Below are 57,050 nucleotides of genomic sequence, written 5' to 3' on the forward strand. Positions count from 1 at the left end.
GATGTTGTTCGCAACACCACCAACCGCATGAGAGGAATAATACAAGGTCGGATTAGCGCGGCAACGCCGCGCGTAATCCGACAACATCGTTGACGCCGCTGGTAGCGTCGGATTACGCGGCCTTGCCGCTAATCCGACCTACGTCGCTGAGGGTCTGACCCCGCACGCCGGCAAAACACGCTTCGGCCCAAGCCCCCAACACGGGCATCCCGGGCCAATCCGGCCCGCCGTTTTCAGGTTTTCAAGCGCTCTTCGGCTCCAATGGGAAGCGTATCTTGTAGTGCAATCCCATCCCCGGAGCACTGACCACCTTCACCGTGCCGCCCAGCGGCCCCGTCACCAGGTTATACAGGATATGCGCACCCAGGCCGCTGCCGCCGGAACCGCGCTTCGTCGTGAAGAAGGGGTCGAACAACTGGCCCAGGGTGGCGCTGTCCATGCCCATGCCATCGTCGCTGTAGTCGAGTTCCAGCATCTCGCCGGCCGTCCTGGCACTGATCCTGATCTTGCCCGGCTCGCCTTCGACAAAGCCGTGCACCAGTGAATTGACCACCATGTTCGTGACGATCTGCGAGACGGCGCCCGGATAGCTGCGCAGCTGCACCTCGGGCGGGCAATCGATGTCCACCTTGACCGGTTTGCCCTTCAGCTTGGGCTGCAAGGACAGCAGGATTTCATCGAGGTATTTGCGCAAGTGAAAGCTGCGCAATTCGTCCGACGACTGGTCGACGGCCACCTGCTTGAAGCTGCGCACCAGCGCCGCGGCGCGCTGCGTATTCGTCGTCATGATGCGCAGGGTCTGGTCGATGATGTCGAAGAACTGCCGCAAGCCGTCTTCATCGAGCTGGCCGCCTTCCAGATCTTCGCGCGTGAGTTTCAATTCCTGCACCAGGTGGCTGGTGGCCGTGACGCAAATGCCCAGCGGCGTATTGATTTCATGCGCCACGCCGGCCACCAGGCGCCCCAGCGAGGCCAGCTTTTCCTGGCGCACCAGTTCCGACTGCGCTTCCTGCAAGGCGCTCAGGGCGCTGTTCAGGGCCGCATTCTGCTCTTCCAGCGCTTCCTTGGCCTGGCGCATGGCGCTGTCGGCCTGGATGCGGGCCATCGCCACGGCCACGTGGCTGGCCATGAAGGCCAGCACGTCCAGTTCCGCCTGCCCATACACGACGGACTCATCGTAGCTTTGCACGATGATCACGCCATATTGGCGCTCGCCCAGCAGCATGGGCGCTCCCATCCAGCTGGCGATGCCGACATTGCCCAGCGGCTCGTCCATCTCGCCGCTGGCCACCAGCGCCGCATAGCTGCTGGCATCGAGCAAACACGCCTGGCGCCGCGCCAGCACATACGAACTCATGCCGATTCCGTAATGAAAGCGTTTTACGGGCGCCTGCGCATCCTTTTCGTCGACGAAGTACGGAATCGTGATGTCCTTGGTGTCCGGGTGATACAGGGCAATCAGAAAATTCTTCGCCGTCACCAGCTCGCTGATGATGGCGTGCAGGCGCGCGTACAAGGTCGTCGCGTCGGCCGCCTGTGCCGACAGGTTGGCGATTTCATACAGCGCATGTTGCAGATTTTCCGCGCGGCGCCGCTCGGCCACCTCGTGCGCCAGCAGGGCCGTGCGCTCCTGCACCGCCTTTTCCAGCCGGTCCATGCTTTGCATGCCTTGCAGCGCGCTCGATACGTGCGTGGCGATCAGCGCAAACAGGGCCTGGTCTTCCAGGCTGAAACGGTGCTGCGCGTCATAGCTCTGGATGACGATGGCGCCGAGCACCTGGTGCTGCTGGTCCAGCAGCGGACAGCCGATCCAGTGCTCGGCCGCCGTGCCACCACCCCAGGCGCCGCCATCGATGGCGCGCATGGCGTCGTCGTCGGCCGTCATCACCAGCTGCTTGCGGTTGACGATCACCCATGCCGTCGGCGACTGCGCCGCGCTGGCCAGGCGCACGCCCTCGTCCGGATCGGGCGCGGCGTCGAATTCATCGACAAAATACGGAAAGCGCACGAGGCCGTCATCGCGGTCGCTGAGGGCCACATAAAAATTGGCCGCATACATGATGCGCCCCAGCGCCGCATGCACCGCCTGCAGGAATTCGCTGATATCGCTGCAGGTGCTCGAGCGCTGCCCGATTTCCAGCAACACGGTTTGAACGGCTTCCAGGCGGCTGAGGCGGCTTTCCATGGGTGACTATGTACCTTGTGCAAGTATATGTTCTGAAAATCAATATTATCAGTTCAGCCCCGCCTTGGCACGGCATAAAACGCAGAATCTTGCATTCAGGCCGAGCAACACACGCCACGCCAGCATTTGCCACCTTGGCGATACAGTGGCAGACTAGGCCCCTTCCTACAGACCAGACCGTCCTCATGACCGCCACGCTACGCGCCTCGCTTCGCCCCTACACCCTCGCCGGCCTGCTGGCCTTTGCCGCGCTGGGCATGCCGCCGCTGTGCGCCGCGCCGGCCAAGGCGCCGGCGGCGGAAACAGCCGATGGCGGACGCTATTTCGGTCCCCTCGTCGCGGGCAAGATGCACGGCCAGGGCCGGCTCGAATACGCGAGCGGCGCGTTCTATGAAGGGGGCTTCGCGCGCGGCGTGTTTTCCGGCCAGGGCAAGCTGCGCCAGGCTTCCGGCGTCGAATACACGGGCGCCTTCCGGCAGGGCGCCTTCGATGGCACCGGCCGCTACACCTCGCCCAAGGGCGAAATCTATGCGGGCAGCTTCGTCAGGGGCAGCTTCGAGGGACAAGGCCGCTTCCAGGGCGCCGATGGCGCCACCTTCGAAGGCCACTTCAAGCACTGGCGCCCGCATGGCGCCGGCAAGCTGACCGACACGGACGGCACCGTCTTCGAAGGCGAATTCGTCCTGGGCCAGGTGCAGGGCAAGGCGAAAGTCATCACCAGCGACGGCATCCACTACGAAGGCGAGCTGAAAGACTGGAAATTCGACGGTGTCGGCGTGCTGCGCACGGCCGAGGGCGACGAGTACCGGGGCGGCTTCAAGAATGGCCAGTTCGACGGCCAAGGCGTGCTGCGCTACGCCGTGGCGCAGGCGGACGGCCGGCGCGAAGACAGCGGCCACTGGACCGAAGGCCAGCTGGACGACCCGGCCCTGGACAAGCTCACGCGCGACAATATCGAACTGGCCCTGTACCAGCAGCGCAGCCTGCTCGACGGCGCCCTGGCGCGTATCGCGCCGCGCGATGCGGCGAAAAAGATCAACCTGTATTTGCTGGGCGTGGCCGGCGATGGCGCGCAGGAAGTATTTCACCGCGAAACGGCCTTCGTGCAGCGCCAGTTCGACCGCGATTACGGCACCGTGGGGCGCTCCCTGATGCTCGTCAACAGCCGCAACACGGTGGCGCAGCAGCCGATGGCCACGCGCACCAGCATCGCCGCCAGCCTCGACGCCCTGGGCGCGAAGATGGACAAGCAGAACGACATCCTGTTCCTGTTCCTCACCAGCCACGGCTCGCCCGAGCACGAACTGGCGCTGGCGCAAAACGGCATGGACCTGCACAGCCTGCCCGCGCAGGAGCTGGCCACCATGCTCAAGCACAGCGGCATCCGCTGGAAGGTCATCGTGATCTCGGCCTGCTATGCGGGCGGTTTTATTGCGCCGCTGAAAGATGACCATACTCTCATCATCACGGCCGCGCGCAGCGACCGCACCTCGTTCGGCTGCGACGACCAGAACGATTTTACGTATTTCAGCGAAGCGTATTTCAAGGAAGCGCTGCCGAAGAGCGCGGGCTTTGCCGAAGCGTTCGAGCAGGCCAGGGTGCTGGTGCAGGCGCGCGAGGCGGCCGACTTCCGCGAAAGCGGCATGGAGACGGAAGAGCATTCCGAGCCACAGTTATTCCAGGGCAAGGCCATCGCCGCGCAATTGAAGGCGTGGCGCGCCCAGCCACGCTAAGCGCTTCTTTCTGTACAATAGCCGTCACCATGCGCCGATTCTTCCTCATTTTGCTGCTGTTCGTGCTTCCGCTCCAGATGTCCTGGGCCGCGGCGAGCGCGTATTGCCTGCACGAGGAAGGCAAGGCGGCGCAGCACCTGGGCCACCACAGCCACCAGCACAAGGCGGATGCGGACAAAAAACCGGTCGCCGACAAGGCTGACAAGCAATCCAAAGGCCAGCCGCACAGCGACTGCAACGTCTGCCACGGCATCGGCCATGCGTGGCTGCCGGCCGGCTCCAGCCTGCCTATCGGCGACACGGCGTCCGTCAACGCGGACACTGGCCCCTTCTTTTACGCTTCCCACATCCCGGACGCTCCCAAGCGCCCTGACTGGTCGTCGGCCATCTAGGCCGACGGGACGTTTCAATCACTTTTCGCTGAAGTCAGGCGCCAGCCTGCGCGTCCCGTCGAATTCTTTTCCATGCTGTTGGAGAATTCGATGCACACATTTATCTTGTTACTTTCCGCTGGCCTGCTGGCCGGCAACTTTGCCCACGCGCAATCTAGCGTGGAACCCGCCGCGCCCCTGACCCTGCCCGCCGCGCTGGCCTTGGCCGAAGGCGGCAACGCCACCCTGTCGGCCGCCCGCCATGAATTGGCGGCGCAGGGCGGCGCCCTGCAACAGGCGCGCGCCCGGCCCAATCCGGAACTGCAAACCGTGCTGGAAGACACGCGGCGCGCCACGCGTAGCACCACCGTGCAACTCAACCAGCTCATCGAACTGGGCGGCAAGCGGGGGGCGCGCACCGCCGCCGCCCAGCGCGGCGAAGACCTGGCGCAAGCGGGACTTTCCCTGCAGCAAGCCGACACGCGCGCGGCCGTGACTTCCGCCTTTGTCGACGTGCTGGCGGCGCAGGAAGGCTTGCGCCTGGCCGACAGCGCGCAAGCGCTGGCCGCGCGCGCCAGCGACATCACGGCGCGCCGGGTCACGGCCGGCAAGGCGTCCCCTGTCGAGGAAACCCGCGCCAGGGTCGCCGAAGCGAGCGTGCGGCTGGAACTGAACCTGGCCCGCAGCACCCTGGCGGGCGCGCGCAAGCGCCTGGCCGCCCTGTGGGGCAATGCCACGCCCCGCTTCACCCTGGCAGAGGGGCGCCTGGAAACCTTGCCGGAGCTGCCACCCGCCAATGAACTGGCGGCGCGAATGGCCCAGGCGCCAGCCGTGCGCCAGGCGCACAGCGCGCTGGCCCAGCGGCAAGCCATGCTGGACGTGGAACAGCGGCGCGCCACGCCCGACGTCACAGTCAGCATCGGCATGAAGCGCTCGGAAGAGCTGGGCCGCAACCAGGCCATCATCGGCTTGGCCCTGCCGCTACCGCTGTTCGACCGCAATGCGGGCAACAAATTGGAGGCCCTGCGCCGCAGCGACAAGGCCAGCGAGGAGCTGGCCGCCGTGCGCATCGATGTGCAAACGAAGGTCGCCGCCGCCAGCGAGCGGCTGGCCACGGCCCGGCTCGACGTGGAAAGCTTGCGCCAGGACATCTTGCCTGGCGCGCAGAGCGCCTACGACGCGGCCAGCAAGGGTTTCGAGTTCGGCAAATTCGCCTTCCTCGACGTGCTCGATGCCCAGCGCACCTTGCTGCAAGCCAAAAACCAATACCTGCGCGCGCTGGCCGAAGCGCAGCACGCCGCCGCCGACATCGAGCGCCTGCTGGGCACACCAGCTCCCCTGTAAGGAACATCCTCCATGAACATCACACTCGACAAAAAACAGGCGATCGCCATCGCTTCCATCGCCACCGCCGGCATCGTGCTGGCAGTGCTCATCCTCGGCACGGGCAATTCCAAGACCCAGCCAGCCGCCGCCGCCCAGACGGAGGCACATGCTGAAAAGAAAGACGAACATGGCCACGAGGAAGTGGAAGGCCGGCTGGAATTGACGGCCGCGCAAAGCCAGGCCGCCGGCGTCGTCATCGCCACGGCCGCGCCCGGGCGCATCAAGACGACGGTGGCCCTGCCCGGCGAAATCCGTTTCAACGAAGACCGCACGGCCCACGTCGTGCCGCGCCTGGCCGGCGTGGTGGAAGCCGTGCACGCCGACCTGGGCCAGCTGGTCAAGAAGGGGCAAGTGCTGGCCGTCATCGCCAGCACGGAGCTGTCGGAACAGCGCAGCGAATTGCTGTCCGCGCAGCGGCGCTTGTCGCTGGCCCGCTCCATGTATGAGCGCGAAGAAAAACTGTGGCGCGAGAAAATTTCGGCCGAACAGGATTATCTGCAGGCGCAGCAAGCGTGGCGCGAGGCGGAAATCGCCATGCAGAACGCGCAGCAAAAGCTCAGCGCGCTGGGCGCCAGCGGGGCGGCCAGAGGGCCGCTGAACCGCTACGAGATCCGCGCGCCGTTCGACGGCATGGTGCTGGAAAAACATATCACCCTGGGCGAAGCCGTCAAGGAAGACGCGAACATCTTCGTCATTTCCGACCTGTCGACCGTGTGGGCGGAAATCGCCGTGCCGGCAAAAGACCTGGCCACCGTGCGCATGGGAGGCAAGGCGGAGGTGAAAGCGTCCGCGTTTGACGCCAGCGCGCAAGGCACGATCACCTATGTGGGCTCGCTGCTGGGCGAACAGACGCGCACGGCCAAGGCACGCATCAGCTTGCTGAACCCCGACATGGCCTGGCGCCCTGGCCTGTTCGTCACGGTGGAAGTGGTGTCCGGCGAAGCGGACGCGCCCGTCACCGTGCACAGCACGGCCATCCAGACGGTGGAAGACAAGCCCGTCGTCTTCGTGCAGGTCAAGGATGGCTACCAGGCCACGCCCGTGGTGCCGGGCCGCAGCGATGGCAGCTTGACGCACATCAGGCAGGGGCTGGCCGCCGGCACGCCCTACGCGGCGCAAGGCAGTTTTGTGCTGAAGTCCGAGCTGGGCAAGGACTCCGCCGGTCACGAACACTGATCACGTCAAGCCAAAGGAAACCATCATGTTTGAACGCTTGATCCGCTTCGCCATCGACCAGCGCTGGCTGGTGATGCTGGCCGTCGCTGCCATGGCCGGCCTGGGCACCTACAGCTATCAAAAGCTGCCCATCGACGCCGTGCCCGACATCACCAATGTCCAGGTGCAAATCAATACCCAGTCCGCCGGCTATTCGCCGCTGGAAACCGAGCAGCGCGTCACCTTCCCCATCGAGACGGCCATGGCCGGCTTGCCCAACCTGGAGCAGACGCGCTCGCTATCGCGCTATGGCCTGTCGCAAGTGACCGTGATCTTCAAGGATGGCACGGACATCTATTTTGCGCGCCAGATGATCAACGAGCGCTTGCAGGAAGCGAAGGAAAGTTTGCCGGCTGGCATCACGCCGAAGATGGGCCCCGTCTCCACGGGCCTCGGCGAAATCTACCTGTGGACGGTGGAAGCGCAGGATGGCGCGAAGAAGCCGGACGGCACGCCGTACACGCCGACGGACTTGCGCGAAATCCAGGACTGGATCATCAAGCCGCAGTTGCGCAACGTCACGGGCGTGACGGAGATCAACGCCATCGGCGGCTACGCCAAGCAGTACCAGGTGGCACCGTATCCGGAAAAACTGGCCGCCTACGGCATCAGCCTGCAGGAAGTGGTGACGGCGCTCGAACGCAACAACAGCAACGTGGGCGCCGGCTACATCGAAAGACAGGGCGAGCAGTTGCTGATACGCGCGCCGGGCCAGGTGGCGTCCAAAAGCGACATCGCCAACATCGTCGTCGCCAATGTGCAGGGCGTGGCCATCCGCATCCGCGACGTGGCCGACGTGGTGCTGGGGCGCGAGCTGCGCACGGGCGCGGCCACGGAAAACGGCCGCGAAGTGGTGCTCGGCACGGTCTTCATGCTGATCGGGCAGAACAGCCGCGCCGTGTCGCAGGCGGTCGACAAGAAGATGCTGGAGATCAACCGCAGCTTGCCGAAAGGCGTGCACGCCGTCACCGTGTATGACCGCACGGTGCTGGTCGACAAGGCCATCAATACGGTGAAGAAAAACCTGCTCGAAGGGGCCGTGCTGGTGATCGCCATCCTGTTCCTGTTTCTCGGCAATATACGCGCGGCCGTCATCACGGCCATGGTGATTCCGCTGGCCATGCTGTTCACGTTTACGGGCATGGTGCAATACCATGTGAGCGCCAACCTGATGAGCCTGGGGGCGCTGGACTTCGGCATCATCATCGATGGCGCCGTGGTGATCGTGGAAAACTGCGTGCGCCGCCTGGCCCACGCGCAGCAGAAACTGGGACGGCCATTGACCTTGCAGGAGCGCTTTCATGAAGTGTTTGCGGCATCGCAAGAAGCGCGCCGCCCCCTGCTGTACGGCCAGCTGATCATCATGGTGGTGTACCTGCCCATCTTCGCGCTCACCGGCGTGGAAGGACGGATGTTTACGCCGATGGCCCTGACGGTCGTCATCGCCCTGCTGGGCGCCATGCTGCTGTCGATCACCTTCATCCCGGCCGCCGTGGCGCTGTTTATCGGCGACAAGGTGGCGGAGAAGGAAAACGCCATCATGCGCGCCGCCAAGCGCTGGTATGCCCCGCTGCTGGAGAAGGTGATGCGCAACACGCCCGTCGTGCTGACGGGTGCGGCGGTCGCCGTATTGCTGTCGGGCTTGCTGGCCACGCGCATGGGCAGCGAATTCGTGCCCAGCCTGAACGAGGGCGACATCGCCATCCAGGCCTTGCGCATCCCCGGCACCAGCCTCACGCAATCGCTGGCCATGCAGCAGCAGCTGGAACGCAAGCTGATGGCCAACCACAAGGAGATCGCGCGCGTGTTCGCCCGCACGGGTACGGCCGAGATCGCCTCTGACCCCATGCCGCCGAACATTTCCGACGGCTACATCATGCTCAAGCCCCGCAACCAGTGGCCGCAGCCCGGGAAATCGCGCGAGCAATTGCTGGCGGAAATCGAAGCGACGGCCACCAGCTTGCCGGGCAATAACTACGAGTTTTCACAGCCGATCCAGCTGCGCTTCAATGAACTGATTTCCGGCGTGCGCAGCGACGTGGCCGTCAAACTGTTCGGCGACGACATGGCCGTGCTCGACAGCACGGCGGCGAAGATCGCGGGCGTGCTGGGCAAGATTCCCGGCGCCACGGAAGTGAAGGTCGAGCAGACGACGGGGCTGCCCATGCTGACGGTGCAGATCGACCGCGAGCAGACGGCCCGTTACGGTTTGAATATTGCTGATGTGCAAGCGGCGATCGCCACGGCCATCGGCGGGCAGGAAGCGGGCACCCTGTTCCAGGGCGACCGCCGCTTCGACATCGTCGTGCGCCTGCCCGACAGCCTGCGCAGCGACCTGGAGCAACTCAAACGCCTGCCCATCGCCCTGCCCCTGGGCGCGGCGGCGGAAGGCCGCGCGCGCTTTATCCCGCTCGGCGAAGTGGCCAGCCTGCACGTGGCCCCTGGGCCGAACCAGATCAGCCGCGAAGACGGCAAGCGCCGCATCGTCATCAGCGCGAATGTGCGCGGGCGCGACATCGGCTCGTTCGTGGCCGACGCCACGCAGCAGCTGCAAGCGCAAGTGGCCATTCCTGCCGGTTACTGGACCAGCTGGGGTGGCCAGTTCGAGCAATTGCAATCGGCCACGAAACGCCTGGAGCTGGTGGTGCCTGTGGCGCTGGCCCTCGTGTTTGTGTTGCTGTTTGCCATGTTCGGCAACGTGAAGGATGGCTTGCTCGTGTTCAGCGGCATCCCGTTCGCCTTGACGGGTGGCATCGTCGCCCTGTGGCTGCGCGACATTCCCATGTCGATCTCGGCGGCGGTGGGCTTCATCGCCCTGTCCGGCGTCGCCGTGCTGAACGGCCTGGTGATGATCGCCTACATCCGCCAGTTGCGCGAGCAGGGCATGCCCTTGCAGGAAGCGATACGTGTAGGCGCCATCACGCGCCTGCGGCCCGTGCTGATGACGGCGCTGGTGGCGTCCTTGGGCTTCGTGCCGATGGCCATTGCCACGGGCACGGGCGCCGAAGTGCAGCGCCCGCTGGCCACCGTGGTCATCGGCGGCATCCTGTCGTCGACAGCCCTGACCCTGCTGGTGCTGCCGCTGCTGTACCGGCTCGCGTATGCCGTAAGAGGTAGGTCGGATTAGCTCTGAAGGAGCGTAATCCGACATCAATACCGGCGCCAACAATATGCAGCTTACGGCCGGCGGTAGCCGCCTTCGATCCAGTTGGCGGCGGACGTCGCGTTGAACTTGAACGCGGCCGAGGTGCGCACCTTGGCGATCTGTTCGCCCTCGGCATCGTAGGCGCTCAGTTCCGCGTATGGGTGCTCTTCGTCGGGGACGATGTCGAACATCACCTTGACTTGCCCCTCGTCGGTGGCGACGAACAGGTTCTTGTGCAATTGCGCATGCAGCTGCTGCTCGTGGCGGCGCAGCACTTCCGAGGCCGTCTTGACCAGCGTGTTGAACGCGTTGACGTCGAGCGGCTTCGGATTTTTCTTGTCGCGGCCCATGGTCCACGGTCCTACCAGCGCCGGTTCCGGTTCGCCATCCTTGATCATGGCCACGGCCCAGCCTTCATCTTCCTCGTTCTTGATCACACGCGCCGTCCAGCCATTGCCTACCCACAGGCGCGGCTCCTGGATCGGGGCGTCATTGTCCTGCTCGGCTGCTTCGTCGGAAAAGTCGGGGAAATCGGTACTCATGGCGGTGCTCGTGATGGAAGGTCGGGGCTAGCATGATAGTCGAAAACGCCCGCCCGTGCCGCCTTGCCGAAGGCGCGGCGGCACGTCCAACACTTCCGTCCGGCACCAGCCCCGGCAGCTTGTCAGTTCATCGACATGGCAGGCCGGCTGGGCCAGGTCAGCGGTGGACCGGGTGGTACCCAGCGCGGGTCGATGGCAGGCAGCGGCGCATGGTAATTGAACGGGGTGATGATGATCGGCGGTATCGCCGAGGGCGCGCCGACGGGCTCGGCGCAGGACTGCGTGGCGCTACGCTGGCGCGTGATGCGACGGTCAGGGGGGGATAGCGATTGATCCCCGGTATCTGCAAACAAAAGCATGTTGCCCTCCTTGCGAGACTGAGGAATTCAGTATAGGACGGCTTGCGCACATTACAAGAAGATAAATCTTGTTCCAGATCAGCGTTTTCTGCCCGCCAGCGCCTTCCATACCGTGAAAATGACGGCCTGTCGCACGCCGCTGGCGGCCAGCCGGGCGCGTCCCTACAGTGTGACCATGCAATCCCCCACCACCCACACACCGAGGCTCACCATGAAAAAATTGCTCACCTTCGCCCTCATCGTCATGCTTGCCTGCCTGTTCCTCGACAAGATTGGCGGCAGCGACATGCACATGCAGTTCCACGGCGACGATGTCGACGGTCCGCTGGAGTGGCTGTTCGGCCTGGTATTTGCCGGCGGCGGCTTGCTGATCGCCGCCATTGCGCTGGTGTGCGCCGCTGTCGTCACAGGGGTCGTCCTGGCCGGCGTGGGCGTGGTGCTGATCGCCGTGGTGGCCTTGTGCGTGGTGCTGGCGCTGGCATTGAGCACGCCCGTGCTGCTGCCGCTGCTGATTCCCGTCGCCATCGTCTGGCTGATCGTCAGCCGCAACCGCAAGCAGGCGCAAGCGCGTCAGCACAGCCTGTAATCACTGCGCCATGAACTTGCTGAGCACGCCGTCGCTGCCGCCGTCATTCTGCTCGATGCGGTTGCGCCCGCCCCGCTTGGCCCGGTACAGCGCCTCGTCGGCGCGCGCCAGCACGGCGTCGCAATCGGCATCGGTGCCGGCCATGGCAGCCATGCCGATGCTCACCGTGATGGTGATCACAATGCCGCCATCGGTGGTCAGTGCACTTTCCGCCACGCGCCGGCGCAGCCGTTCGGCAAACACGGCCGCTGCCGACAGGTCGGTGCCCGGCAGCAGGATGGCGAATTCTTCGCCACCCACGCGACCCGGCACGTCGACCTTGCGCAGCGCCTGGCACATCAGCGCACCCAGGTGGCGCAGCACGGCATCGCCCACGGCGTGGCCATGCTCGTCGTTGACCCGCTTGAAGTGATCGATGTCGAGCATCAGCACGCTGGCGCAACTGGCCAGTTCGCGCTGCAGGCGGGCGTGCTCGTTTTCCAGCGACGCCATGAAGTGGCGCCGGTTCGGCAAGCCGGTTAAAAAATCCGTGGTGGCCAGCTGCAGCAGTTCCGCATTCATGCGCTTGCGCTCGGTGATGTCGAGCGAGGACACCATGACGAAATCCAGGCTGTCCGCATGGCCGGGCATCACCAGCAAGCTCAATTCATTTTGCCGCGCCGCACCATCGAGACGCACGAAGCTGCTTTCGCACTCGTACAGGTGGGCGCCGCCAGCCAGCGCCAGCAAGGCGTCGCCAAAGCGGGGCATGGCGCTGTCGTCGAAATTCTGCGCCAGGCCCAGCGCGCCACGGCGCTGATCGTCCTCGTTGGCGCGCACCTGCGCCAGCGCGGCGCCGTTCGCATCGATGATGCGCACCAGCCCCGCCAGTTGCCGCAGCGCGTCCGGATTGGCCTGAAAGTGGGCGCCCAGGTCGCGCACGCCCGCTTGCTCGAGAGCATCGAGCGCGGCGCGCACGGCCGACCAGTCCTGCTCCCACAGGGCCACGGGCGCATGGTCGTACAGGCTGCGGAAACGCGCTTCGCCGGCCCGCAGGGCCAGCGCCACCTGCGCCTGCTCGATAGCCATGCCGGCCAGATGCGCCGCCTCGCTCAGCCGCGCCAGATGCGCCGCGCCCGGCAACGTCGGCTGGCGGTGATACGCCATCAGCACGCCGAGCAGCTTGCCCGAGCCGCCACGCACGGGCTCGGCCCAGCACGATTGCAGCTGGGCCCGGCACGCCAGTTCCATCGCGTCCTGCGCCTCGGCATGCAGGTCGCCCACGATCACGCGCTGGCCGTCGCGCAGGGCTTGTGCGGCGATGCCATGCACGCCGTGCAGGGTGTCGAGGTCATGGCCATGGCTGGCCAGATTGAAGAATGCGGGCAAGCTGGGCGCCGCGCCCAGCACCAGGCGGTGGCGGCTTTCATCGAGCAGCAAGATGCTGCACAGCATGGCGGGATGGTCGGCTTGCACACTCAGCACCACGCTTTCCAGCACCCGTTCCAGCGGCGCGCCCGTGGCCAGCATTTCCAGCACTTGCCGCCGCGTGTGTTCGCGCCGCTCCATCTGGCTGCGCTCGCTGATATCGCGGAAGGTCCACAAGCGCGCCTGTTCATTGCCCAGTTGCATGCTGCGCACATATTGCTCGACCACCCGTCCATCGCGCAGGTGCAGCACGTCGCGCCGCTCGCGGTGGCCGTGCGGCGCGTGGGCGCGCGCCCCGAGGAAAGGCGCCGCCTGCTCCAGCTGGCCTTCCACGTGGCGCACCAGCGCCGTGCCATCGGCTTGCCAGTCGAGCGCGTCCGGCACTTGCCACAGGTCGCGGAAGCGCCGGTTCGACGTGAAGATGCGGCCATCGGTATTGTCGACCAGAATGCCGTCGATGGTCGAATCGAGGATGCTGCGCAGCATGGCCTGGCTGCGCTGCGCCGCCTCGGCCATCGCCAGCACGCTCGCCTGCCCCTGCTCCAGCTGGCCCGTCAGTTCGCTCGAACGCGCCAGCGCCGCCTGGGCACGGGCGCGGCCCGCCGCCAGCAGCCAGGTGGCCAGCGCCAGCACAATGCTGGCCAGCAAGCCGGTCCAGGCTACCAGGCGAGGCCGCGCCAGCAGTTCGCCATCAAAGCCCGGTATGGCGCGCACGCGCAAGGTCCAGGCATGGCCGGCGATGGTGATCGTTTGCTGCGACAGCAGGCTGTCCGAGGCGACAGAGGACAAGGCCCCCGGCAAGCTGTCATACATCAGGGCCGCCTCGGCCAGTTGCGCGCCATCATAGATTTCCAGGTCCAGCTGCCGCGCGCTCTCGCCGCCCACCCCCGCCATCAGATCGCCCATGCGGAACGGCGCAAAAACCCAGGCGCGCAAGGCGTCGCGCCGCTGCGCCACGCTGGCATGCGGCAAGCCATTGTCATACACGGGCAGCACGATCAGGAAACCATGCGCCTGCGCGCTGCCGCCATCTTGCACCAGGTGGATCTTGCCCGTCATGGCGGCCTGCCCCGTATCGCGCGCCTGCTCCAGCGCGGCGCGGCGCACGGGCTCCGAGCCGATGTCGTAGCCGAAGGCCAGCAGGTTGCTCTCGCTCAAAGGTTCCAGATAGGTGATGGGCGCATGCCAGGCGCGCTGGCCATGCGGACGCACGGCATAGCCGGGATAGCCTTCCGCGCGCACGCCTGCCTCGTGCCGCGCCAGGGCGGCGCCGGACAACAGCGGCAGGTAGCCGATGCCGTGAATGCCGGGAAAGTGGCGGTCCACCTGCTGCACCGCCAGATAGGTATGGAATTCGCGGCGCGTGACTTCCTGCGAACTGGCATACAGTCCCTGCACCCCATGCAGCACCTGGATATACGTCTGCATGCGGCCGACGATGTTGCCCACCAGTTCGCGCACGCGGAAATCGAAATCGGCCCGCACCTGCTGTTCGCTGGCGTCGTGGGCATTGCGCCAGGCGCCATACGTCAATCCCAGGCATAGCGCCAGCACCAGCGCGGCCAACGCGCGCGGTCCCACCCAGTGCGACACTGGCCAGGCAAACCATGACGAAGACGCGCGTGTGGGCATGACAGGTTGACAAGCAGAATGGGTATCCAACCGCTACACGGCCAGCAACATGGCTGGCAGCGGGCTGCACGACTACCATCGGTCGTCGATGAGAATGATAGTACGTTACAGCGGGCGCCCTTGCAATGCTGAATATTGCATTCAAAAAATCACATATTTCGTCAATGCAATGATACGTACTCCAGGAAAATTCGATGCCGTGAAAACCATCCCCACCAGCTGGTATGATCGCCCCGCAATCCATCAACTGGGAGTCACGTTTGCAGCACGATAGCTGGCAGGGAACACTATGGCTGGCGCCAGACTTTGCCATCTTGCATGGTGCAGCGGGCGCCACGGACAGCCACGCCCATTATGCGCACCAGCTGATGCTGAGCACCGGGGCGCCCTTCACGGCCGAGCTCGACGGCATCGTCCACACGGCGCAGCACTTGCTGATCGACAGCCTGCGCCCGCACGCCATCCTGGCCGCGCCGGCGCCCGTGCTGACCATCTATGCGGAGCCGCAGCGCCTGGGCGGTGCGGCCCTGCTGGCAGCAGCCGCCAGCGCTGGCGTACCCAGCCTGGACAATCTGGCGGCGGCACTGCAGGCGCAGCCACGCGAGCGCTTGCCCGATCCCCGCTTGCTGCGGGCGCTGGACAAGGTTGATGCGCTGCTGTCGGGCAAGGTCAGCGCGGCTGCCGTGGCCGAGGCGGCGCATTTGTCGCTGAGCCAGCTGGAACGCCTGTTCAGCGCGCAGCTGGGCCTGCCCGTGCGGCGGCTGGTGCTGTGGCGCCGCCTGCGCCTGGCCATCCGCTTCATCTTGCTCGGCAACACCCTGACGCAGGCGGCCCACGGCGCCGGCTTTGCCGATGCCGCGCATTTTTCGCGCACCATGCGCAGCCTGTTCGGCGTGCGCGCCGACCGCAGCTTGCGCCAGCTCGACGTCAAGCTGCTCGATTGATGACGCGATTGCGCGCCTGCCGCAAGCCGGCCGGCAACTCGGGCGCGCGCACGCCCTCTTCCGCGCGGAACGGTTCGATCAATTGCGCCCCATACGCGAGCGGATAATCGGGACGGCTGCCGATGCCCAGGTCCTCGCCCCGCATGCGGTAGCCCGGTGCGTCGAAACGCGTGCCCAGCAAGCGGTCCCAGCAAGTAAAAAACAGGCCGAAATTCACGTCGCCGGCCGTGCCGTATTTCATGTGATGAAAACGGTGCAGCGGTGCCCAGGCAAACACGTGGCGCAGCGGCCCCATGCGCATGTCGACATTCGCGTGCTGCAGCAACAGCTGGATCGCCACGGCAAACGCCAGCACGGCCATGACACGCTCCGGTATGCCCAGCAGCAGCAAGGGCAGCATGCCGCCCGCCGCTTCCAGCAGCAGGTGCAGCGGGTGCTTCATCCAGCCATTGAAACCGTACAGGCGCTGCACGCTGTGGTGCACGGCATGCAGTTTCCACAGAAAATAATAGCGGTGGCTCAAGTAATGCACGAGCGTGATGCCGCAGTCGGCGATGACGATCGCCAGCAACAGTTGTGCCCAGAAAGGCAGCTGGACCGGCCAGAATGCGCCCAGCGCCAGATGCCCGGCCAGCAGGGGAAAGGCAGCCAGGCCCAGCAGATACAGCGCTTCATTGACGAGCGCATGCAGGCTGTCGCGCCAGCCGTCGCCGTGATCGTGGTTCCACGCGCCGTCATACGGCAGATAGCGTTCGGCAAGAAAGGAAGTGAGCAGGGCCAGCAGCAGCAAGGGCGGCAAGACCCAGAGAGAGTAGTGGCACACCGCAATCAGGTAACTGGCGGCGCCGATGAAGCCGGCCCAGAACGCGGGGCCGTACAGCACGGCAAAGAGGGATTTCATGGCAAGACGCTCCTGTGGCTAAAACCACAGCATGGCCGTCAACCCTGCCGCGCCGCTTGAAGAAACGGCGCAAACTGTTTACTTTACTTCAGGGATTTTCTCGCCGCGTACTGCTGGTAGCCGTTGGCGCGCAGGGCGCAGGCGGGGCAAGTGCCGCAGCCATAGCCCCAGTCGTGCAGCTCGCCCCGCTCGCCCAGATAGCACGTATGCGTGCCGCTGCGGATCAGGTCGACCAGCGGCTGGCCGCCCAGGTCTTCCGCCAGGTCCCAGCTTTGCGCCTTGTCCAGCCACATCAGCGGCGTTTCCAGCTTCAGGCGCGTATTCATGCCCAGGTTCAGGGCCACTTGCAGCGCCTTCATCGTATCGTCGCGGCAATCCGGATAGCCGGAAAAATCCGTCTCGCACATGCCGCCCACCAGCACTGTCAATCCGCGGCGATACGCCACGGTGGCGGCCACCGTCATGAACAGCAAGTTGCGTCCAGGCACAAAGGTGTTCGGCAAGCCGTTTTCCTGCATGACGATCTCGACGTTCTGCGTCATGGCCGTATCGGAAATGGCGGAAATCAGGGATAGGTCGATCATGTGATCCTGGCCCAGGCGGCTATCCCATTCGGGCGACTGCTGGCGCATCTGTTCCAGCACGCCAGGACGCACGGTCAGCTCGATCGCATGGCGCTGGCCATAGTCGAAGCCAATCGTTTCCACGCGGCTATAGTGTTTCAAGGCCCAGGCCAGGCAGGTGGTGGAATCTTGTCCACCGCTAAAGAGCACCAGTGCGGAGTCCGTTGCTAGCATAAATTTTCTTTCTATGTTTTATCTGTTGCAATAGTGCGCAGGGAAACATGATTCCCGGTGCAAAAAATACTTATTCGTCCGCCATCAGTTTACCTATTCCGGTAACATGCAGTCAGCATTTACTCATCTGGAGCACCATGTTTTCTGCACGACCCATACGGCATACGGCTGCCGGCAAGGCGATACGACCACGAATTTTGGCACAAGTAGTGACAAAAGTAATGGGTCAACTGACACTGGCGGCCGCCGGCAGTGTCATCCTGGCATGCCCGGCCGTCCAGGCCCGCGCGCAGGAGGGAACGCAAGAGCGTCCGCAAGACGCGGCCGCCGACACCCCCGCCACGGAAGCGGCGCCCGCCCCGCTGCAGTACGAGGTCAAGGTCAACGCGCCCGGCGACCTCGATGAGTTGCTCGAAAAAAACCTGGACCTGGAACGCTTCCGCGGCAACCCGCGCATGGACCGCGAGCAATTGCAGCGCCTCGTGCGCGATACGCCCGAGCAAGCCAAAAACCTCGTCGCCACGGCCGGCTATTACACGCCCGTCGTCACGGTGCGCGTCGATACGACGGGGGCCAAACCCGTCGTCATCGTCGACCTCGACCCGGGCCAGCCGGTAACCATCGACAAGGTCGAGCTGGAATTGCGCGGCTTCGACCCCACGCCGCCGCTGGCCGCGTCCGAACCCTACGATACGGAAGCCCTGAAGCGCAGCTGGTCCTTGAAAACGGGCAGCGTATTTCGCCAGTCCGACTGGGAAGCGGCCAAGCGCGCGCTGCTGCGCGAAGTGGTGCAAACGCGCTACCCGCGCGCCCAGCTGGTCGATACGCAAGCCGTGGTCGACCCGGAAACGCACAAGGTCTCCTTGCTGGTGGTGCTCGACAGCGGCCCCGAGCTGCGCTTCGGCGAACTGCGCATCGAAGGCCTGAAACGCTACGATGCCAGCATCATCCGCAACCTCGACAAGATACGCCCGGGCGAGTACTACAGCGAATCGGCGCTGCAATCGTTGCAGGCGCGCCTGCAGGACACGGGCTACTTTGCCAGCGTGGAAGTGAGCGCCGACATGAGCAGCATCCTCAGCGAACAGATCGAGGCGGGCCAGGAAAGCCAGCAAGCCGAGGCCACTCCCGATGCCAAGCCCGTCAAGCGCGGCCCCGCGCCGCTGCTGCCGCTGGTGGTGCGCGTGACGGAAAACAAGCAGCAGAACGTCAGCGCCGGTCTCGGTTTCAGTACGAATACGGGCAATCGCGCCCAGCTCAACTATGACAACCTGAACGTGTGGGGCACGCGCTTCAAGAGCGCGATCACCATGGAAACGAAGAAGCAGGCGGCGCACGCCAATTTCTACTTTCCAACGACCGCGCGCGGCTACAACGACAGCGCGGGCGCCTCGTTCGAGCGCAGCGACATTTCCAACGAAATCACGGCAGTCACCACCATCTCGGCCAAGCGCAACTGGGGCGGCACCAACCTCGAGCGCAGCCTGACGTTCGAGTTCCTCAGCGAAGACAAGACCGTCGTCGGCCTGGAACAGACGCGCAGCAAGAGCTTGCCGCTGACTTATGCCATCACCAAGCGCAGCCTCGACAGTCTGCTGTTTCCCACCAAGGGCTACGTCATCAACGCCCAAGTGGGCGGCGCCCTGCTGCCCGTGCTGACGGACGAGCGCTTCGTGCGCGTGGCCGGCAAGGCCGTGTATTACCGTCCGCTCGGTGAAAAAGGCGAGCTGATCGTGCGCGGCGAAATGGGCGCGCTGGGCTCGAAGGAAAAACGCGGCGTGCCAGCCGTCTATCTGTTCCGCGCGGGCGGCGACCAGTCGGTGCGCGGCTATGCCTACCAGGAACTGGGCGTCAAGGAAGGCGACGCGACAGTCGGCGGGCGCTACATGGCCACTGCCAGCGCCGAATACCAGTACTGGTTCAAGCCGAAGTGGGCGATTGCCGCCTTCTATGACGCCGGCAACGCGGCCGATACCGTCAAGGCGCTGACGCCGAAATCGGGCTACGGCCTGGGCGGGCGCTACAAGAGCCCCGTCGGCCCCATCAATGTCGACGTGGCGTATGGCCACGCCGTCCACGCCTACCGTTTGCACTTCTCTCTGGGATTCACTTTCTGATGTCCGATATGACTACCGAGGCGCCGAACGCCGCGCCCCAGCCTCCGGCGAAAAAAACGCGCCGGGCATTGCGCTATCTCTTGATCGGCGTCGCCAGCCTGGCCGTGCTGCTGGGCGGCGCCTTCTGGTTCCTGGGCCGCGAATCGACCTTGCAGATGCTGGTGCAAAAAGTGGCCAGCGCCAGCGGCGGCGACATCGCAGTGTCGGGCGTGTCCGGCTCGCTGTACAACCGCATGCACCTGGGCCACGTCAGCTACCGCAGCAAGACGCAGCACATCACGGCCGACAATATCGACATCAACTGGTCGCCATTCCAGTTCTTTTCGGAAGGCATCGCCATCAGCGAACTGCACGTGGCCAGCCTGTCCGTGGAAAGCACGGCGCCGTCCGACGAACCGTCGACCATGCCGGCCAGCCTGGCCGCGCCGTTCAAGATCGGCATTGCCGACGCGCGCCTGGACAAGGTGACCCTGGTGAGCGCAGGCGGCAACACGGTGTTTGAAAAGATCCATTTCACCTTGTCGGGCGACAAGTCGCAATGGCAGCTGGAAGACGCTTCGGCCCTGACCCCGTTCGGCCAGGCCACGGCCAGCGCGACGATTGCCGCCACGCAGCCGTTCAAACTGTCAGGCAAAGCCGGCTTGACGCAGCTCACCCCTGCCGCCGGTGAAAAACCGGCCGCCCTGGCGCTGCAGCTGGGCGGCGACCTGAACGTGCTGAACGTGACAGCCAAGGGCAGCGCAGGCGCGGCCACGGCCGACGCCCAGCTGGCGCTGGCGCCATTCGACCCCGTCATCATCCTGCGCTCGGCCAGCATCCGTGGCCGCAACATCAATCCGGGCAAGTTCGACGCCACCCTGCCGCAGGCGGACCTGAGCCTGGAACTCGATGCCACCATCGACACCCGATCCAGCGCGCAAACCGTGTCGGGCAAGCTGGCCATCCTCAACCACGCCACGCCTGGCCCCATCGACCAGCAAAAGCTGCCGCTGCGCCAGTTCGAGGCGAGATTGGGCGGCACCCTGACGGCCACGACCCTGGAGTCGGCCATCATCGACTTCGGCAATGCGGGCAAGTTCACGGGCAGTGGCAAGCTCAACCGCGACGCGGCAGACGCGCCCATCGGCAATGCGCAACTGACCTTGCACACAGACAAGATCGACTTGCAGCACATCTACAGCAGCATCAACAGCACCAGGATCGTCGGCGATATCGTGCTCGACAGCGACGGCAAGACGCAAACCCTGCGCGCCAAACTGGGCGAAGCCAAGCTGCGCCTGGACGTGGAAGCGACCCTGGCCGATTCGCTTGTGCAATTGCGCAAGGCGACCTTGCAAGCAGGCAAAAGCAGCGTCAACGCGACGGGCCAGATCAGCCTGAAGGATGAACAACCCTTCAAGGCCGTGGCCAGCACCAGCCGTCTCAATCCCGCCGACTTCGGCGCCTTCCCCGTGGCCGACCTGAACCTCGACGTGCGCGCCAATGGCCACGTGGCACCCCAGTGGCTGGCGAATGCGGACTTCACCGTGCGCCCCAGCAAACTGCTCGGCCAACCCCTGTCGGGCAAAGGCAAGCTGACGGCCGATGCAGCCCATTTCAGCGGCATCGACGCGCAGCTGGCGCTGGGCAAGAACAACATGACGGCCAAGGGCAACTTTGGCGGCGCCGGCGAAAAACTCAACTGGAACGTCGATGCGCGCCAGCTCTCGGCCTTGCAAGGCGACTTGCTGGGCAGCGTACTGGCCAGCGGCGTGGTGCAAGGCACCCTGCAGCAGCCGCGCACGAGCTTTGTTGCCGATGCAAAGGGACTGGGCCTCAGCAGCGGCAAGCGTCCTGCGCCGGACAGCGCCATCCACGCCAGCGGCGACGTGGGCTTGACGGGACCGAAGCAGGAAGCGGAACTGAAAATGACGGGTTCCTTGCAAAAGATCAACCCGGCCGCCTTCGGTGCTGCACTACCCAACGGCAACGTCAATGCGGATTTCAACGGCAGCGGCCGATTGACGGCCGACTGGCAAGTGGCCCTCAACCTGGCCCTGCGCGAATCGACCCTGCAAAACGCCCCGCTGGCCGGCTACGCCAAACTGTCGGCCAATGCGAAACGGGTCGACAACGTCGATGCGGAACTGCGCCTGGGGCCGAACAGCCTGCTGGCAAAGGGCGCGCTGGGCGGCGCCACCGACAAGCTGACGTGGAAACTCGATGCGCCGCAACTGTCGACCCTGGGCCCCCGCTTTGCCGGCGCGCTGCAGGCAGCCGGCTCCGTCTCCGGCAAGATGGACGCGCCGGCCGCGCAACTGACGCTCGACGGCCGTGACCTGACCTTCTTTGGCGACCAGCAACTGAAATCCATCAAAGGCAGCGCCAGCGTGGGCGCCGGCCAGGGCGCGCTCGACCCCATGGTCAGCAGCCTGGACATCACGGGCTACAGCACGCCCACCTTCAAGCTGGCCAGCGCCCGACTGGGCACGACGGGCACGCGCGGCAGCCATACGGTGAGCCTGGCGGCGCGCAACGACGACGTCGATGCCACCGTGCAAATCCGCGGCAGCCAGAGCGGCGCCAGCTGGACGGGCACCATCGACAGCCTGCAAAACAAGGGCCGCTATGCGCTGGTACTGCAAGCACCCGTGCCCGTCAAAGTGGCCGGTCCCGCCGGCAGCGGCGTGGCGGGCCTGGGCCAGCCCGAGCAGATCAGCGTGGGCAACACCGTCATCAAATTGCCAGCAGGCAGCATCACCATGCAAAGCCTGGTCAAGAACGGTCCCCGCTGGACCAGTTCCGGCCAGGCGGCCGGCGTGGCGCTGACCTACCTGGCGCAAGTGATCCCCGCGCTGCAAGCCAATGCGCGCAGCGACCTGACCCTGGGCGCGCAATGGTCGCTCGACATGCAGGTGCCGACGGCCAAGCAAAAAGACCCGTCCCTGGCCGGCATGCTGCACATCTACCGCGAAAAAGGCGACGTGACGGTAGGCGTGGAACAGCCGCTGGCGCTGGGCTTGCGCACCCTCGATGCGCGCATCGACGTGGCCAACCAGCAACTGCGCCTGGCCGTCAAACTCGATGGCGCGCGCGCGGGCCAGAGTGATATCAATGCCACCGTGCAAATGTTGGGCGGGCGCATCAGCAACGACAGCGCCCTCTCGCTGACGGGCACTACCAATATCGATTCTCTGGCGTGGCTGGCGCCGCTGACGGGCCAGCCGGGTCTGGAGCTGGGCGGCGCCCTGAAAGTGGCGCTGGCCGGCAGCGGCACCATCGGTGCGCCGCAATTGAATGGCGACATCCAAGGCAGCAAGCTGCTGGTGAACTGGGCCGACCAGGGCTTGAAGTTGCGCAATGGCGTACTGCAAGCCAAGCTGGCCGGCGACCAATTGCAATTGCAGCGCCTGAGCTTTGACGGCGGCGAAGGCAAGGTGCAGGCCGATGGCTGGGTACGCTTTGCGAATGGCGAAGCAAGCCTGGAACTGAAACTGATGGCCGACCGCCTGCAGGCGCTGTCGCGTCCCGACCGCACCTTGATTTTGTCGGGCAACAGCACCCTGGTGCGCAACGACAAGCGCTTCAGCTTCGAGGGCAAGTTCAAGGCCAACCGCGCGCTGATCGAGCTGGCGCCGCAGGATACGCCGACGCAAAGCAGCGACGTGGTGGTGCTGGGCAAGGAAGTCAAGGGCGGCAAGGAGGCGCCATCCTTGCCCCTGAATATCGATCTCGAATTCGACCTGGGCAATGCCTTCCACCTGCGCGGCATGGGCATCGATGCGGACCTGGCGGGCAATGTGCGCGCCAGAGTCATCAACCGCGCCGCGCCGCGCGTGACGGGCAGCATCAAGGTCGTCAACGGCTTGTATGCGGCATATGGGCAAAAGCTGTCGATCGAACGGGGCCTGATCGCCTTCACGGGTGCCTACGACAACCCGTCGCTCAATATCCTGGCCGTGCGCAAGCGTCCCGAAGGCGAAGCCCTGTCGGAAACGAATGTGGAAGCGGGCGTGGAAGTGCGCGGCACGGCCCAGGCGCCGACAGCCAAACTGGTGTCCACGCCGAGCGTGTCGGACAGCGACAAGCTGGCCTGGCTGATCCTCGGCCACGGCGCGGAAACGGCGGCCGGTGATGAAATGGCCCTCTTGACGACGGCCGCGGGCGCCCTCTTCGGCGGCTCCGGCGGCGGCTTGCAAGGCAAGCTGGCCAATTCGCTGGGCCTCGACGAAGTGGGCCTGTCGCAGGCGCAAGGGCTGGAAAGCACGGTCGTCACCGTCGGCAAGCGCCTGTCGTCGCGCGCCTACCTGACGTTCGAGCAAGGCACGAGCACGGCGACGAGCCTGGTCAAGCTGCGCTACAAGCTGAACCGCCGCATCACTTTGCAATTCCAGACGGGCACGAACAATGCGCTGGACGTGTTGTACACGTGGGCGTTTGATTAGAGTGGCGGCCAACAATGTTGTCGGATTACGCGAGGCGGGGCCCCGCTAATCCGACACCACCAGAAACAACAAAGGGCGCCTCGGCGCCCTTTTCTTTGCTCTACCGCCGACGGCTTACTCAGCCACGTCGAGGCCCCGCTCGATCATGCCTTCGACATACGCGCGCAGGTATTGTTCCAGCGCGGGGCCGGACAGCACGTTGGCCGTCAGCGCGCCGTGCGGCGAGCCTTTCAGCACGCCGTCGTGGTACACGCGCGCAATCCAGGCCACGTCCGCGCCCTGGGTGTAATCGAGTTCATAGTCGAACGATTCTCCGCTGACTTTGCGTGTGTAGACTTCCTTGACAATTGCCATCTGAAACAGCCTTTCTTGACGAGATTAACTGGGGTGCGGGTGCGGTACAGGATCGTCCTGCGGCACCGGGTGCACTGGCCCCGGGTGGCGCCCGGGCGCTTCTTGCGGCTCCGGCGCCGGCATGGGTTCATCGACAGGCGCCGGATCGGGCGCGCGGTGGGCATGGATGACGGACATGGCGAACCTCCCCTGCGGACAAAGGAAGACCATACCACGAGATGCCCGCCGCTGCCCCTATTTGCCTGCCGGCTGGACGTCGGCAGCCGGCGGCATGGCGTGACAAGGCATAGTGCTTGCATGCCATGTAAATGTCAACATGCAACTTTTACCGTTTGACAAGCATCGCCGCCCGCCCCCATCTGGCTTACAATCGCTGTTTTACCCGCACCCGATTGCCTACATGGAAACCACTACCCTCGCCCTGCTGTTCCTGGTCCCGCTGCTGGTCTGGCGCATTTATTCGCGCCTGAAGAAACTGGTGGCGCGCCAGAAGTCGCAGCTGTGGCGGCACTGGACGGTGGCGATCGCGTTTCCCGCGCTGCTGCTGTTCCTGGCGACGACGACGAAATTCGACGTCCTGCCCCTGTCCAGCCTGGGCGCGGCGGCGCTGGCCGGAGGCTGGCTGGGCGTGCTGGGCTTGAAGCTGACGCGCTTCGAACAGGTCGGCAAGGATTTCTTCTTTACCCAGCACCGCTACCTGGGCCTGGCCATCACGATGCTGTTCATCACCCGCCTGCTATACCGCGGCATGGAGATCTACCTGAACTCGCGCCTCGACGTGCCCGTGCCGCCGCCGCCGTTCGGCCAGAGCGCGCTGACCATGGCCGCCTACGGCCTCGTCATCGGCTACTACGCCGTGTATGCGTGGGGCCTCGTGCGCTGGCGCCAGCGCAACCAGCCGCTGCAGGCGCCCGAGTAAGTCATCCCGTCAATAGTACTGGCACAGGCCGGTACACGTCGTCGCCGACAGCGCCTGGCGGATCGTCGCCAGCGCCGGCGCCAGGGCGGGATCAAGGTCCTTGTCCGCATCAGCCAGGCTGTTCAGCAGACGCTCGCGCAAGGGCGGCGGCATCAGCGCGACATTCGCCGTGGCGTGCTGCGCGGCCGCTTCCAGCATGCGCTGCTTTTGCGCCACGTTCCAGAACGGCGCTTGCACGAACTGCACCACGCCAGAGTAAGCCGTGGTCGTGCCCTTGCTGAAGGCACGCGCGCGCATGCGCTCCGCGCTGCTCACCTCCGGCAGCGGCTGGTGACTGAATTCCTGCTCCATCAAGCCAATCAGGTGCGCATGGCAATGCAAGCCAAAGGCGAACATGGCGCTCATTTCATCGCCATAATCGGCCAGGTTTTGCGTCACTTGCTCCTTGCGCGCCTGCTGCAATTCGGCACCCGATAGCGGCAGCGGCCGCTCGAGGCCAAATTGATAATATGCCTTGCCCAGATTGGTTGCCCGCTCGCACAGGGCCACGCTCTGGTTCATGTCTTGCAGCGCCGCGACGGGCGCCTGAAACAGGTGCGGTGCATCGGTCATCCGGGCAAACAATGCTGCCACGTCAGGGTCGCGCAGGCGCGGCAAGCCGCTGTGTGGCGTCGCCTTGGCCATCAGCGCTTCCAGCTGGCCGCTGGCTTGCTGGAAATCGGTATGGCTGTCGGCCCAGGCGGCGGGCGCGGCAAGCAGCGCGCCCAGGAACACGATACGCAGAGGACGCATGAGAGTTGCAGTTGGCAAGGCGATATCTTTCTATTTCTTCAGCAAGTAATTGCTACGCAGCGCAGGCGCTTCGCCCGTATTCTCGCTGCCATTCTCGACATTGCCGAAATACACGTTCAGATCCTGCTGCGGACGGAAGTTGCGTAGTTTCACTTGCAAGGTGGTGGGATTGATCTTCGTGAACGTGCCGGGGAAGCACAGGCTGATCAGCTCATCCGGCTTGCCCTTGACCAGATTCAAGGTAAAGTCTTCGATGCCATTCTTCCAGGTGTTGCCAGTCTTCAGGATGTACGAGACCCACTTGGCATTGACGAAGCCGCCCTCCCCCTGTTGTGCCGCCAGGCGGTTCCACGTCTTGTAGAAAGCCTTGTCGCCGCAATATTTTTGTTCGAACTCCTTGCCTTCGCCCAAGTAAGAAGCACCAGGACCGGCGGCCACGAAGGGGGCATATTGATGGCGCACGCGCACCGTTTTACCGGCAGGGAATGTCTGCTGCCACTGGTAGACCACCGTCACGGACCAGGCCGGCACCCATTCTTCGTCTTCGGACAGCTTGGCCAGCAAGCCTTCGGCCACCATGGCTTTTTGCTGCGCGGCGCTCAAGGGCGCCACCTTTTTTTCGAACGGGCTGAATGACGGGAAATAAGCAACCTGTGCGTCCGACAGGCCCAACTGGCGCAGGCGCGCCGTCACGTCACGGCCGTCGAGTTTGGCGAGCAGCACGGTCTGGTAATCCTTGCGCTTGCCGTCGACCTCGATCGAGAACTGCCGCGGCTGGCCATAGTATGTGGGCGACTGGTGATAGCCGGCCTCGTAGGCGGGCAGCGGAAAGATGATGGTCTCTTCCACATCGCTTGTCGATTCGTTGAGGAACTCGTACTCGACCTTGATCAATTCCGTGCTGACCGTCAGCACTTCCTTTTTCATGGCCACGGCGTCGGTCTTGCCGACGATAATGCCGCCGGCACTGACCGAGCCGATGCCGTCATTGGCCATCGCTGGCGCCGAGAACGCCAGCGCCAGCGCGGCCGACAGCAGCAAACGGCGCATCACGCCGCCTTGCCCGTCACGGGATCGACCCGGCGCTGCAGCACGAAAATCGGTTGCGCCCATTGGGTATCCTTTTTCTTCTTGCTGGTGATCAAGGTCAGCTCCGACGGATCGTAGACATCCGTGTTGTGCGTCAACGGCGTCGTCATCAGGTATTGCGCTTCCGTGTTTTTCAGGAACTCGCCGACCAATTGAATGTTACGGATATCGAGGTGGGCGAACGGTTCGTCGATGAAGACGAAGCCGCCGGAACCGTCTTCCGATTTCAGCAGGCCGATCAGCAGCACCAGCGACTTCATCACCTGCTGGCCGCCCGACGCTTCGCCATCGTTCATGCCGATCACGCCCTTGCCGTCGAACTTGAAGCGCACGTGCAAGCCCGCCTGCGACAGCTGCACATCGTCATTTTCCAGGCGCACGGGGTCGGCATGCACTTCGATGCCGGCCAGTTCGCCCAGTTCCTTGATGTTCTTGCTGTAGGTCTTGATGGTGTAGCGCAAGCGTTCCATGTAGGCGCCGCGGGCATTGCCCGTCGCTTCGATGGCGCGGTTGTTCTGGTAGCGGCGCTCGTCCGTTTCCGACTGGCGCCCATGCAGCTGGTCCGACAGGCGGTGATGCTGGTCGATAACGGTAGCGTCGAGTTCCCAGTCGTCGCGCGCCAGGCTGTTTTGCAGGCTGGCCACGCGCAGATCGACCTGGTGCGCATTCTGGTGCTCGGCGACGAGCGCCGCGCGGCGCGCAGGACGGCGCCAGCTTTTCGGCAAGTGGCGCCACGCATGGCGCAAGGCCAGCAAGGCGCGCGCATGCTCGGCGCGCTGTTCAATCTGCTTCTTGTAGCCAAGGCGCGCACCAGCTTCCGCTTCCGACAGGGCCAGGCGCGCGTTTTGCCACACGGTATCGGCACGCGTGCGCGCCACGGTGGCGTTCTTGGTGAGATTCTGCAACTCGCCCAGGCGGCCGCCCACTTCCAGGCGCTCTTCCTTGAGCGGCTTCGAATTGCGCAGCGCTTCGGCGAATTCTTCCTGGCGGGCACTGAGTTCCTTGGCCGCGTCGACGCCGGCGATGCGCGCCTTCAGGGCGCCCACTTCGGCCGCCAGCTTCGAGATCGCCAGTGTCAAGGTGTCTTCCTGGCCTTCCAGGCCCGGCAAGGAGCGCAGCAGCGCTTCCAGGCGACCGCTGCGGCCAGCCTGGCCGAAGCGGTAGCGCGACGCTTCCACGAACAGCGAGCGCCCGCCGCGGCGTTCGCGGTGATACGCCTCGGGCGTGATCCACTCTTCGTGGTTGCCCAGCTTGAAACCGGCCTCGACGGAATCGACGCGCGCGATGCGCGACAGTTGCTCGATCAGCCAGCTGGGCACGGGCGCGGAAAATTTCACCACGGCCAGCAGGCTTTCGTCTTTCGCCACTGGCGCCGTGACCAGGTCGGGCACGATGAAGTGGCGATAGCGTTCCTTCTCGGCCAAACGGTAGGCGGCGGGCGCATCCTTGGCCTTGTCCAGCAACACCACCGAAGCGTAACCGCCCAGCACGCCTTCGACGGCGCCCTGCCAGCGGCTGTCCGTCACTTCGACGATATCCGACAGCATGGCGTGGGATATCCCCGCATCGCGCAGCGCGCGGCGCATGCCGCGCACATTGTCCGGCTCCGGCATGGCCGTCTTGCCTTGCAGCGCGGCAATCGTTGCCTGCTCGGCCGCGATGCGGGCCGACAGGGCGTCGCGCTGCTGGCGCTGCTGCAGCAATTGCGCTTCCTTCTGTTCCAGCTGGGCCGCCACTTCGGCGATGTCGCTGCCCGAATCGGCCGCCAGCTTGTGCAAACGGTCTTTCTGTTCCAGCAAGCTGTCCAGCGGTTTCAGTTTCGCATTGATCAGGGACAAACGGCTCTGCAAGCCGATCGATTCCTGTTCCAGCAGGGTTTCATTCATCTGCGCGTCGGACAGGGCCTTCGCCTGCGCGGCCAGCGCATTGCGCTTGTCCGTCAGCTGCTGGTCCGCCTGCGCCATCGGTTTGCGCGCATCGCGCAATTGCCGGCTGGCCGTGGCCGCCTTTTCGCGCGCCTCGTGATATTGCAAGCTGGGCAGCACTTCTTCCAGCAGGTTGCGGCGTTCCTTATGTAAACCTTCCCACTGGTGGTAATTGGCCACGCGCAGGCGCAAGCCTTCCAGGTTGGTCTTCGACGCTTCCAGCTCTGTTTCGAAGCGTTTCAGCTCCACTTCCGTATCGCGCTGGTGGCGCTTGGCTTCGTCGTAGGCGTCCAGCACTTCCTTGTCGCCGAACACCTGGAACACCAGGTCGAGCAGCTGGCGCGGCGCGTATTCGCACAGTTTATCCGTCTCGCCCTGCTCCAGCGCCAGCACTTTCGACATGGCGGGCGACAGGCCCGCATTGGCCAGGCGCTTGCGGTAATTTTCCACGCCGAGCCAGTCGTTGGCGTCCGTGATGTCTTCGATCTGCACATTGCCCGGACGCATCAGATACTGCCGCTTCCAGTCGCCGCCATTCTTCTGGATCTGGCAAAACAGGGTCACTTCATCGTCGCTGAAGAAGCCGGAACTGCGGAACGGGCGGTTCGACAGCTGCTTGCCCACGTTCTTGTTGTCGACCACGGCGCGCAGCCAGGCCGTCTGCTGGCCCGAATGGCGCGCATAGTGTTTATACGTGCGCCCCATGGAACAGTCGAGGCCGAACAGGGTGCGCAAGGCGTCGAGCAAGGTGGTCTTGCCGGAACCATTCTGTCCCGCGATGGTGATGATCTTCGCATCGAGCGGAATATTCTTGATGCGCTGCCAGTAATCCCAGTGCACCAGTTCAAGTGATTTGATATGAAACATGGGCGCTTTCAGTGAGGAAGGTCGGACGCGGGCTCGTCGCCGGCGTCAGGCAGGTCGCCGAGGTCGGCGGACAGGTCGGCTGACAAATCAGCGTCGAGGTCGACGGCCACCAGGCGCGCCGGCGCGCGCTTGAACACGTCAGCCAGGGCGCCGTTGATGATGCGCTCCTTGAGCACGTCGGTGTCCATCATCAGGTCCAGCAGCGGGCCTTCCAGGATGAAATCGCCGCGCCGCTCGATGAAGCCCAGCTTGGCCAGGGTGCCCAGGTTCATGTCCATGCGCGTCTTCTTGCCCAGCTTGTCGCCGAAGTCCGACAACAGCGCCTTGTAGGAAATGCCGATCGACGCGTCTTCCGCGCGCGGCAGCGGCTTTTCCGTGCCAAACATATCGTTCTGGTCATCGTCCGCGTGCTGGTGCGTTTCCTGGCGCTCGCGCTTGGGCAGGATGATCTGCGCCCACAGCACCACCAGCAAGGCCACACCATCGCGCGCCAAACCAAAATTGTTGTTTTGCCAGACGTCGCGCGCGCCGAAGATCTTCGGTTCGATGGTGCGCGTCAGGGCCAGGGTCACGTGGTCGGCATACACGTTGTCGAGCAGTTTCAAGCCGCAGGCCAGCAGGCGCGCATCGATCTCGGCGCGGAACAGCTCGTCGGACAGCACGCGCTTGACGAGCTTGTCGTCGCGGCGCAGGGTTTGATGCGTGAGCAGGCGCGCAATCAGGATTTGGGAATCGTCATTCATCGGCAGTGCCGCTATCTAAATCAAGTGAAACATTCAGTGAAAGCGAGGCGATCGACATGGCCGCCACGTGGGGGTCGGTCAGTTGGACCATCTCGTCGGTCGGTGTAAAGGTGATCGGCAAACGGGCCAGTTCTGCCGTCGAGCCTTGCAAGCTCGCTTCGGACACGTCGCCCAAGAGCGGCAGCATCGAGGCGCGGTACGAGGCCACGGCAAAGCTGGCCGGCAGCAGCGAGTCCTGCACCGGTACGCTCTTCGGCCCCTCTTCGCCGATGCTGGGGAAATTGCCCAGGCTGGCAAAGTTCGACAGGCGTTCGAGCAAGTCATCGAGTTCAAGCTGCATGGCGGGACCGTCGCTGATGGTGGTGGGCGCGTCCTCTCCGCTGGGCAGGCCCGTGTTGATGACACCCGCCGCCCGTTCGGACAGCAGTTCCGTTTCCGCCACGTCGATCATCTCGGCCGGCGTGGAAAACAGCGGCACGACGGGCTGGTCGATGGCGCCCTCGGCCAGGCTGGCCAGGTCGTCGTGCAGCAAGAGCCAGCGCTTGATGTCCGTGGTCGACAGGCCCGACTGGCCCAGGTGCACGCGCTGGCGCTCGATCTGGTTCAGGGCGCGCGAAAACATGCCTTGCATGTTCAGCAATTTACTTTGCGCGCGGCCGATCGCCTGCGCCGCCTTGTGCGTGGCGCTGTCCGCGTTTTCATCGGAAGTGATCGCCACGAGAATCTCGGAACCCTTCTCGACCCAGTCGCACGCCATGTTCCACTTCGCTTGCGCCGTGCGCAGCCGGAATTCGGAACCGGAGGCGATGGCGTCAGAGAATTCTTCCGTCAAATCCACCAGGCGCCCCAGCAAATGCTGGAGTTGCTCGACCGACACGCCACCGACGGCTTGCGCACCGGCCACCTGCGACAGCAGGAAACCCATTTCCGCTTCGTCTTCCGTCTGCCCCAGGCCCAGCAGGCTGTCGATGGCGGACAGCACATTGCGCGCCATCGGCGTGACGCGGTACACGCCCTGCTGCGCATCCCAGGCCAGCAACTGGTTCGAGCGCAGGCGCAGCAAGACCGTTTCGAGGCTTTCCGGCAACAGGTATGCCAGTTTCGTGTTGATATCGGCGCGCGTGTAGGCGGACGTAGCCGCATCGGACGCCAGCTCGCGCAACACCAGCAGCCGCACCAGCACGCCATCGAAACCGCCATGGAACAGGGCCGTAAACACTTGCAGCAGGGGCTGCGCCCGCTTCAAATGAAACACCTGCTCGATCTCGTCGGCCGAAATATTGGGCTGGAAATGCGCCTGCAAGGAATCGTGATGCTCTTGCTCTGTCTGATTTGCATCCGTAGCCACGGCTGCACTTGCCATTATATCAATCATTCTTTTCCGGATGAGTGTTCAGCGGGCGGCGCAGCGGGCTAACGCGGCGCTGCGGGGCGGGGGCGTCAGTATATCAGTTCTGACATGCAATTTAGCGTGCGGGAGGGGGAGCTGCGGACGCCGCGCAACGCTGGCGCCTGCTTATTAAGACTCCTGATGGCGAAAACGGGCGGACAAGGGTCAGTTCCTTCGGAATCGGGATGCGCCCACTGGGCACCTCCCCCCGGCGGGTCTGACCCCACAACTATAGCAAGCACTTACTTTTTGACGATCTTCTGCAAGGTTTGCTCGACGTAATCGCCGTCTTCATCGGCGAACGTCACCTTCACGGGATACCATTCCAGCGATGGCGCCAGCCACAGGTCCACTTGCTGGCCCTTCTTGTCCGGCGGCGGTGCCTTGATCAGGTGCACGGCCTCCACCAAACCCTGGCCGGTGGCGACGGTCTCCTGCTTGACGACCTTGAAGGTCCACGGTTCAGCGTCGTGGCGGCCGGCAACGAAGAAGCTCCATTCCGAGCCGGGCGTGAATTTTTCGGGAGCGGCGCGCGCCACGCTGACCAGTTGCCAGACGGTGCTGTTGCGGTCCTGCTCGCCGCCTTTCAGCGGATAGCTGTCATCGCCCTCGCTGAAGACGATAGTCTTGCTGTCGCGCTTGAAGGTGGTCGTGGCCGCTTCCTTGCGGAAGCGTTTTTCCACGAACTGGGTTGGCGCCAGGCCGTAATCGTCGACCGCGCCTTCGCTGCGCTGTTCGAGTATCTTGCCGAACAGGGCTGCCTTGGTTTCGGCCAGCAGCGAATACTTGCCGTCGCCGGCGCGCCAGTTGCTGACCGATTCGCCGGACAGCGCAATGCCGCGCTGTTTCGCCTTGATCGAATAGACGAGGTCGGCCGATGGCGCCAGTTTGTACGGGCGCTTGATGACGGGATGGTCCACCGGCTCGTCCGCCGCCATGGCGGGCGTCAGGGTGGCGGCCAGCAGGCTTGCCGCCAGGACGCGTTTCAAAATAGTCAAAGTAGTCATTTATTTTCCTGTTGAATCATTTACGGAGATCTTGGTCACGGTTTGCGTGGTCAGCGCCCCGTTCGCTTCGGTATTGCGTATTTGTACCGGATACCATTGCATGGATGGCGCCAGCCAGATATCGAGCTGCGACGAATACGTGCCGGGCTTGGGCGGGCGGCGCAGATGCCAGGTCACCAGGCGGCCCATGTCGGTATCGAGTTCTTCCTCGCCCACCAGCTGGAAGCGGAACACGGTCGCTTCCTTTTCCTCGCCGACGAGGATGTCGATATTGCCCGCCAGCTGGTTGACGTCGGCGCGGCCGATGGCGGCCAGCTGGAACGGCACGGTGGCCTTGTCTTGCGCCCCCTCCTGCCATGGCGCCATGGCCGTCGTGGCGGAAAACGTGATGGCCTTGGCGTCGCGGTTGAAATGCGTGGCCGTTTGCGCGCGGCCCTTGCGTTTCTCCGTGGCCATGACGGGCACGATGCCGCTGCCATCGATCACGCCCTCGCTGGTCAGCACCAGCAGGTTGATGCGCGTGATCAGCATGCTCAAGCCCACTTCCAATTTCAGCTGATACGTGTCGCCCCGGTTGTCCCACGCCATCGCGGCCACGCCCTGCCACTTGGTGCCGTCGGCATCGCGCCGGTCCACGTGCAGGTCGAACTGGGCCGAGGCGGGCACATTCGTCTTGTAGTGCCGTGCCTGCTCGACGGGCGGCGGCGCGCTGGCCGGCGCGGGCGCAGCCGCCACGGCGGGCGCGGGCGCCGTGATGGCCGGGGCAGCCACTGCGGCCGGCGATGACGTGACCGGGCCTTGCGGCACGTCGCTGGCGGGCGCCGTCAACTGGGGCGTTTCGCTCGACGCCAGCTCCGTCAGCGGCGGTGGTGGCGGCAAGCGGGGTTCGGGCACGGGCCGCAGCTCGGGCGGCGGCGCCAGCAACGGCAGGGGTTTGGGCGGCTCGGCGATCAATGCCATGCTGACCACCTGTGCATGCTCCTGTCCCAGCGGCACCATGCTGGCACGCGAAGTGAGCCACTCCAGCGCCACGTAATGCAGTGCGCCGATGACCGCGACAAAGATGACGGTACGGCGGCGCGGTGGCGAAAAGAAGGAGTCAGGCATCATAGGCCGTAGTGTAACGCTTCCACTGCGCTTCCCGCTTCTTGCCCGTGCTCAACTCTTAATGTTTTATGTAAGAAAATGTTGGCGGTATTACGTCAGTTGCAAGCCGATATCTGCTACGCTAAGCCTATCCATCTACCAGGAGATTTCGCATGGCAAACCCGCAAATGCCCCAGATGCCGGGCGCAGCAGTTGTGACCGATACGCTCGACTTCGTCAAAAACCTGTGGGGCAGCATGAGCGTGCCCGGCATGGGCATGCCTGGCATCACGGCACCCACCATGTCGGTGGAAGAGCTGGACAAGAAAATCAGCGACCTGAAGGCCGTCGAAGCCTGGCTGAACCTCAATACCAGCATGCTGCGCGGCAGTATCCAGGCATTGGAGGTGCAGCGCGGCACCATCGCCACATTGAAATCGATGGGTGCGTCACTGGCGGCGGCCATCACGCAACCGGGCGCCAGCGAGAAAACCGTGTTTGAATCCGTGCCCTACGCTTCCGCGTTTTTCCAGCAAGCCGCACCTGCGGCGCCTGAACCAAAACCGGCTCCGGCTCCCGCACCTGCGCCCGCACCAGAACCGGCTGCGGCGGCGCCCGGCGATGCGGGCAGCCAGGCAGCAGCCCAGCTGGCCAATCCAAGTGCCTGGTGGAATTTGTTACAAGATCAGTTCAAGCAAGCCGTATCGACGGCCATGTCGCCCGATGCCGCCAGTGCGGCAGCGGCCAGCTTTGGTAGCGTAGGCAAAGCCAAGCCAGAGGCCAGCAAGCCGGCCAAGCCGGCAGAGGCAGGCACGACAGCCAAGGCCAAGGCCCCGCTGCGCAAGGCGCCCGCGAAACGCGCGGCACCCAAGGCGAAAGCGCCAGGCAAGGCCTGATGCTACAAGCCGGCAATATGATCAGGCGATACGATGAATGCGGATCGCCTCGATCATGTTGTCGGCCTGCCGTTTTACGTCACCGATCGTGATCAGGCCTTCGTCAGCCAGCGCCTTGGCGTGCTCGTACGAAGACTGGAATGTTTCCAGCGTGTCTCCCTTGGCGGCGACCGGGCGTACCCAGGCAATACTGCCGACTTTCATTTTTTTGTACACTTCATTGACCACATCACGCATAGTTTCTTCCTTATTGTTGTAAAGCAACTCAAGCACGGGCGAACCCACGCTGGCCCCTAGTTTATCATCCGGCACGCTCGCGCATGGATTTTCCGCCTTTTTCCGGCGCCGGCGGCGCTTTTTCCGCGACCACGACAGCCTCTTCCGGCCCGGGCGGCGGCGTCAGCTGCACCAGTTGCTCCATCAATTGCGCGAAGCGCTGCTGCCCTGGTGCAATTTTGTCTACATACAACAACACTTCCATGGCTTCGGCCGCCAATTCCGCCTGATAGCCGCGCTGTTCCAGGAAAGACACGATGATTTGCGCGGAATTGAACAGGATGCGCAAGTTGTTGGGCAGCTTTTCGCGTGCCGCGCGCATCCACGCGACCGCTTCGTTGAGCTTGTCCGTCTTCCACAGCAACACGCCCTTGTTCATCAAGTCCGACGCTTCCTTGCGCGAGGCGATGATCAGGCTGGTGCCCTCGTCGCCCATCTTCGCCTTGTCGAAAATCTTTTGCACTTCGTCCTGCACCACCTGGTTGTCGTGGTTGTTTTTCACCACGTAGCACAGCAGGCCAGCCGGCGCATCCTTGACGCCGACGGCGAACAGCAGGGTGGCCAGCTCCATGCAGATATTTTTCTCGGGCCGCGCCGGGTCTTCCAGCAGCATGGCTTCGAGTTCGTCGCCGCACTTGCGCGCGCGCCGGTAATCGCCCGTTTCGTGGTGCACCATGCCTTCCGTGATCTTTGCGCGCAAACCAATCTGCTCGGGCGAGAATTCGCGCTGCGCCAGCAGCAGCCATTGCAGCGCTTCCTTGGCATCCTTCTTCAGGCCGCACACGCGCGCCAGGCCCAGGTAGGCGTCCGGCGTCTTCATGACGGAAAACTCGCCGATGGAAATACACTTGCGGAAGGCTTTTTCCGCCATGCTGACATTGCCGACTTTCAAGGCCGCCAGTCCCAGGTTGCGCTGGCGCGGCACGGAATTGGGCGACAGGCGCGCCGCTTTTTCCAGCACGCCGCACGCTTCCTCGTGCTGGCCCATCAACTGGTAGGCGACGGCCATCTGGTCGTAGGCATCGATGTAGTACTTGTTCTCGACGATCACGCCCTGGAAGATCTGCCGCGCCGCCTCGTGCTCGCCGTTGTTCATGCGGATCTTGCCCAGACCCGCCTTGGCCCAGCTGTAATCGCGCTCGGCCAGCACTTTCTCGTACACGGCGCGGGCCTTCTCCGGCTCGCCGCTTTTCAGCAGCAAACTGGCCTTCATGCGCAGCAGTTCCAGCTCGTGCAACTTGTTGAGCTCGATCTGCGCGTCGCACAGCTTGGCGGCGCGCAGATAATCCTTTTCCATGCAGGCCTGGTCGATCTCGCGAAACACCTGCTTCTTGTGCCACACGCGGTTCAAGCGCGTCAGCAGCACGCCTTCCGTGATCGGCTTGATCAGGTAGGCGTCGGGCTGGTGCTCGGCCGCGCCCATCACGGATTCCACGCTTTTCTCGGCCGATACCATCAGCCACACGCTCGATGGCGCCGTCAGGTTGCGCACGCGCGTCTCTTCCAGCACTTGCTGGCCATTCTTGCCTTCGCCCAGGTTGTAATCGCACAGCACCACGTCGTAGCGCGTCTTGGCCAGCAGCTTCATGGCTTCGCCGCCGCTGGCCGCCTGGTCGATATGGCGCGCGCCCAGATTGCGCAGCGATTCGCGCAGCAGGATGCGGATGCCGATGAAATCGTCGACCAGCAGATAATGCTTGTCGGCCCAGTCGGTGCTGCCCGCTTCGGCGGCGGTGGCGTGGCTGTCTGTCGTCATGGCATCCTCGTTCAGGGCAGGCGCAGGATGAAACAGCCGCCGCCCAGCGCGCCGCCATTTTCCAGGGCGATGCTGCCGCTGCTGCCCCGGTGCTTGTGCATCTTCGCCACCTCGCTGGAAAAATACAGGCCCAGGCCCGTGCTGTTGGTGGAAAAATTCACGCCGGCCGCCATGCCATCCATGGCCGCGCTGCCCGCGTCGAGCAAGGCCTGCGTATAACCGTCGCCATTGTCTTCCACGCGCAGTTCCAGCATGGCGTCGTGCTCCCGCACCGACAGGCGGATCGTGTCCTGCGTGTAGCGGATGGCGTTGTTGATGGCATGGGCAAGCACGCCGATGACCAGGTCTTCATCCAGGGTCCAGATCAGCTCCGGCGGGCAAGCCGTCTCCAGACGGATACCCTTCGAGAGCAGCAGGATCTTTTCCTGGTCCACCACCTGGTCGACCACCTGGCTCACCAGTTGCGGCTGCACGTCGAACGGGTAGCCGGGCTTGCCCACTTCCTTGTACAGGGCCAGCAGCTGGATCAGGTTGTCGTTCAGGCGCTTGGTCTGGTACAGCATCTGCGCCATCTGCAGGTAGGCGGGGTCGGCCTGGGGCGCGGGCTTGGCCTGCTCGGCCGCCAGCAGCGACTCCAGGGTGCCGCTGACGACGCTGATCGAGTTTTTCATGTCGTGCACGGTCGACGCCAGGAACAGGAAAAGCTCGGGCGAGCTGTGTTGATCTTCCACCGGATATCTCCTTGGGGCCGCAGCTTGAATATTGCCAAGGATAAATTATACCGCCAGCCTGCGCACGCCTGCCAGCCATGCGCAAAGTCCGTGACATGACGCAACAATGCCGCCCCCACCAAACGCGATGCACCCTTTTTCAGGCGCTCCGTCGGCGCTCGCGCAATAAAAACCGCGCAGGGTCCAACGCGGCCGCCAATTGACTCTCCAGCGGCAGCGGCTCACCCTCCAGCTGGCACGCCAGCAGTTCGGCCGCCAGCGGCGCCCAGATCAGACCGCGCGAGGCGTAACCGAGCAAGCCAAACAGGCCGGGCCAGCGCGGCACGTCGCGCAGGCGCTCGCAGCGGCCTGGCACGCCCGGGTCGGGCAAGGCGCCCGCCAGCGGCAGGCGGTCCGGCGCCATGCAGCGAAAACCCGTGCGCCCGGCCAGCGGCGCGGCGAACGGTGCCACACAAAGGATGTCGGCGACCTTCGCGATATTGTCTTCCTGACTGGCCACGCGCAGGCTGCTGTCCGCGTCGGCGTCATAGGTCGCGCCCACGCACGCGACGCCCTGGTGCGCCGGCGTCATGTAGGCTTCACGGCAGACGACAAACGGCAACGATGGCAAGCTGCCTTCGGCCAGGTGCGTGACCTGGCCGCGCACGGCGTCCAGCGGCAGGCCGGCCGCCTGTTCGAAATCCACGGCACCCGTGCCCGCCGCCAGGATGACGGTGGGCGCGGCCGCGATCAGGGCACCGTCCGCATCGCGCACCAGCCATTCCTGATCGCCACGCTCCAGGCGCAGGGCGCTGCTGGAAAAACACCGCGTCAGCAAGGCGCCGCAGGCGTCCAGCATGGCCGCGCAGACGGAAGACGGGCGCGCCCAGCCGCCCTGTTCGAACCACCAGGCGCCGTCGGGCGCCGGCGCGCCCAGCATGGCGCTCGCCTCTGGCGCTTCCAGCCAGCGGGCGAATTCGCGTGGATACAAGCCACTGGCGGCGATCTGCCGCTGCACCTGCGCATGTGCGCCGTCGCGCGCCAGGTGCAGCACGCCGCTTTGCACACCCTCGATGGCGGCGCCGATGCCGCCCAGGTCTTTCCAGCGGCGCAGCGAGTACAGGTAGGCGGCGCGCACCAGGCGCGTGGCGATGTTGTCGTCCTTCGACATCAGCGGCATGAAGATGCCGGCCAGGTTGCCCGACGCCTCGCCGGCCGGCTGCGCGTGGCGTTCAATCAAGGTCACCTTCCAGCCGCGCGCAGCCAGCCGTTCGCAGGCGGCGGCGCCGGCCACGCCCGCGCCGATGACGATGGCGCGCCGCTCGGGCGCCGCTGCGCTCACGGCGTCTGCGCGCCGCGCATAAAACACGGCGCGCAAACGGCTCTCGTCAAAAACAAACCCATTCTTTTGCAACTCCGCGCGCTGCGCCTCGTCCAGGTGCACGGCCTGCAGGCGGGCGCCATCGACCATCAGGCGCGCCAGCAGCGGCGTGGCTGCCGGCACCCAGGCCAGATGCACTTCATCGACGCGCGCCGACAACTGCGCCAGGCAGGCATCGGGCTCGCCGATCAGCACATCGAGCGTGACGAGGCCATCGCGCGAGACCATGCGGTGCAGGCCCGGCACGCAAGGCGGCCATTGCATGCGCCACTCTTCGGGCAAGTGGCTGGCATCGACGGGACGCGGCGCCAGCGCGATGTAATGCAGGCGGCGCCCCCCATGCGTTGCACAGACAGCACGCAAGCGCGCGCCGTCAAAATCCGTGTCGAGCAGGACGAGAGCGCGGCGCATCAGTGCCCCGCACGGCAAAAGCAGGTCGGTGCATGGTCGTTGACCATGCCGATGCCCTGCATGTAGGCATAGATGATGGTCGAACCGACGAACTTGAAGCCCAGTTTGGCCAGGTCTTTCGACAGTTTGTCGGACAAGGCTGTCTTGGCGGGAAATGCGCCCGGCTGCCAGCTGTTGACGATGGGCTGGCCATCGACATACGCCCACAGGAAGCTGTCCAGGGTCTGTCCTTGCACGCGCAGGCGCAAGTAGGCTTGCGCATTCGTGATGGCGGCCGCCACCTTCAGGCGGTTGCGCACGATGCCGGGGTCCGCCAGCAGCTGGGCCACCTTGTCCGGGCCATACGCGGCGATCTTTTCCGCATCCCAGTTGTCGAAAGCGGCACGGTAGGTGTCGCGCTTGTTGAGGATGGTTTCCCAGCTCAGGCCCGCCTGCGCGCCTTCCAGGTTCAGCATCTCGAACAGCCGGCGCTCGTCGTGGCAGGGCACGCCCCACTCCGTATCATGGTAATCGAGATAGCGGGGATTGGCCGGATTGGCCCAGGAGCAGCGGGTAGTATTCATGGTCGGGTTCTTCATATGCGGGCAACTGCCAGTATAGTTTATCGGCCGCGCAGGATGCGCCCCAGTTCCTGCAAGCCGTGCGCCATCTCGGCCGGGGGAATCGCCGCAAAGCCCAGCAGCAACCCTGGCGGCGTGGCGCACTCCGGGCCAGCTAGCGGATCGGCATAGTGCCCCAGCGGGCGCAATTCGATGCCGCGCGCCAGGCCCGCGCTCGACACGGTTTCTTCATCGTGGCCGGCGCGGAAATACGCGCACAGTTGCAGGCCGCTGTCGGCCGGGCCGCACGCGAGCTGGTCGCCCAGTTCGCGCGCAATGCCGCGCACCAGCAGGTCGCGTCGCTCGGCATTGCTGTCGCGCGTGCGGCGGATATGCCGGCCGAAGTGCCCCTCGGCGATGAAGTCGGCCAGCGCCATCTGCGGCACGATGGCCGTGTGGCGGTCCATCACGGCCTTCGCTTGCACCAGCGCTTCGGCCAGCGCGGGCGGCGCCACCATATAGCCCAGGCGCAGTCCCGGGAACAGCACTTTCGACAGGGTGCCCACGTACACCACGCAGCCATCGCGGTCCAGGCTTTGCAGCGACGCCAGCGGCGCGCCCGCGTAGCGGTATTCGCTGTCGTAATCGTCTTCCACCAGCCAGGCCTTGTGCTGCGCGGCCCAGGCCAGCAAGACCAGGCGGCGCGGCAAGCTCATGCTCACGCCCAGCGGCAGCTGGTGCGATGGCGTCACGTAGGCCAGCTTGGCCTGCGGGCAGTGCGCCACGCCATACGCCACGTCGAGCCCCTGCGCATCGACGGGCACCGGAAAAACCTGCGCGCCGGCCGCGCGCAGCGGGCCGCTGGCGCCCCGGTAGCCGGGCGACTCCATCCAGGCAGAATCGCCGGGCGCCAGCAGGATGGTCGACAGCATGAACAGCGCCTGCTGCGAACCCGAGGTGATGACGATCTGCTGCGGCGTGCACCGGACGCCGCGCGACGCCTTCAAATACACGCACAGCAGTTCGCGCAGCGGCAGGTAGCCGGCCGGGTCGCTGTAGCCGAAATGGTGGTCGGGCCGGCGCCAGCGCCGCGCTGCCAGGCGGTTCCACACGTCGAACGGGAAATGGTCGATGCGCGGCATGCCGACGCGAAAAGCGCGCAGCGGCCCCCGGTGGAACGCCACCTGGCGCATGGCCGCCACCACGCCCTGCCCGCGCGCCGACAGGGGCCGCAGCAGGCCGGGCGCGTCCGCCTTGGCGGCCGACGCGGCCAGGGACACGGGCAGCGGAACGTCGCGGCTGACAAAGGTGCCGCGCCCCACGGCGCCATCGAGATAGCCTTCGGCCGCCAACTGCGCATATGCATTGAGCACCGTCTGGCGCGACACGTCCAGCAGGCGGCAAAAATCGCGCGTGGGCGGCAGCTGCATGCCGGGACCCATGCGGCCATCGAGGATGGCGGCCTTGATGGCCGCATACAGCTGGCGATACAGCGGCTCGCTGGCGCCGCGCTGCAGCGGCAAGGCGGCGATGATCTGGTGCAGGTGGGAAGCCGGCATGGTGGAATGGCCCTTATATTGGTAGCCTCAAGATAGCACTTATTGGCTGTTTTAAATAGCCAAGACTGGCACTAAGATGGCGCATCCCTCACTCTTGCGGAGCACCCATGCATCAGTTTTTCGCCACCATAGCCTGGCAGCGCGACGGCCAGGATTTCGCCGGCCAGCGCTACAGCCGTGGCCATGAATGGCAGTTCGACGGCGGCCTGACGGTACCCGCCTCGTCGTCGCCCCTGTCCGTGCCGCTGCCCATGTCGGTGGCGGCAAATATCGATCCGGAAGAAGCACTGGTGGCCGCCACGTCGAGCTGCCACATGCTGTTCTTCCTGTCGCTGGCAGCGCAGCGCGGTTACGTCATCGACGACTACCGCGACGAGGCCGTCGGCGAGCTGGGAAAAAATGCTGCGGGCCGCCCGGCCATGACGCGCATCGTGCTGCGTCCGCGCATCGCCTTCGCAGGCGAAGCGCCATCGCCCGAGGCGCTGGCCGCCCTGCACCACGATGCGCACGCGCGCTGCTACATCGCCAACTCGCTCACGGCCGACGTGGTGGTGGAAGGAGCCCGCTAGATGTACTCGCCCGCCAGCTTTATCGAAGAGCGCCTCGACGTGCTGCATGGCCTGATTGCCAGTCACCCGCTGGGGGCGCTGGTGCGCCATGGCGCCGATGGCTTGTGCGCCGACCATCTGCCGTTCGAGATCGCCGCGCCCACGCTTGACGCCCCGTTCGGCATCCTGCGCGCCCACGTGGCGCGCGCCAATCCCGTGTGGCGCGCCGCCGATGCGGACGACGACTGCATGGTGATCTTCCAGGGGCCGCACGCCTACATCACGCCCGCCTGGTATACAGAAAAGCAGCGCAGCGGCAAGGTAGTGCCGACCTTCAATTACGCGGTCGTACACGCCCACGGCCCCCTGCGCGCCATCGACGATGCGGCGTGGCTGATGGGATTGCTGGAGCGCCTGACGGCGCGCCATGAGGCAGATCAAGCCACGCCGTGGCGGGTGAGCGATGCGCCAGCCGCCTATATCGACAAGCTATTGAAAGCCATCGTCGGCATCGAGATTCCCCTCACGCGCATCACGGGAAAATGGAAGCTGGGGCAGAACCGCAGCATGCAGGACCAGGCCAGCATGGCGCACGGCCTGGCGCTGGACCATCAAGCCGGCGCGGCGCAGGCCCTCGGCGCGCTGATCGCCGCCAACGTCACGCCAGCCATCTGACGTTGACAGTAGCGAAAGGCGCTGGCGAGGATGGCCAGCATGGAGCGCCAATCCAGCGCGCTGCACCAGCTGGCCGCCTGGCGCAAAAAAAGGCCGCTCGCGCGGCCCAAGGAGGTTTCCGGAAAAATGCAGGTGGCCGGCTAGGGCTTGAGCTGGGCGCGGATCTCGCCGGCCGGATAGGCGGCGCTATGCAGGTTCACGTACAGCTTGCCGGCCAGGTAGCTCGCATACTGGGGCGGCGTGAGCATGGCGCCGGCCGGCGCGGCGAACATGCCTTCGGCGGTTTTCACCAGCGGCACGATGACGGGGCCATTGGCGCCGGCGGGCGCTTCATGGATGTGCGCGACGGTCGCCAGCATGCCCGTGTAGCGCACGCCGCCGCTGACGCTGCGGTCGCGGGCGACGCGGAGATTGCTGCTGCCGCTGGCCGTGCTGGTATTGGCCGGCACTTCCTGCGCGCCCGTCAAGGTGACGTCATGGCCGCCCGGCTGATGCGGACCATGGGAACAGGCGCCCAGCAGGGCGCCCAGCGCCAGCACGCTGGCGGCGCGGCGCACGTGTTGTGGCAAGGTAGTCATCGCAATACTCCTTCAACGGACATCGGGTCACGAACGGCGTCCTGCCCTCCACAACCGGGCTTGCGCCGCACTTGCATTGCATGGTGCGACAGTAACGCCATACCGTGCAGTCCGTCTTGCTTTACGCCAAACTTGCTGCTCGCCTGCCAGCGCGTCGTCAGGCCAGATGGCCTTCCGCCACCCAGCCGCGGTTGGCAGCCGGCGCCTTCGGCTTGGGTGCGATGCCGCTGCTTTTTTCCGCATCGAGGATGATGCTGCGCATGCTGTCGCTGGCGGCAGGCCCTGGCGCGAACGCGTAGTACTCGTCATTGATGGGCAAACCCGTCATGGCGTCGACCAGCACCGGGTCGGCGGCCAGGCCCGTGTCGCGGCTGGCGATGACGAGGCTGGCGCCTTCCGGTGCGAAGTTTTCATTACCCCAGGCAATAAACGCCAGCAAGACAGGCTTGAAGGCGCGCCCGGACTTGGTCAGCACATAGTCGTAGCGGGGTGGCTTGGCGCAATACAGGCGGCGCGTCATCAAGCCCCCTTCCACCAGGTCGGCCAGGCGGCGCGTCAGGATGGTGGGCGCGATCTTGAGGCTTTTTTCAAATTCGTCGAAGCGCGTCTTGCCATAAAACGCTTCGCGCAGGATGAGGATGCTCCACCATTCGCCCACCTTGCCCAGGCTGCGTGCGATCGGGCAAGGCAAATTATTAAAGTTGGTATGTTTCATGGCCATCTCCTCACATTGATTCAACACAACAATCGAAAATATCTCAGTTGCAACACAGAAACTTAGTGACTATCATTTTGCAAGCGACCTTCGCACCCCGGCAGCGGCTTGAAAATACGCAAAAACTCACGCTTTCCTGCATCAAGTACAATCATGGCTGGTTCTGCTCCCCCAATCCCGGTGCGAAAAACGGTATCCGCCACGCCTTCCAGCGCTGCTGCCCACGCCCGTTTTTCACTCACTGCATTCACGATGACCCCTTTGAAGCTTGCCGTACTGCCTGCCCTGCTCGCCCTGTCCCTTTGCCAGACCACCACCGCCGGCACCGTGTCTTCCGCGTCGTTCCAGGCCACCTTCATCGTCCAGGAAACGTGCACCATCGTCTCGCAACGCAGCAGCGCCCAGGTGCGCTGCCAGCACAACACACCATATCTGCTGCTCCAGCAGACAACGCCATCGGGCGCCGGCCTCGTCACCGTCACGTTCTAAAAATAAATCGTTGCCGTCACCGTGTCCTTGTAGTCGCCAGGGCGCGGCGACACCTGCGCCGGCACGCGGCCGTATATCGTCAGCGGCACGCTGGCGCCCGTGCCCGTGCCTGTCACCATGTTGGTGCCTGCCGTGCCATCGCCCCATGGCGTGCCATCGAGGGTGGCTGACAGCAGGTAACTGACCTGGTCCGTGGTGACGGTATTCTTCATTTTCCGGCTGGCCACATCGGCCGCCACGCTGCCGCCATTGAGGGCGATCTGGTAGGCATTGTTATTCACGCAGCGCACCGACAAGGTGCTGGTGCTGCGCAAGTTGCCCGTCAGGATGGAGGCGTTCGCGAACGCCATCGGCGTGGCCGTGATGGTGCAATCGTTGACGGCCGTGGCATTGACCGTAAAGCCGAAGCTGCCGCTGCTGGCCGTGCAACCCTGCAGGTTGATGAGGCCATACGTGGTGTAGGTGTAGGTGCCCTGGCCGGCAAAGCTCGACGTATACACGGTATTGGCGTTGGCGACCGTCGGCACGGCGGCCAGGGCGGTGCCGGCGGGAATCTTCGCGTACACGGTAAAAGTGGTGGAATACGTGCCAGGCGGCGCCAGCAAGCCGGCCGACAGGATCATGCCGAAGGTCGACGGCGCGCCCGTCACGCCGGCACCGCCCCAGATCTTCGCCGTCGCATACGAACTGTCCACGTACACGTTGTACTCCATGCGGTTGCTGCCATTGCCCAGCTGGCGCGGCAGGGCCGAGGTGGAATTGGTGCCCAGTCCCAGCGAGATGCACACTTGCGCATTGGGCGTGAGCAACTGCCCCAGGTTCAGCGACGAAAACACGCAGCTGAAGGTTCCCGTTGCCTGCGCCACGTAATCGGTGCCGGAAATCGGGCTGACGGTGCCGAAATCGATATTCGTCATGCTAACCGAGCAGGTATCGGCCTGCGCCGAACCGCCCCAGGCACAGCCCAGCAGCAGAGTCAGCCATGGCAGCAGGCGGCGCATCAGCGGCCCCTCGCGACGCCGGCGCTGCAGCGCAGCGGGCCGATCACGGGCAAGCCGCGCGCTGCCGGACGCACATAGGCAAAGCGCACCGTGCATGCGCTGTCGCCCTCGCTCACTTGCAACTGATTCTGCTCCAGCAAATCATCGACGAACACGATGCCGTCAAATCCCACCACCGTCTGTTTGCCGCTTTGCACGTGCACCACGGGCAAGCCCGTGGCCATCGGCTTGCCCTGCGCATCCTGGACGATGACGGTGGCCGCACTGTAGCGTTCGATGGGGAAGGCGGCCAGCACGCCCGCCAGGTATTGCGGCACGACATTGACATTGCTCACGGGTACCCGCGCGTCCACATCGAGCTCCTCCGTGGCGATGCTGATCTGATTATTGCCATAGGGATTCAAATTCGGCACCAGCAGATAGCCGCCCCTGTCCGTCACGCCGATCTGGCGGTTTTCATGCAGCACCGGAATATTGCCCACGCCACCCGTGGACACCAGCGCAAAACCGTTGCCCACCTGGCGCGCCGCCTCGACATGGCCATCCATCAGCACCAGCGCGCCGGCCGCGCCCAGCGAGGAGGCATTGCCCACGCTACTGCTTTGCGTGCGCGCGCTCACGCGGCCGGCATTGCCCAGGTATTCCAGTTGCGCCTGCCGGTAGGCATTGCCGCCCAGCGTGCCAGCCTGCACGTTCCAGCCGAAGCCGCCGCCAAAGTCCGCCGCGCGCTGCGCGCTCACGCTGCGGCCGTTCTGGCCATTTTGCCGGCTGCTGTTGACGCTGACGGCCAGATTGTTGTCGAAGGCCATGCTCAGTCCGAAGTAGAAGCCCCGCTGCTCGCGTTGCCGCACATCCTGGAACAGGCTGGCGTTGAAGAACAGGCCGTGAAACAGGGTGGCCGAATAGCCGACGGTGGCAAGCTTCGATGGCGGCGCGCCAGGCGTGCGGTAGCTGATATAGCTACTGCTGACACTGCTTCCTGCCGGCAATGGCAGGCTGACGGTGAGGCGGTCCGCCGCGCGCACCACGGGGCTGCCGTCGCGCGAGGCAAGGTCGCCAAAGCCGGCGCTGGCGCGCACGCTTTGCACATCGACGCTGAAGCGCGGCCCCAGGTACTGGTAGCCGGCGCCCAGCTGCACGCCACGGCCCCGGCCGCCGCTGGCCGACAGCGAACCGTTGAGCACGCCCGCCTGGCCCAGCCGCACCAGCGCGCCCGCCCCCGTCTGATACAGGCCGGCGGCCAGTTCCGCATGGCCTTCGATGGTGAGGCTGTCGCTGACGCCATGGCGGATGGAAGCGCTGGCGACCAGTTGCCGCGCATAGCCGAACAGGCGGCGGCCATAGTCGCGCCGCACGGCGCCCGCCTCGACCGAGTAATCGCTCAAGCCGCTGGCCAGCATGCGCGTATCGACATACAGGGGCAGCACGGTCGTCACGCTGCGTCCCAGTGCATCGCGCGTAATGAGGGTGGCTTGCCCGGCGCCATTGATGCCAGCCACCTGGTTCAGCACAAACGGACCGCTGGGCACGCTGGCAGCATATTGCTGCACACCATTGACATACAGGCTCAGCGACGAAGGCACGAGCGCCGTGCCGTCGACAGAGGCGACAGGGAAGGTCAGCAGGTCGGGACGCAGCTGGAAATTCTTGCGCCACTGCACCCCGCCGACGCGCACGGCGCGGCTCCAGCTGAGCGACGAGGAAATCAGATCGCCCACTTGCCACGTTTGCAAGGTCTCGGGGTCGGCATGGCTCCAGAAGGTGTCAAAGCGCATGTACTTGCGCTGATCCGCCCCCAGGTTCAAGGTGCCGGTATTGCTGAAGACGCCGCTGTCATTGAAATAGCGCATATCGTTGAAGACGGCGCCGCGCCGCGTCTGTCCCAGCTCCGCATAGGCTTCATAATTGAGGACGGCGCCGGGCGTGACGCGCGATGGCGGCGTCTGCGCCGCCGGGCGCGCGCTGATGCGGTAAGGCGAGCGCAGCTCGTCCGCCACCTGCAGCGACACGCTCTGGCGCGCCGCATCATATTCATAGCCGAGTCCGGGAATCGCATCGAGCGCCACCTCGGTCTGACCGGATGCGAGCAGGCGCGCCGGGTCCAGCCCCAGCTGCCGCAAGTTCGCCACACTGCTGCGCAAGCCTTTGCCCACCTGGGTAAAGCGCAAGATCAGCCCGGTTGATTCAGCATTCACAGTGACCTCCAGATACAGTTCATTCGGCGCCGCCGGATCGCTGGGCAAGCTGGCGGGCCCCGGATCGGCGCCCGTCACGGCCGCTGCGGCATCGGCCCTGGCCAGCGGCGCCATGGCCAGCAACAGCAACGCTGCCAGCACGCGTTTCATGGTGTGGCCGCTGGCGCCCAAGGCGCGCGGCAAGCCGGCCCGTCATGGCAGCCATGTTCAAGGTGTCGAATTCTTGGCAATGAGTGCCTTGGCATTCACATTGACCGCAATACTCAACGGTCCATCCAGTTCAGCCTCCCTGGCAACGGGCAGGCGCCATACGCGCATGCGGGACGCCAGGACATAACCAAACAGCCCCTTGCTGATAACAAACTCCTTGCCCGCCTGGTTCGTGAACGTCATCGCACCGATCTGCGCATGAAAATTGCCACTGTTCTTGATACGCAACATCCACTCGCCCTGTTCGCGGAACACTTGCCAGTCGAGCACTTCCTTGCCCGGCGCGCCGGCCGGCAGCACGAATACGGGCACCGAGTAGCGCAGGCGGATATCGACGCCGCTGCTGCCCGCCTCATCCTCGCGGCTGACTTCATCGATGAGCACGCGATACGTCTTTTCCTGCGCGACAGGGCCAGCCTGAGCACGCACCAGGCGGATGGTCTGGCGGCTGTTGGCGGCGATTTCGACGATCGGCGGGCTGGCCACCAGCTCCTGCGTCGGCGCCAGCGTTTCCTCGCCATCGCGCTGGTCCCAGACGAACACGCGCACCTGCCCGTAGATGGGCTGGTCACCAAGGTTTTGCAGGCTGATGCCGGCCGCACTCTGGGCGGCGCGCAAATTGAGCGTCACCGGCGAAATCTGCAGACTGGCGCCGTGCGCGCCCGCAGCGCAGCAGGCCAGCAGCGCCAGCACGCCTTTTATCAGGGAAGCAGCACAGGCCTTCACGCAGCGCCCGGCTTAAAAGTACACGGTGGCCGTGATGGTCGACGTATAGGTATCGGGCGCCGGTGTCGCTTGCGGCGGAATATTGCCGTATACCGTGATCGGCTGCGAAGAGCCGTTGCCGGTGCCGCCGACGGTATCGGTGCCCTGGGTATCGCCCCACAAGGTGCTGCCGGCCGTCTGGTACAGATTGAATTGCACCGTCCCCAGGTTGCCGCCGGTGCCACTCAGGTAGCGCGTGGTGCCGCTCGAACCGGTGCCCGAGCCGGCCGTCAAGCCCACGTTATACAGCGTGGTATTGGTGCAGGTGACATTCACGGTCGTATTGACGTTCACGGCAGTAGCCAGTACACCCTGACTTTGGCCAAAGTCGAGATTGGCCGCCGCGATGGTGCAATTGGCGATGATTCTCAGGGTGACGTCAAAGGTGGTGCTGGCGCTGCCGTTCAGATACACGGCTGCGTCGGCGCCACGCGGCAGGAGGGCGGTGCCAGCCACAGCCACGCTGGCAGCCACGACAAGGCGGGGGAAGATAACTCGCAACATGATACCTCCTGATGATGGAACATCATTAATGAGCCCGCCATATATGAAGGGCGTCGAGGATAGTCACGGTATTGCCGGCGTTTTCTGGGGCACGCAAACCAGGACGACAAGATACTGGCGCCGAGAGTCAGGAATCCAGGGACTCCGGCATTTTTGCAGCATTGGCAAAACAGATTTTTTGGCAAGCGACATTGCTTAAAATCAATGCATGAGTGAATTATTCGCGATCTGGGAAATCCGCGCTTCTTCTCGCGGAGAAACATCTTTTGAAATACGAGAAAAGCAGAAAAAAAAGAAAAAGCGAGGCATAATAAGCCACAACTTGCTATTTGGTTAAGTCATCCATGCCATGCCACTGACCAGCGAAACCATCAAAAAAAATATCTTGATCGTGGACGATTCCGCGTTCGAGCAGCGCATGCTGATGGAGCTGCTCAGCGAGCAGCCCTACCGATTCAGCATCGCGTTCAACGGCTACCAGGGCTACCAGCTGGCCTTGGCCACGCATCCCGACCTGATCCTGCTCGATGTGCGCATGCCCGAGATGGATGGCTACACGGCCTGCCGTTTGCTCAAGGCCAATCCTGAAACAGAAGCGATTCCCGTGATCTTTCTGAGCGGCGCCGATGCCGCCAAGGAACGCATCATGGGCTTGCAGGTGGGGGGCGTCGACTACATTTCGAAGCCGTTCACGCCGGAAGAACTGGCCGCGCGCATCCATATCCACCTGGGTTTGATGCGTAAAAGCAACAGTATCTTGCCAGCAACGGCGCCGATCGGCGACAAGCTGCAGCATCCCGACCTGGTGTTCGTCAATGCGGTCAAACAGCTGATCCTCGACAACCTGGGCAGCCTGCCGAACCTGTCCGAAATCGCCCGCAGCGTGGGCACCTACCGCGAAAAGCTGACGCTGATGTTCCGCGAGCAGACGGGCATGACGGTCTTCGCCTTCATCCGCGAAGCGCGCATTGCCCGCGGCGTGGAATTGCTGCAGCAGACGGACATCGATGTGCAGGATATCGCCCTGCTGATCGGCTTTCACAACGCGGGCAACTTCGCCACCGCCTTTCGCGAACGCATGGGCGTCCCCCCCAGCGCCTACCGCCAGCGCCTGCAGGAGCAGACGGGACAGCGGCAGGCGGCGAGTGGTTAGAACTTGTAGTTCAGCTTGAGCGCCGCGACGCGTCCGCGCGGATCGGCCTGGGTAAAGTCAAAGCCGGTGGAGGCATAGTCCCAGGGCGCCCGCTTGTTGGCCAGGTTTTGCACGATGAAGGTGACGTTCGCCTGTGGCGTCACCTGCCAGCTGCCGGTCACGTCAAAGGTGCTGAAGGCGGCCACCGATTCATCGAGGTGCTGCTGCTGCGCATAGCTGCCCACGTAATTCCAGGTGAGCGTGGACGACCACTTGCCCTGCTCCCAGGTGGCCGACGTGACACCGCGCCATTTCGGGATGGAGCCGAAGTAATTGGTGCCGGCACCGTCCGTCAACGGCGCGCCATCGGACAGCGGTTCGGCAAAGCGCAGCACGCGGCTCAGCTGGCCGGCCAGGGTCAGCTTGCCCCAGTCCTGGCCGACGAAGCGCTGGCGCAGGTCGATATCGATGCCCGACACTTCGCGCTGGCCCTGGTTGCGGAACTGGCGGTACAGGGTCGTGATGCGCCCATCGGCGCCGCGCGTGATCTGTTGCGGCGCCGTATTTTCATTCGCGAGGATAGTGGTGGCGCTGGCCGTGCCGATCACGCCATCCTGCCTGATGCGGTAGTAATCGAGGCCGATGCTGGAACTGCTGGTGGGCGACACCACCACGCCCAGGTTCAGGTTTTTCGAACGCTCGGGGCGCAGGTTCGGATTGGCGATGGTCATGACCGTCACGCCGCGCGACTGCGTCGGCGTCAGCGGATCGCGGGCATCGATCACGCCGGTGTAGCTGACGGCCGTGCTGTCGGTGATTTCCGGCAGCGACGGCGCGCGGAAGGCGCGTGAAACGGTGCCGCGCAGCAGCAACCAGGGAGCCGCCTGATAGCGCGCGCTCGCTTTCGGCGAGAATGCATTGCCGAAATCGCTGTAATGGTCGGCGCGGCCGGCCACGTTGACGGACAGGTCTTTTACGACGGGCACGTTGAATTCGGCAAACAGGGCCGACACATTGCGCGAGCCGTTGATGATATTGAGCGCGGGGCGCAGTTCCGTGCCCGACAGCACGGCCGTCGAGGTTTGCGAATCCATCTTTTCGCGGCGCCATTGAGCGCCGGCGGCAAATCCCAGCGGGCCAGCCGGCAGGTTCCAGATATCCTTGGCCGCCGAGAAGTCGAGCGTGTCGAGGGTCGACTCGGCCGGGCGCAGGGTCGACAGGCGCAGGCGGTTGCGCACCGCTTCGCTGTTTTGCGACTGGTCAAAGAAATTGTAGCTGCCGTCAGCCAGCACTTTCTGGAATTCGTAGCGGTTGACGAAGTTCTGCACCGTTTCCTCCAGCTTGCTGCTGGAATGGGCCACGGCCGTATCCCAGTCCCAGCCCGCCCAGGTGCCCTTGGCGCCGGCCAGCGCGCGGTAGAAGGTGACGCGGTCCTGCTTCAGGCGCGGTCCCAGGTCGAACAGCGTGGCCGTGAACGGCAAGGGCGTCGTGCCCGGATTGTTCGGATGGCCCACGGGCAGCACCACGGGAATGGTATCGAGCAGCTTGGTGCTGTTGTTCCACACGCGCGTGGCGTTATTCACGCTCAAAGGCGCGCTGAAGGTCTGGTCGGCGCGCGAATAACTGTGCAGCAAGTCGACATAGGCTTCCGTGTCCGCGTTCAGCTTGAGGGTGCCGCGCAGCGACGAGTGGATGCGCTCGATGCCCGGGATCAGCGTTTTATACGGCGCCGGATTGTAGGCCAGCACCTGGCCGCTGCGCTCGGGATTGATGTCCTTGTACGGCACCAGCTGCAGCGGGCCGCGCACGCCGCCCAGGGTCTGCGTGGGATCGTTGCCGGCGTAATTCGTGGCGGTCCAGCCCAGGCTGCCGCGCTGCTGCTGGCGGTAATTGGCGTCGCGCAGCCATGCCACGTCGCTTTGCTGCAGCTTGTCGCGCTGCTGCGCGTCGACCGAGAAGACCACGCTGTAGCCGTCTTCCTCGAGCTTGCCGAAACCCGTTTGCAGCGCCGCGCTCTTTTCGTGCTGGCCCGTGCCTTGCGTCGAGCCGCCCCATTGCGCCGTGATGTCCGTGCCCGTGAATTCCTTGTACAGGATGATGTTGACCACGCCGGCCACGGCGTCGGAGCCATACACGGACGAGGCACCATCCTTGAGCACCTCGATGCGCTGCACGGCCGCCATCGGCAGGCTGTTGAGGTCAACGAAGGTCTGCTGCAAATCCTGCGCCGTGGCGTAACTGGCCACGCGGCGGCCATTCACCAGGATCAGGGTGTTTTGCTGGCCGATGCCGCGCAGCGACAGGCCCGAGGTGCCGGCCGAGAAACTGCCCGTATATTGTTCGTTATAGCTGTTGCCGCTGTTGGCGGAGATGGCGCGCAGCACGTCCGACACGCTGGTCTTGCCGCCGGCTTTCAATTCCTTGGCCGTGATGACCTGCACGGCGCTGGCGCCCTCTTTTTCGCTGACGCGGATATGCGATCCGGTGACATTCACGCGCAGCATGTCGTCCTCGGCGTGGACGAAGGCGGGAAAGGCGGCGGCGATGGCAAGACTGATGGCGAGTGGTTTGAACATGGTTTCCTCTTATTGGGATTGCAGCCTTTTTCCGATAAAAAAGGCCGAGCAGGGGCACGCGGGCCGGTGGGCCAGCGGGCAAAACGACGACGGGGGTGTTAAGGAATTACGGGAGGCGTGGACGGGCACGCACCGGCATCGACTGCGCCATGCATTGCATGGCCAGCTGGTGCGGGACGGCGGAAAAACAGGAAGAAAGGGTAAAACGCAACATAAAAGACACCAGTAAGCGGGGAAATGCCACTATATCCCGGCATCTTTAGCGTGTGAACGAATTAAAAATTGATTGTATATACGATTTGAATCTAAAGACTTGGCTTATGGCAATATCAGGCGTCGGCAATCGTCGTGGAAGGCGCCGCAGGCGCCAGTGCCGCGCGGCGTGCCTGCACACCCCACCAGTACCAGGAAATCAGGGCATTGACCCAATAGGCCGCATACAGCACGGCCGTCAGGTGCAGGCCGCGGCTGTAGTAGAGCGGCACGGCCACGGTGTTGACCAGCAGCCAGAAGGCCCAGGTTTCGATGCGCCGGCTCATCAGCAGGAATTGCGCGATGACGCTAAAGACCAACACTGCCGAATCGATGAAGGGCGCATAGGCATTCGTAAAGCGGTGCAGCAGCATGCCGTAAATCGCCACCGAGGCGATGCCGGCCGGCACCACCCAGGCCAGGCTGCGCCAGCCCGTGCGCGTGATCGGCAAGGGCTTGCCGCTGGCACCGCTTCGCCATTGCAGCCAGCCGATGACGCAAGTGACGATAAAAAACAGCTGCAGCATCACGTCGGCGTACAGGTTGACCTGAAAAAACAGCACGGCAAACAGCACGCAGCCGGCCATGCCGATCCACCAGGAATGAATATTATTGCGTCCGGCCAGGATGATGGAGGCAGTCATCAGCACATTGGCGGCGATCTCGAGCGGGGCAGTCAAGCGGTCTTCCTTTGCGGGGCAGTGGTGGCACCGCGCCACTATAGCCGATTACACCGTGCGGTGTTCGCCGTAGCGGAAGCAAAAACAATAGGGCACGGTGGCAAAAAACGCGCCAACATCGAGGAAATGCGAACCAGATCTGCCTTCAGCGGCAACAGCCCTTGACTTCCGTGGCCAATCTGGCAAATTGAATATCCAGTTGAAACTTCAGAGTAGCTACCATATGCGCATGCGCCATCTCCTGTTTGCGGCAATGCTCGGCGTATCTGCCCTGCCCGCCGTGGCTTGCCGCATGACGATGGCGCTGGAGCAGTGGCCACCCTATGTGTACCGCGATGCCCAGGGCCGCTATACGGGCCTGGACCTGGAGTTGCTGAAAGCCATTTTCAAAGAAGCCCGCTGCACCCTGGTCACCTTGCCGGAACTGCCCACGGCGCGGCGCCAGCTGCTGTTCCAGAATGGGGGGCTGGACCTGATGCTGGCCGCGTCCGAGACGCCGGAACGCCAGTCCTATGCGCGCTTTTCCATCTCGTATCGCGACGAAGCCGTGGGCCTCTTCAGCAAATCCGGCTCGCCCGGCGGCCATCTCCAGATCGCCAGCTTCGCGCAGCTCGCGCGCGGCAAGTCGACCTTGCTGGCGCCCAAAGTGGGCTGGTATGGCGCGCAGTATGCGGCGGCCAGGCCGGCGCTGGAAAAGGCCGGCCGCCTGAATGCGTTCGGCAGCTTCCAGCAAGGCGTGCGCATGCTCGATGCGGGCCGCGCCGACCTGCTGCTGGGCGACGTGCTGGCCGTGCGCCACGAAGCGCGCCTGCAAGGCGTCGCCTTGCGCACCCTGCCCTTCCTGGCCCTGCGCGCGCCCGTGCACCTGATGTTCAATGCGCGCACGACCAGCGCCGCCGACCGGGCGCGCCTGAACGCCGCCATCACGCACCTGGAACAGCGCGGCGTGCTGGCGGCGATACGCAACAGCTACGAAGCGCCCTGAGGTGATCAGCCCTTGCTGGCCGCTTCCAGGATTTCCAGCTTCGTTTCGCGGCCATTCTTTTGCACGCCCTGCGCCTTGTCGTAGCTTTCGATCAGCGCGCGGTATGGCGGCACGATATGGTCGGTCATGATGGCGGCGAATTCCATCGCGTCGGCGCGGTTCCAGGTGCTCATCACCTCCGCCAGCACCGCATACGTATCGATCGGCACGGCACCCGCCTGCGTCACGCGCGCCATGGTGATATCGGTGGCCATCTTCGACCAGTTGCCCGAGGCGTCGATGATGGCAAACACCTTGTAGCCGGCCGCCAGCGCGCTGATGGTGGGAAAAGCCATGCATACGCTGGTGAGCGTGCCGGCGATCAGCAGGGTCTTGCGGCCCGTCTTTTCGATCGCTTCGACCCAGGCAGGATTGTCCCAGGCGTTGATCTGGCCCGTGCGCGGGATGTAGACGGCGTCCGGGTTGAAATGGTGGATTTCCGGGATCAGGGGGCCGTTCGGGCCATCGGGCACGGAAGCGGTGGTAAACGTCGGCATGTTGGCCAGGCGCGACAGCTTGGCCAGCGCCGTGACGTGACCGCGCAGCACGTGCTGCTCGATGTCGCGCACCAGCTGGAACAAGCCGCTCTGGTGGTCGATCAGCAGCATGACGGCGTCGTCGGGATCGATCATCGGTGGCAAACCTTGGAAGTTGGCGGGGGTGCTCATGGTGGTCTCCTGAAAAACCATGCCGCGGGATGCGGCATGGGTACGGCATAAAGTGGATTACGTCGCGATGCGGGCGAAGCGGCCGCTGTTGAAGTCCTCGAACGCCTGCGCGATTTCCGCTTCGCTGTTCATGACGAAGGGACCATGGCCGACGATGGGTTCGTCGATCGGCTCCCCGCTCAGCAGCAGCACCACGGCGTCGTTGTTCGCCTCGATGGTGATGCTGTCGCCATCGCGCCCGAACAGCGCCATCTGCGCTTCGCGCACCACGCTTTCGCCATTCACCAGCAGCGTGCCATGCAGGACGATCAGCGCCGTGCTCCAGCCTTTGTTCACCGGCAGCTGCGCCAGCTTGCCCTGGGCCAGGCGCACGTCCCACACCTGCATCGGCGAAAACGTGCGGGCCGGGCCATGCTGGCGATCGAAATCGCCGGCGATCACGCGCACGGAACCGGCGTCCTCCGGCAGCGCCACCGTGGGAATCGTGTCGCTGGTGATGGCCTGGTAGCCGGGCGCCGTCATCTTGTTTTTGGCCGGCAGGTTCACCCACAGCTGCACCATTTCCAGGGTGCCGCCCGACTGCGTGAAGGCAGGCGAGTGAAACTCTTCATGCACGATGCCGGCGCCGGCCGTCATCCATTGCACGTCGCCGGGTCCGATCACGCCGCCCTGGCCCGTCGAATCACGGTGCGCCACTTCGCCCTTGTAGACGATGGTCACCGTTTCAAAGCCCCGGTGCGGGTGCGAACCGACGCCGGGCGGACGGGTGCCGGGCGCAAATTCGGCAGGGCCGGCATAGTCGAGCAGCAGGAAGGGGCTCAGCTGCTTGCCATGACCGCTGTACGAAAACATCGAGCGCACGGGAAAACCGTCGCCGACCCAGTGCTGGCGCGGTGCGCTGTAGATACCTGTGACTGTGTTCATCTCGATCTCCTGTTGGGGTGTGCATGACGATGAAGACAGAGTACGCTTGCAACGATGGAGCCGGTAGACGGTAAAATATGCCATCAGCGTTCCAAAAATAGAACGACCAAGGAGACGGCATGCAGGATCTGAATGACTTGTATTACTTTGTGCAGGTGGTCGACCATGGCGGCTTCGCGCCGGCCGGGCGCGCGCTGGGCATGCCGAAATCCAAACTGAGCCGGCGCATCGCCCTGCTGGAAGAGCGCCTCGGCGCGCGCCTGCTGCAGCGCACGACGCGGCATTTTTCCGTCACCGACGTGGGCCAGACGTTTTACGAGCATTGCAAGGCCATGCTGGTGGAAGCGGAGGCGGCGCAGGAAGCGATCGAACTGACGCGGGCCGCGCCACGGGGCACGGTGCGCCTGTCCTGTCCCATCGCCCTGCTGCACTCCCTGGTCGCGCCCATGCTGGCCGGCTTCATGCGTGAACATCCACAGGTCACGCTGCTGCTGGAAGCGAGCAACCGCCGCGTCGACCTGGTGGCCGAGGGCATCGACGTCGCCATCCGCGTGCGCCCGCCACCGCTGCCCGACAGTGACCTGGTGCTGCGCGTGCTGGCCGAACGCAGCCAGTGCATGGTGGGCAGCCCGCTGCTGTTCGCCGGCGCGCCGCTGCCGAAAGCGCCGGC

49 protein-coding genes (1 of these 49 running past the window's edge) are annotated in these 57,050 nt (G+C 64.5%); 17 read left to right on the top strand and 32 right to left on the bottom strand.

Annotated elements, in window-relative coordinates:
• Positions 1 to 241 precede the first annotated feature (241 nt).
• Positions 242 to 2,185 (bottom strand): GAF domain-containing sensor histidine kinase, encoded by a 1,944-nt coding sequence (locus tag AC54AF_RS01800; RefSeq protein ID WP_496634968.1) that lies wholly within the window; start codon positions 2,183 to 2,185, stop codon positions 242 to 244.
• Positions 2,186 to 2,370: 185 nt separating this feature from the next.
• On the opposite strand from AC54AF_RS01800, the gene AC54AF_RS01805 reads away from it, so the two are divergent.
• From AC54AF_RS01805 to AC54AF_RS01825, 5 genes are all read left to right on the top strand, one after another.
• A complete protein-coding gene (locus AC54AF_RS01805; protein ID WP_496634970.1) occupies positions 2,371 to 3,918 on the top strand; it encodes a C13 family peptidase in 1,548 nt (515 codons plus the stop codon).
• A 29-nt stretch (positions 3,919 to 3,947) separates the two neighbouring features.
• The gene (czcI, locus tag AC54AF_RS01810; RefSeq protein WP_496634972.1) at positions 3,948 to 4,310 is read left to right on the top strand and encodes a cation efflux protein, CzcI family; all 363 of its coding nucleotides are present in this window, start codon (positions 3,948 to 3,950) and stop codon (positions 4,308 to 4,310) included.
• Positions 4,311 to 4,400: 90 nt separating this feature from the next.
• Positions 4,401 to 5,633: a TolC family protein gene (locus AC54AF_RS01815; protein ID WP_496634974.1), complete on the top strand. Its 1,233-nt coding sequence runs from the start codon at positions 4,401 to 4,403 to the stop codon at positions 5,631 to 5,633.
• A 12-nt stretch (positions 5,634 to 5,645) separates the two neighbouring features.
• The gene (locus tag AC54AF_RS01820) at positions 5,646 to 6,851 is read left to right on the top strand and encodes an efflux RND transporter periplasmic adaptor subunit (protein ID WP_496634976.1); all 1,206 of its coding nucleotides are present in this window, start codon (positions 5,646 to 5,648) and stop codon (positions 6,849 to 6,851) included.
• A gap of 25 nt (positions 6,852 to 6,876) precedes the next feature.
• Positions 6,877 to 10,017 carry an efflux RND transporter permease subunit gene (locus AC54AF_RS01825; protein ID WP_496634978.1) on the top strand — a complete coding sequence of 1,047 codons (3,141 nt, stop codon included), beginning with the start codon at positions 6,877 to 6,879 and terminating at the stop codon, positions 10,015 to 10,017.
• Positions 10,018 to 10,067: 50 nt separating this feature from the next.
• On the opposite strand, the gene AC54AF_RS01830 is transcribed toward AC54AF_RS01825, so the two are convergent.
• Positions 10,068 to 10,577, bottom strand: a complete 510-nt coding sequence (locus AC54AF_RS01830) for a hypothetical protein (protein WP_496634980.1) — start codon at positions 10,575 to 10,577, stop codon at positions 10,068 to 10,070.
• Between the two features lie 122 nt (positions 10,578 to 10,699).
• A complete protein-coding gene (locus AC54AF_RS01835; protein WP_496634982.1) occupies positions 10,700 to 10,936 on the bottom strand; it encodes a hypothetical protein in 237 nt (78 codons plus the stop codon).
• A 211-nt stretch (positions 10,937 to 11,147) separates the two neighbouring features.
• On the opposite strand from AC54AF_RS01835, the gene AC54AF_RS01840 reads away from it, so the two are divergent.
• Positions 11,148 to 11,522: a hypothetical protein gene (locus AC54AF_RS01840; RefSeq protein WP_496634984.1), complete on the top strand. Its 375-nt coding sequence runs from the start codon at positions 11,148 to 11,150 to the stop codon at positions 11,520 to 11,522.
• Here the strand turns inward: AC54AF_RS01840 and AC54AF_RS01845 are convergent, their stop codons facing one another.
• The gene (locus AC54AF_RS01845) at positions 11,523 to 14,561 is read right to left on the bottom strand and encodes a sensor domain-containing diguanylate cyclase (RefSeq protein WP_496634986.1); all 3,039 of its coding nucleotides are present in this window, start codon (positions 14,559 to 14,561) and stop codon (positions 11,523 to 11,525) included.
• A 224-nt stretch (positions 14,562 to 14,785) separates the two neighbouring features.
• Between AC54AF_RS01845 and AC54AF_RS01850 the strand changes: the two genes are divergently transcribed.
• Positions 14,786 to 15,505 carry a helix-turn-helix domain-containing protein gene (locus tag AC54AF_RS01850; RefSeq protein WP_496634988.1) on the top strand — a complete coding sequence of 240 codons (720 nt, stop codon included), beginning with the start codon at positions 14,786 to 14,788 and terminating at the stop codon, positions 15,503 to 15,505.
• Here the strand turns inward: AC54AF_RS01850 and AC54AF_RS01855 are convergent.
• Complete coding sequence (locus AC54AF_RS01855) at positions 15,489 to 16,406, bottom strand: sterol desaturase family protein (protein ID WP_496634989.1); 918 nt, start codon at positions 16,404 to 16,406, stop codon at positions 15,489 to 15,491. The genes AC54AF_RS01850 and AC54AF_RS01855 overlap by 17 nt on opposite strands.
• Positions 16,407 to 16,489: 83 nt before the next feature.
• Positions 16,490 to 17,203 carry a 7-cyano-7-deazaguanine synthase QueC gene (queC, locus tag AC54AF_RS01860; protein WP_496634991.1) on the bottom strand — a complete coding sequence of 238 codons (714 nt, stop codon included), beginning with the start codon at positions 17,201 to 17,203 and terminating at the stop codon, positions 16,490 to 16,492.
• Positions 17,204 to 17,424: 221 nt separating this feature from the next.
• Here queC and AC54AF_RS01865 point away from each other — a divergent pair, with 221 nt between their 5' ends.
• Positions 17,425 to 19,320 (top strand): autotransporter assembly complex protein TamA, encoded by a 1,896-nt coding sequence (locus tag AC54AF_RS01865; RefSeq protein WP_496634993.1) that lies wholly within the window; start codon positions 17,425 to 17,427, stop codon positions 19,318 to 19,320.
• Positions 19,320 to 23,744, top strand: coding sequence for a translocation/assembly module TamB domain-containing protein (locus AC54AF_RS01870; RefSeq protein WP_496634995.1), 4,425 nt, complete (start codon positions 19,320 to 19,322; stop codon positions 23,742 to 23,744). Before AC54AF_RS01865 ends, AC54AF_RS01870 begins: the two co-directional genes overlap by 1 nt.
• A 114-nt stretch (positions 23,745 to 23,858) precedes the next feature.
• Here the strand turns inward: AC54AF_RS01870 and AC54AF_RS01875 are convergent, their stop codons facing one another.
• The gene (locus tag AC54AF_RS01875) at positions 23,859 to 24,098 is read right to left on the bottom strand and encodes a hypothetical protein (RefSeq protein ID WP_034753464.1); all 240 of its coding nucleotides are present in this window, start codon (positions 24,096 to 24,098) and stop codon (positions 23,859 to 23,861) included.
• Positions 24,099 to 24,122: 24 nt separating this feature from the next.
• A complete protein-coding gene (locus tag AC54AF_RS01880) occupies positions 24,123 to 24,275 on the bottom strand; it encodes a hypothetical protein (protein WP_332862931.1) in 153 nt (50 codons plus the stop codon).
• A 223-nt stretch (positions 24,276 to 24,498) separates the two neighbouring features.
• On the opposite strand from AC54AF_RS01880, the gene AC54AF_RS01885 reads away from it, so the two are divergent.
• Entirely contained in the window at positions 24,499 to 25,017 is a 519-nt protein-coding gene (locus tag AC54AF_RS01885) for a CcdC protein domain-containing protein (protein ID WP_496634997.1), read from the top strand.
• Positions 25,018 to 25,026: 9 nt separating this feature from the next.
• Here AC54AF_RS01885 and AC54AF_RS01890 read toward each other — a convergent pair whose 3' ends face one another.
• The 7 genes from AC54AF_RS01890 to AC54AF_RS01920 form a co-directional block, all read right to left on the bottom strand.
• Positions 25,027 to 25,809 (bottom strand): hypothetical protein, encoded by a 783-nt coding sequence (locus AC54AF_RS01890; RefSeq protein ID WP_496634999.1) that lies wholly within the window; start codon positions 25,807 to 25,809, stop codon positions 25,027 to 25,029.
• Positions 25,810 to 25,839: 30 nt separating this feature from the next.
• Positions 25,840 to 26,859 carry a DUF4424 family protein gene (locus AC54AF_RS01895; protein WP_496635001.1) on the bottom strand — a complete coding sequence of 340 codons (1,020 nt, stop codon included), beginning with the start codon at positions 26,857 to 26,859 and terminating at the stop codon, positions 25,840 to 25,842.
• Positions 26,859 to 29,690, bottom strand: coding sequence for an ATP-binding protein (locus tag AC54AF_RS01900; protein ID WP_496635003.1), 2,832 nt, complete (start codon positions 29,688 to 29,690; stop codon positions 26,859 to 26,861). Before AC54AF_RS01900 ends, AC54AF_RS01895 begins: the two co-directional genes overlap by 1 nt.
• 8 nt (positions 29,691 to 29,698) lie before the next feature.
• Entirely contained in the window at positions 29,699 to 30,433 is a 735-nt protein-coding gene (locus AC54AF_RS01905) for a hypothetical protein (RefSeq protein WP_131689360.1), read from the bottom strand.
• Positions 30,426 to 31,796, bottom strand: coding sequence for a hypothetical protein (locus AC54AF_RS01910; protein WP_092608970.1), 1,371 nt, complete (start codon positions 31,794 to 31,796; stop codon positions 30,426 to 30,428). Before AC54AF_RS01910 ends, AC54AF_RS01905 begins: the two co-directional genes overlap by 8 nt.
• A 269-nt stretch (positions 31,797 to 32,065) precedes the next feature.
• Positions 32,066 to 32,830 carry a DUF3108 domain-containing protein gene (locus AC54AF_RS01915; protein ID WP_496635005.1) on the bottom strand — a complete coding sequence of 255 codons (765 nt, stop codon included), beginning with the start codon at positions 32,828 to 32,830 and terminating at the stop codon, positions 32,066 to 32,068.
• Positions 32,831 to 33,940, bottom strand: coding sequence for a DUF3108 domain-containing protein (locus AC54AF_RS01920; RefSeq protein WP_496635007.1), 1,110 nt, complete (start codon positions 33,938 to 33,940; stop codon positions 32,831 to 32,833).
• A gap of 149 nt (positions 33,941 to 34,089) precedes the next feature.
• Here AC54AF_RS01920 and AC54AF_RS01925 point away from each other — a divergent pair, with 149 nt between their 5' ends.
• Positions 34,090 to 34,812: a PhaM family polyhydroxyalkanoate granule multifunctional regulatory protein gene (locus AC54AF_RS01925; RefSeq protein WP_496635008.1), complete on the top strand. Its 723-nt coding sequence runs from the start codon at positions 34,090 to 34,092 to the stop codon at positions 34,810 to 34,812.
• Positions 34,813 to 34,833: 21 nt separating this feature from the next.
• On the opposite strand, the gene AC54AF_RS01930 is transcribed toward AC54AF_RS01925, so the two are convergent.
• From AC54AF_RS01930 to pdxR, 6 genes are all read right to left on the bottom strand, one after another.
• Positions 34,834 to 35,097, bottom strand: coding sequence for a hypothetical protein (locus tag AC54AF_RS01930; RefSeq protein WP_225317168.1), 264 nt, complete (start codon positions 35,095 to 35,097; stop codon positions 34,834 to 34,836).
• 16 nt (positions 35,098 to 35,113) lie between these two features.
• Positions 35,114 to 36,844: a response regulator gene (locus AC54AF_RS01935; RefSeq protein WP_496635010.1), complete on the bottom strand. Its 1,731-nt coding sequence runs from the start codon at positions 36,842 to 36,844 to the stop codon at positions 35,114 to 35,116.
• 11 nt (positions 36,845 to 36,855) lie between these two features.
• Positions 36,856 to 37,575, bottom strand: a complete 720-nt coding sequence (locus AC54AF_RS01940; protein ID WP_496635012.1) for a sensor histidine kinase — start codon at positions 37,573 to 37,575, stop codon at positions 36,856 to 36,858.
• 139 nt (positions 37,576 to 37,714) lie between these two features.
• Complete coding sequence (gene mnmC1 / locus AC54AF_RS01945; protein ID WP_496635014.1) at positions 37,715 to 39,346, bottom strand: FAD-dependent 5-carboxymethylaminomethyl-2-thiouridine(34) oxidoreductase MnmC1; 1,632 nt, start codon at positions 39,344 to 39,346, stop codon at positions 37,715 to 37,717.
• Positions 39,346 to 39,909 carry a DNA-3-methyladenine glycosylase I gene (locus AC54AF_RS01950; RefSeq protein ID WP_496635016.1) on the bottom strand — a complete coding sequence of 188 codons (564 nt, stop codon included), beginning with the start codon at positions 39,907 to 39,909 and terminating at the stop codon, positions 39,346 to 39,348. Before AC54AF_RS01950 ends, mnmC1 begins: the two co-directional genes overlap by 1 nt.
• A 38-nt stretch (positions 39,910 to 39,947) precedes the next feature.
• A complete protein-coding gene (gene pdxR / locus AC54AF_RS01955; RefSeq protein ID WP_496635018.1) occupies positions 39,948 to 41,444 on the bottom strand; it encodes a MocR-like pyridoxine biosynthesis transcription factor PdxR in 1,497 nt (498 codons plus the stop codon).
• A gap of 107 nt (positions 41,445 to 41,551) precedes the next feature.
• On the opposite strand from pdxR, the gene AC54AF_RS01960 reads away from it, so the two are divergent.
• On the top strand, positions 41,552 to 42,013 hold the full coding sequence (locus AC54AF_RS01960) for an OsmC family protein (protein ID WP_496635020.1): 462 nt from the start codon (positions 41,552 to 41,554) through the stop codon (positions 42,011 to 42,013).
• Complete coding sequence (locus tag AC54AF_RS01965; protein WP_496635022.1) at positions 42,014 to 42,667, top strand: FMN-binding negative transcriptional regulator; 654 nt, start codon at positions 42,014 to 42,016, stop codon at positions 42,665 to 42,667.
• Positions 42,668 to 42,807: 140 nt separating this feature from the next.
• Here the strand turns inward: AC54AF_RS01965 and AC54AF_RS01970 are convergent, their stop codons facing one another.
• The 3 genes from AC54AF_RS01970 to AC54AF_RS01980 all read right to left on the bottom strand — a co-directional run bounded on the left by AC54AF_RS01970 (position 42,808) and on the right by AC54AF_RS01980 (position 44,211).
• The gene (locus AC54AF_RS01970; protein ID WP_496635024.1) at positions 42,808 to 43,245 is read right to left on the bottom strand and encodes a CHRD domain-containing protein; all 438 of its coding nucleotides are present in this window, start codon (positions 43,243 to 43,245) and stop codon (positions 42,808 to 42,810) included.
• 157 nt (positions 43,246 to 43,402) lie between these two features.
• The gene (locus tag AC54AF_RS01975) at positions 43,403 to 43,960 is read right to left on the bottom strand and encodes a winged helix-turn-helix transcriptional regulator (protein WP_071326735.1); all 558 of its coding nucleotides are present in this window, start codon (positions 43,958 to 43,960) and stop codon (positions 43,403 to 43,405) included.
• Positions 43,961 to 44,022: 62 nt separating this feature from the next.
• On the bottom strand, positions 44,023 to 44,211 hold the full coding sequence (locus tag AC54AF_RS01980) for a hypothetical protein (protein WP_496635026.1): 189 nt from the start codon (positions 44,209 to 44,211) through the stop codon (positions 44,023 to 44,025).
• Position 44,212: 1 nt separating this feature from the next.
• On the opposite strand from AC54AF_RS01980, the gene AC54AF_RS01985 reads away from it, so the two are divergent.
• Entirely contained in the window at positions 44,213 to 44,449 is a 237-nt protein-coding gene (locus tag AC54AF_RS01985; RefSeq protein ID WP_496635027.1) for a hypothetical protein, read from the top strand.
• Here AC54AF_RS01985 and AC54AF_RS01990 read toward each other — a convergent pair.
• Genes AC54AF_RS01990 through AC54AF_RS02005 form a run of 4 tightly spaced genes read right to left on the bottom strand, consistent with a single transcriptional unit; the run spans position 44,446 to position 49,124 of the window.
• Positions 44,446 to 45,450, bottom strand: a complete 1,005-nt coding sequence (locus AC54AF_RS01990) for a Csu type fimbrial protein (protein WP_496635029.1) — start codon at positions 45,448 to 45,450, stop codon at positions 44,446 to 44,448. The two genes, AC54AF_RS01985 and AC54AF_RS01990, sit on opposite strands and share 4 nt — an antisense overlap.
• Positions 45,450 to 47,828 (bottom strand): fimbria/pilus outer membrane usher protein, encoded by a 2,379-nt coding sequence (locus AC54AF_RS01995; protein ID WP_496635031.1) that lies wholly within the window; start codon positions 47,826 to 47,828, stop codon positions 45,450 to 45,452. The genes AC54AF_RS01990 and AC54AF_RS01995 overlap by 1 nt, the downstream gene beginning before the upstream one ends.
• 24 nt (positions 47,829 to 47,852) lie before the next feature.
• Positions 47,853 to 48,581 (bottom strand): fimbrial biogenesis chaperone, encoded by a 729-nt coding sequence (locus AC54AF_RS02000; RefSeq protein WP_496635033.1) that lies wholly within the window; start codon positions 48,579 to 48,581, stop codon positions 47,853 to 47,855.
• Between the two features lie 12 nt (positions 48,582 to 48,593).
• Positions 48,594 to 49,124 carry a Csu type fimbrial protein gene (locus AC54AF_RS02005; protein ID WP_496635035.1) on the bottom strand — a complete coding sequence of 177 codons (531 nt, stop codon included), beginning with the start codon at positions 49,122 to 49,124 and terminating at the stop codon, positions 48,594 to 48,596.
• Positions 49,125 to 49,473: 349 nt separating this feature from the next.
• Here AC54AF_RS02005 and AC54AF_RS02010 point away from each other — a divergent pair, with 349 nt between their 5' ends.
• Positions 49,474 to 50,277, top strand: coding sequence for a response regulator transcription factor (locus tag AC54AF_RS02010; protein ID WP_496635037.1), 804 nt, complete (start codon positions 49,474 to 49,476; stop codon positions 50,275 to 50,277).
• On the opposite strand, the gene AC54AF_RS02015 is transcribed toward AC54AF_RS02010, so the two are convergent.
• Together AC54AF_RS02015 and pnuC are read right to left on the bottom strand one after the other, a co-directional pair.
• Positions 50,274 to 52,832, bottom strand: coding sequence for a TonB-dependent receptor (locus AC54AF_RS02015; RefSeq protein ID WP_496635039.1), 2,559 nt, complete (start codon positions 52,830 to 52,832; stop codon positions 50,274 to 50,276). The two genes, AC54AF_RS02010 and AC54AF_RS02015, sit on opposite strands and share 4 nt — an antisense overlap.
• Positions 52,833 to 53,161: 329 nt before the next feature.
• Complete coding sequence (gene pnuC, locus AC54AF_RS02020) at positions 53,162 to 53,764, bottom strand: nicotinamide riboside transporter PnuC (RefSeq protein ID WP_131688919.1); 603 nt, start codon at positions 53,762 to 53,764, stop codon at positions 53,162 to 53,164.
• Positions 53,765 to 53,993: 229 nt separating this feature from the next.
• Between pnuC and AC54AF_RS02025 the strand changes: the two genes are divergently transcribed.
• Positions 53,994 to 54,749 carry a substrate-binding periplasmic protein gene (locus AC54AF_RS02025; RefSeq protein WP_496635041.1) on the top strand — a complete coding sequence of 252 codons (756 nt, stop codon included), beginning with the start codon at positions 53,994 to 53,996 and terminating at the stop codon, positions 54,747 to 54,749.
• Positions 54,750 to 54,754: 5 nt separating this feature from the next.
• On the opposite strand, the gene AC54AF_RS02030 is transcribed toward AC54AF_RS02025, so the two are convergent.
• Both AC54AF_RS02030 and AC54AF_RS02035 read right to left on the bottom strand, forming a co-directional pair.
• On the bottom strand, positions 54,755 to 55,456 hold the full coding sequence (locus AC54AF_RS02030; RefSeq protein ID WP_207780966.1) for an isochorismatase family protein: 702 nt from the start codon (positions 55,454 to 55,456) through the stop codon (positions 54,755 to 54,757).
• A 57-nt stretch (positions 55,457 to 55,513) separates the two neighbouring features.
• Positions 55,514 to 56,380 (bottom strand): pirin family protein, encoded by an 867-nt coding sequence (locus AC54AF_RS02035; protein WP_496635044.1) that lies wholly within the window; start codon positions 56,378 to 56,380, stop codon positions 55,514 to 55,516.
• 119 nt (positions 56,381 to 56,499) lie between these two features.
• Here AC54AF_RS02035 and AC54AF_RS02040 point away from each other — a divergent pair, with 119 nt between their 5' ends.
• Positions 56,500 to 57,050, top strand: partial view of a LysR family transcriptional regulator gene (locus tag AC54AF_RS02040; RefSeq protein ID WP_496635046.1) — the 5' portion only. The gene runs 355 nt beyond the window's last position; 551 of the gene's 906 nt are visible here — the first part of the coding sequence; it begins with the start codon at positions 56,500 to 56,502; the stop codon falls past the right edge of the window.

Source organism: Janthinobacterium sp. JF4 (assembly GCF_059617925.1).

Coding starts and splice junctions, on each gene's coding strand:
- AC54AF_RS01830 (WP_496634980.1), bottom strand. CDS start 10,577: ATGAGTACCGATTTCCCCGACTTTTCCGACGAAGCAGCCGAGCAGGAC.
- AC54AF_RS01910 (WP_092608970.1), bottom strand. CDS start 31,796: ATGGCAAGTGCAGCCGTGGCTACGGATGCAAATCAGACAGAGCAAGAG.
- AC54AF_RS02010 (WP_496635037.1), top strand. CDS start 49,474: ATGCCACTGACCAGCGAAACCATCAAAAAAAATATCTTGATCGTGGAC.
- AC54AF_RS01920 (WP_496635007.1), bottom strand. CDS start 33,940: ATGATGCCTGACTCCTTCTTTTCGCCACCGCGCCGCCGTACCGTCATC.
- pdxR (WP_496635018.1), bottom strand. CDS start 41,444: ATGCCGGCTTCCCACCTGCACCAGATCATCGCCGCCTTGCCGCTGCAG.
- AC54AF_RS01840 (WP_496634984.1), top strand. CDS start 11,148: ATGAAAAAATTGCTCACCTTCGCCCTCATCGTCATGCTTGCCTGCCTG.
- AC54AF_RS01990 (WP_496635029.1), bottom strand. CDS start 45,450: ATGCGCCGCCTGCTGCCATGGCTGACTCTGCTGCTGGGCTGTGCCTGG.
- AC54AF_RS01970 (WP_496635024.1), bottom strand. CDS start 43,245: ATGACTACCTTGCCACAACACGTGCGCCGCGCCGCCAGCGTGCTGGCG.
- AC54AF_RS01905 (WP_131689360.1), bottom strand. CDS start 30,433: ATGAATGACGATTCCCAAATCCTGATTGCGCGCCTGCTCACGCATCAA.
- AC54AF_RS01885 (WP_496634997.1), top strand. CDS start 24,499: ATGGAAACCACTACCCTCGCCCTGCTGTTCCTGGTCCCGCTGCTGGTC.
- queC (WP_496634991.1), bottom strand. CDS start 17,203: ATGCTAGCAACGGACTCCGCACTGGTGCTCTTTAGCGGTGGACAAGAT.
- AC54AF_RS01925 (WP_496635008.1), top strand. CDS start 34,090: ATGGCAAACCCGCAAATGCCCCAGATGCCGGGCGCAGCAGTTGTGACC.
- AC54AF_RS02025 (WP_496635041.1), top strand. CDS start 53,994: ATGCGCCATCTCCTGTTTGCGGCAATGCTCGGCGTATCTGCCCTGCCC.
- AC54AF_RS01880 (WP_332862931.1), bottom strand. CDS start 24,275: ATGTCCGTCATCCATGCCCACCGCGCGCCCGATCCGGCGCCTGTCGAT.
- AC54AF_RS01965 (WP_496635022.1), top strand. CDS start 42,014: ATGTACTCGCCCGCCAGCTTTATCGAAGAGCGCCTCGACGTGCTGCAT.
- AC54AF_RS01895 (WP_496635001.1), bottom strand. CDS start 26,859: ATGCGCCGTTTGCTGCTGTCGGCCGCGCTGGCGCTGGCGTTCTCGGCG.
- AC54AF_RS02015 (WP_496635039.1), bottom strand. CDS start 52,832: ATGTTCAAACCACTCGCCATCAGTCTTGCCATCGCCGCCGCCTTTCCC.
- AC54AF_RS01900 (WP_496635003.1), bottom strand. CDS start 29,690: ATGTTTCATATCAAATCACTTGAACTGGTGCACTGGGATTACTGGCAG.
- AC54AF_RS01875 (WP_034753464.1), bottom strand. CDS start 24,098: ATGGCAATTGTCAAGGAAGTCTACACACGCAAAGTCAGCGGAGAATCG.
- AC54AF_RS02030 (WP_207780966.1), bottom strand. CDS start 55,456: ATGAGCACCCCCGCCAACTTCCAAGGTTTGCCACCGATGATCGATCCC.
- AC54AF_RS02005 (WP_496635035.1), bottom strand. CDS start 49,124: ATGTTGCGAGTTATCTTCCCCCGCCTTGTCGTGGCTGCCAGCGTGGCT.
- AC54AF_RS01825 (WP_496634978.1), top strand. CDS start 6,877: ATGTTTGAACGCTTGATCCGCTTCGCCATCGACCAGCGCTGGCTGGTG.
- AC54AF_RS01960 (WP_496635020.1), top strand. CDS start 41,552: ATGCATCAGTTTTTCGCCACCATAGCCTGGCAGCGCGACGGCCAGGAT.
- AC54AF_RS01975 (WP_071326735.1), bottom strand. CDS start 43,960: ATGAAACATACCAACTTTAATAATTTGCCTTGCCCGATCGCACGCAGC.
- AC54AF_RS01935 (WP_496635010.1), bottom strand. CDS start 36,844: ATGACGACAGACAGCCACGCCACCGCCGCCGAAGCGGGCAGCACCGAC.
- AC54AF_RS01915 (WP_496635005.1), bottom strand. CDS start 32,830: ATGACTACTTTGACTATTTTGAAACGCGTCCTGGCGGCAAGCCTGCTG.
- AC54AF_RS01865 (WP_496634993.1), top strand. CDS start 17,425: ATGGGTCAACTGACACTGGCGGCCGCCGGCAGTGTCATCCTGGCATGC.
- AC54AF_RS01950 (WP_496635016.1), bottom strand. CDS start 39,909: ATGAATACTACCCGCTGCTCCTGGGCCAATCCGGCCAATCCCCGCTAT.
- AC54AF_RS02035 (WP_496635044.1), bottom strand. CDS start 56,380: ATGAACACAGTCACAGGTATCTACAGCGCACCGCGCCAGCACTGGGTC.
- AC54AF_RS01800 (WP_496634968.1), bottom strand. CDS start 2,185: ATGGAAAGCCGCCTCAGCCGCCTGGAAGCCGTTCAAACCGTGTTGCTG.
- AC54AF_RS01835 (WP_496634982.1), bottom strand. CDS start 10,936: ATGCTTTTGTTTGCAGATACCGGGGATCAATCGCTATCCCCCCCTGAC.
- AC54AF_RS01805 (WP_496634970.1), top strand. CDS start 2,371: ATGACCGCCACGCTACGCGCCTCGCTTCGCCCCTACACCCTCGCCGGC.
- AC54AF_RS01820 (WP_496634976.1), top strand. CDS start 5,646: ATGAACATCACACTCGACAAAAAACAGGCGATCGCCATCGCTTCCATC.
- mnmC1 (WP_496635014.1), bottom strand. CDS start 39,346: ATGCGCCGCGCTCTCGTCCTGCTCGACACGGATTTTGACGGCGCGCGC.
- czcI (WP_496634972.1), top strand. CDS start 3,948: ATGCGCCGATTCTTCCTCATTTTGCTGCTGTTCGTGCTTCCGCTCCAG.
- AC54AF_RS01985 (WP_496635027.1), top strand. CDS start 44,213: ATGACCCCTTTGAAGCTTGCCGTACTGCCTGCCCTGCTCGCCCTGTCC.
- AC54AF_RS01870 (WP_496634995.1), top strand. CDS start 19,320: ATGTCCGATATGACTACCGAGGCGCCGAACGCCGCGCCCCAGCCTCCG.
- AC54AF_RS01850 (WP_496634988.1), top strand. CDS start 14,786: ATGATCGCCCCGCAATCCATCAACTGGGAGTCACGTTTGCAGCACGAT.
- AC54AF_RS01845 (WP_496634986.1), bottom strand. CDS start 14,561: ATGCCCACACGCGCGTCTTCGTCATGGTTTGCCTGGCCAGTGTCGCAC.
- AC54AF_RS01890 (WP_496634999.1), bottom strand. CDS start 25,809: ATGCGTCCTCTGCGTATCGTGTTCCTGGGCGCGCTGCTTGCCGCGCCC.
- AC54AF_RS01855 (WP_496634989.1), bottom strand. CDS start 16,406: ATGAAATCCCTCTTTGCCGTGCTGTACGGCCCCGCGTTCTGGGCCGGC.
- AC54AF_RS01815 (WP_496634974.1), top strand. CDS start 4,401: ATGCACACATTTATCTTGTTACTTTCCGCTGGCCTGCTGGCCGGCAAC.